46 protein-coding genes and 1 tRNA gene (1 of these 47 running past the window's edge) are annotated in these 57,671 nt (G+C 43.5%); 15 read left to right on the plus strand and 32 right to left on the minus strand.

The features are described from left to right. Positions 1-668, minus strand: a 668-nt coding sequence (locus PLL47_RS02500) for a glycosyl hydrolase family 28-related protein (RefSeq protein WP_324444429.1), incomplete at its 3' end; no start/stop codon positions are given. A gap of 1,593 nt (positions 669-2,261) precedes the next feature. On the opposite strand from PLL47_RS02500, the gene PLL47_RS02505 reads away from it, so the two are divergent. Next, a complete protein-coding gene (locus PLL47_RS02505; RefSeq protein WP_324444431.1) occupies positions 2,262-3,167 on the plus strand; it encodes a polysaccharide deacetylase family protein in 906 nt (301 codons plus the stop codon). Between the two features lie 634 nt (positions 3,168-3,801). Continuing rightward, a complete protein-coding gene (locus PLL47_RS02510; protein ID WP_324444433.1) occupies positions 3,802-5,616 on the plus strand; it encodes a hypothetical protein in 1,815 nt (604 codons plus the stop codon). A 229-nt stretch (positions 5,617-5,845) separates the two neighbouring features. Here the strand turns inward: PLL47_RS02510 and PLL47_RS02515 are convergent, their stop codons facing one another. Further along, on the minus strand, positions 5,846-6,385 hold the full coding sequence (locus PLL47_RS02515) for a metal-dependent hydrolase (protein WP_324444435.1): 540 nt from the start codon (positions 6,383-6,385) through the stop codon (positions 5,846-5,848). 109 nt (positions 6,386-6,494) lie between these two features. Continuing rightward, entirely contained in the window at positions 6,495-7,199 is a 705-nt protein-coding gene (locus PLL47_RS02520) for a (5-formylfuran-3-yl)methyl phosphate synthase (protein WP_324444437.1), read from the minus strand. 114 nt (positions 7,200-7,313) lie between these two features. On the opposite strand from PLL47_RS02520, the gene PLL47_RS02525 reads away from it, so the two are divergent. Together PLL47_RS02525 and PLL47_RS02530 are read left to right on the plus strand one after the other, a co-directional pair. Then, complete coding sequence (locus PLL47_RS02525; RefSeq protein WP_324444439.1) at positions 7,314-8,054, plus strand: HisA/HisF-related TIM barrel protein; 741 nt, start codon at positions 7,314-7,316, stop codon at positions 8,052-8,054. 149 nt (positions 8,055-8,203) lie between these two features. Continuing rightward, positions 8,204-8,476 carry a hypothetical protein gene (locus PLL47_RS02530; RefSeq protein WP_324444441.1) on the plus strand — a complete coding sequence of 91 codons (273 nt, stop codon included), beginning with the start codon at positions 8,204-8,206 and terminating at the stop codon, positions 8,474-8,476. Between the two features lie 86 nt (positions 8,477-8,562). On the opposite strand, the gene tmk is transcribed toward PLL47_RS02530, so the two are convergent. Next, positions 8,563-9,180, minus strand: coding sequence for a dTMP kinase (tmk, locus tag PLL47_RS02535; RefSeq protein ID WP_324444443.1), 618 nt, complete (start codon positions 9,178-9,180; stop codon positions 8,563-8,565). Between the two features lie 150 nt (positions 9,181-9,330). Here tmk and PLL47_RS02540 point away from each other — a divergent pair, with 150 nt between their 5' ends. Then, positions 9,331-9,993, plus strand: coding sequence for a DUF166 domain-containing protein (locus PLL47_RS02540; protein WP_324444445.1), 663 nt, complete (start codon positions 9,331-9,333; stop codon positions 9,991-9,993). Between the two features lie 64 nt (positions 9,994-10,057). Beyond that, positions 10,058-10,558 (plus strand): DUF2111 domain-containing protein, encoded by a 501-nt coding sequence (locus PLL47_RS02545; protein WP_502883670.1) that lies wholly within the window; start codon positions 10,058-10,060, stop codon positions 10,556-10,558. A 136-nt stretch (positions 10,559-10,694) separates the two neighbouring features. Here PLL47_RS02545 and PLL47_RS02550 read toward each other — a convergent pair whose 3' ends face one another. Further along, complete coding sequence (locus tag PLL47_RS02550) at positions 10,695-11,525, minus strand: F420-dependent methylenetetrahydromethanopterin dehydrogenase (protein ID WP_324444447.1); 831 nt, start codon at positions 11,523-11,525, stop codon at positions 10,695-10,697. A 402-nt stretch (positions 11,526-11,927) separates the two neighbouring features. On the opposite strand from PLL47_RS02550, the gene serB reads away from it, so the two are divergent. Together serB and PLL47_RS02560 are read left to right on the plus strand one after the other, a co-directional pair. Beyond that, entirely contained in the window at positions 11,928-12,635 is a 708-nt protein-coding gene (gene serB / locus PLL47_RS02555) for a phosphoserine phosphatase SerB (RefSeq protein WP_324444449.1), read from the plus strand. A gap of 40 nt (positions 12,636-12,675) precedes the next feature. After that, positions 12,676-13,533, plus strand: coding sequence for a coiled-coil protein (locus PLL47_RS02560; RefSeq protein ID WP_324444451.1), 858 nt, complete (start codon positions 12,676-12,678; stop codon positions 13,531-13,533). 299 nt (positions 13,534-13,832) lie between these two features. Here the strand turns inward: PLL47_RS02560 and PLL47_RS02565 are convergent, their stop codons facing one another. The 4 genes from PLL47_RS02565 to tgtA all read right to left on the minus strand — a co-directional run bounded on the left by PLL47_RS02565 (position 13,833) and on the right by tgtA (position 18,929). After that, complete coding sequence (locus tag PLL47_RS02565; protein ID WP_324444452.1) at positions 13,833-14,972, minus strand: radical SAM/SPASM domain-containing protein; 1,140 nt, start codon at positions 14,970-14,972, stop codon at positions 13,833-13,835. A 69-nt stretch (positions 14,973-15,041) separates the two neighbouring features. Further along, complete coding sequence (locus PLL47_RS02570; RefSeq protein WP_324444593.1) at positions 15,042-16,199, minus strand: NAD(P)/FAD-dependent oxidoreductase; 1,158 nt, start codon at positions 16,197-16,199, stop codon at positions 15,042-15,044. Between the two features lie 32 nt (positions 16,200-16,231). Next, the gene (locus PLL47_RS02575) at positions 16,232-17,173 is read right to left on the minus strand and encodes a UbiA family prenyltransferase (protein WP_324444595.1); all 942 of its coding nucleotides are present in this window, start codon (positions 17,171-17,173) and stop codon (positions 16,232-16,234) included. A 283-nt stretch (positions 17,174-17,456) separates the two neighbouring features. After that, positions 17,457-18,929 (minus strand): tRNA guanosine(15) transglycosylase TgtA, encoded by a 1,473-nt coding sequence (gene tgtA, locus PLL47_RS02580; protein ID WP_324444453.1) that lies wholly within the window; start codon positions 18,927-18,929, stop codon positions 17,457-17,459. Between the two features lie 214 nt (positions 18,930-19,143). Between tgtA and mntA the strand changes: the two genes are divergently transcribed. Then, positions 19,144-19,587: a type VII toxin-antitoxin system MntA family adenylyltransferase antitoxin gene (gene mntA / locus PLL47_RS02585; protein WP_324444454.1), complete on the plus strand. Its 444-nt coding sequence runs from the start codon at positions 19,144-19,146 to the stop codon at positions 19,585-19,587. After that, on the plus strand, positions 19,584-20,006 hold the full coding sequence (gene hepT, locus PLL47_RS02590; RefSeq protein WP_324444456.1) for a type VII toxin-antitoxin system HepT family RNase toxin: 423 nt from the start codon (positions 19,584-19,586) through the stop codon (positions 20,004-20,006). The genes mntA and hepT overlap by 4 nt, the downstream gene beginning before the upstream one ends. Positions 20,007-20,052: 46 nt before the next feature. Here the strand turns inward: hepT and PLL47_RS02595 are convergent, their stop codons facing one another. Next, positions 20,053-20,640 (minus strand): pyruvate kinase alpha/beta domain-containing protein, encoded by a 588-nt coding sequence (locus tag PLL47_RS02595; RefSeq protein ID WP_324444458.1) that lies wholly within the window; start codon positions 20,638-20,640, stop codon positions 20,053-20,055. Positions 20,641-21,156: 516 nt separating this feature from the next. Between PLL47_RS02595 and PLL47_RS02600 the strand changes: the two genes are divergently transcribed. Both PLL47_RS02600 and PLL47_RS02605 read left to right on the plus strand, forming a co-directional pair. Beyond that, positions 21,157-21,906 (plus strand): proteasome assembly chaperone family protein, encoded by a 750-nt coding sequence (locus PLL47_RS02600; protein ID WP_324444460.1) that lies wholly within the window; start codon positions 21,157-21,159, stop codon positions 21,904-21,906. Continuing rightward, the gene (locus PLL47_RS02605) at positions 21,899-22,300 is read left to right on the plus strand and encodes a DUF473 domain-containing protein (RefSeq protein WP_502883669.1); all 402 of its coding nucleotides are present in this window, start codon (positions 21,899-21,901) and stop codon (positions 22,298-22,300) included. Before PLL47_RS02600 ends, PLL47_RS02605 begins: the two co-directional genes overlap by 8 nt. Positions 22,301-22,462: 162 nt before the next feature. Here the strand turns inward: PLL47_RS02605 and thsB are convergent, their stop codons facing one another. From thsB to PLL47_RS02660, 11 genes are all read right to left on the minus strand, one after another. After that, positions 22,463-24,091 carry a thermosome subunit beta gene (gene thsB, locus PLL47_RS02610; RefSeq protein ID WP_324444462.1) on the minus strand — a complete coding sequence of 543 codons (1,629 nt, stop codon included), beginning with the start codon at positions 24,089-24,091 and terminating at the stop codon, positions 22,463-22,465. Between the two features lie 526 nt (positions 24,092-24,617). Beyond that, positions 24,618-27,668 (minus strand): FAD-binding and (Fe-S)-binding domain-containing protein, encoded by a 3,051-nt coding sequence (locus PLL47_RS02615; RefSeq protein ID WP_324444464.1) that lies wholly within the window; start codon positions 27,666-27,668, stop codon positions 24,618-24,620. Between the two features lie 264 nt (positions 27,669-27,932). Further along, the gene (locus PLL47_RS02620; RefSeq protein WP_324444466.1) at positions 27,933-28,550 is read right to left on the minus strand and encodes a 4Fe-4S binding protein; all 618 of its coding nucleotides are present in this window, start codon (positions 28,548-28,550) and stop codon (positions 27,933-27,935) included. Positions 28,551-28,555: 5 nt separating this feature from the next. Continuing rightward, positions 28,556-28,915, minus strand: a complete 360-nt coding sequence (locus tag PLL47_RS02625) for a MarR family transcriptional regulator (protein ID WP_324444599.1) — start codon at positions 28,913-28,915, stop codon at positions 28,556-28,558. 734 nt (positions 28,916-29,649) lie between these two features. Further along, the gene (locus tag PLL47_RS02630) at positions 29,650-30,873 is read right to left on the minus strand and encodes a SufB/SufD family protein (protein WP_324444469.1); all 1,224 of its coding nucleotides are present in this window, start codon (positions 30,871-30,873) and stop codon (positions 29,650-29,652) included. Then, on the minus strand, positions 30,855-31,598 hold the full coding sequence (locus tag PLL47_RS02635; RefSeq protein ID WP_324444471.1) for an ABC transporter ATP-binding protein: 744 nt from the start codon (positions 31,596-31,598) through the stop codon (positions 30,855-30,857). Before PLL47_RS02635 ends, PLL47_RS02630 begins: the two co-directional genes overlap by 19 nt. Before the next feature lie 421 nt (positions 31,599-32,019). Then, the gene (locus PLL47_RS02640; RefSeq protein WP_324444473.1) at positions 32,020-32,688 is read right to left on the minus strand and encodes an MBL fold metallo-hydrolase; all 669 of its coding nucleotides are present in this window, start codon (positions 32,686-32,688) and stop codon (positions 32,020-32,022) included. Between the two features lie 54 nt (positions 32,689-32,742). Further along, positions 32,743-33,714 (minus strand): global nitrogen regulator NrpRI, encoded by a 972-nt coding sequence (nrpRI, locus tag PLL47_RS02645; protein WP_324444475.1) that lies wholly within the window; start codon positions 33,712-33,714, stop codon positions 32,743-32,745. 647 nt (positions 33,715-34,361) lie between these two features. Then, positions 34,362-34,895: a DUF5817 domain-containing protein gene (locus PLL47_RS02650; protein WP_324444477.1), complete on the minus strand. Its 534-nt coding sequence runs from the start codon at positions 34,893-34,895 to the stop codon at positions 34,362-34,364. Then, on the minus strand, positions 34,892-35,566 hold the full coding sequence (locus PLL47_RS02655) for an undecaprenyl diphosphate synthase family protein (RefSeq protein ID WP_324444479.1): 675 nt from the start codon (positions 35,564-35,566) through the stop codon (positions 34,892-34,894). The genes PLL47_RS02650 and PLL47_RS02655 overlap by 4 nt, the downstream gene beginning before the upstream one ends. A 134-nt stretch (positions 35,567-35,700) precedes the next feature. Next, positions 35,701-36,885, minus strand: coding sequence for a redox-regulated ATPase YchF (locus PLL47_RS02660; RefSeq protein ID WP_324444481.1), 1,185 nt, complete (start codon positions 36,883-36,885; stop codon positions 35,701-35,703). A 174-nt stretch (positions 36,886-37,059) separates the two neighbouring features. On the opposite strand from PLL47_RS02660, the gene PLL47_RS02665 reads away from it, so the two are divergent. Beyond that, positions 37,060-37,131, plus strand: a tRNA-Arg gene (locus PLL47_RS02665). A 275-nt stretch (positions 37,132-37,406) separates the two neighbouring features. Then, positions 37,407-37,832 (plus strand): cupredoxin domain-containing protein, encoded by a 426-nt coding sequence (locus PLL47_RS02670; protein WP_324444483.1) that lies wholly within the window; start codon positions 37,407-37,409, stop codon positions 37,830-37,832. 230 nt (positions 37,833-38,062) lie between these two features. Here the strand turns inward: PLL47_RS02670 and PLL47_RS02675 are convergent, their stop codons facing one another. The 11 genes from PLL47_RS02675 to mtaA form a co-directional block, all read right to left on the minus strand. Continuing rightward, positions 38,063-38,851, minus strand: coding sequence for a helix-turn-helix transcriptional regulator (locus tag PLL47_RS02675; RefSeq protein ID WP_324444485.1), 789 nt, complete (start codon positions 38,849-38,851; stop codon positions 38,063-38,065). 355 nt (positions 38,852-39,206) lie between these two features. Next, the gene (locus PLL47_RS02680) at positions 39,207-39,983 is read right to left on the minus strand and encodes a helix-turn-helix transcriptional regulator (protein WP_324444487.1); all 777 of its coding nucleotides are present in this window, start codon (positions 39,981-39,983) and stop codon (positions 39,207-39,209) included. 144 nt (positions 39,984-40,127) lie between these two features. Next, positions 40,128-42,056 (minus strand): hydantoinase/oxoprolinase N-terminal domain-containing protein, encoded by a 1,929-nt coding sequence (locus tag PLL47_RS02685; RefSeq protein ID WP_324444489.1) that lies wholly within the window; start codon positions 42,054-42,056, stop codon positions 40,128-40,130. A 154-nt stretch (positions 42,057-42,210) separates the two neighbouring features. Beyond that, complete coding sequence (locus tag PLL47_RS02690; protein WP_324444491.1) at positions 42,211-44,223, minus strand: hydantoinase/oxoprolinase N-terminal domain-containing protein; 2,013 nt, start codon at positions 44,221-44,223, stop codon at positions 42,211-42,213. Between the two features lie 465 nt (positions 44,224-44,688). Next, positions 44,689-45,654: a cation diffusion facilitator family transporter gene (locus PLL47_RS02695; RefSeq protein WP_324444493.1), complete on the minus strand. Its 966-nt coding sequence runs from the start codon at positions 45,652-45,654 to the stop codon at positions 44,689-44,691. Between the two features lie 391 nt (positions 45,655-46,045). Beyond that, entirely contained in the window at positions 46,046-46,630 is a 585-nt protein-coding gene (locus tag PLL47_RS02700) for an acetate uptake transporter (protein WP_324444495.1), read from the minus strand. A 56-nt stretch (positions 46,631-46,686) separates the two neighbouring features. Then, positions 46,687-48,075, minus strand: a complete 1,389-nt coding sequence (mtaB, locus tag PLL47_RS02705) for a methanol--corrinoid protein co-methyltransferase MtaB (RefSeq protein WP_324444497.1) — start codon at positions 48,073-48,075, stop codon at positions 46,687-46,689. Positions 48,076-48,087: 12 nt separating this feature from the next. Then, a complete protein-coding gene (mtaC, locus tag PLL47_RS02710; RefSeq protein WP_324444499.1) occupies positions 48,088-48,864 on the minus strand; it encodes a methanol--corrinoid protein MtaC in 777 nt (258 codons plus the stop codon). A 1,815-nt stretch (positions 48,865-50,679) separates the two neighbouring features. Beyond that, positions 50,680-51,828 (minus strand): GTP-binding protein, encoded by a 1,149-nt coding sequence (locus PLL47_RS02715; protein WP_324444501.1) that lies wholly within the window; start codon positions 51,826-51,828, stop codon positions 50,680-50,682. Between the two features lie 400 nt (positions 51,829-52,228). Next, positions 52,229-53,848, minus strand: coding sequence for a methylamine methyltransferase corrinoid protein reductive activase (locus PLL47_RS02720; protein ID WP_324444503.1), 1,620 nt, complete (start codon positions 53,846-53,848; stop codon positions 52,229-52,231). 298 nt (positions 53,849-54,146) lie between these two features. Further along, entirely contained in the window at positions 54,147-55,166 is a 1,020-nt protein-coding gene (gene mtaA / locus PLL47_RS02725; protein ID WP_324444601.1) for a methylcobamide:CoM methyltransferase MtaA, read from the minus strand. 525 nt (positions 55,167-55,691) lie between these two features. Between mtaA and PLL47_RS02730 the strand changes: the two genes are divergently transcribed. Further along, positions 55,692-57,671 carry the 5' portion of a cation-translocating P-type ATPase gene (locus PLL47_RS02730; RefSeq protein WP_324444505.1) on the plus strand. It continues 888 nt past the right edge of the window, so the window shows 1,980 of its 2,868 coding nt (coding positions 1-1,980); it begins with the start codon at positions 55,692-55,694; its stop codon lies off the right edge, out of view.

The raw sequence follows: 57,671 nt of genomic DNA on the forward strand, positions 1-57,671 counted from the left end.
TCAATATTTGCACAGTTGTCTACTCTGACACCTGTGTTGGTCTGAACCTCAACATAACAGTTGTACATTCTGGAATCACTGGTGCCGGACAAAAATGACACGCCGTCATGTCCTGAGGACTTTATTCTACAGTTGTATACGTCTATTCCAGAACTGTCAGTGATTCTGACACCATCACCATACAGATAGCGGGTGAATAAAATGTCATGTACTTTACTATTGCTCGAAGACCTTAATTTTATGCAGTTTCGATAGTCTCCGTGACCTCCGTCACTGGGGCTGGTTGCTGTACTCTGGAACTGAAGATGAGATATTTCAACGTTGGAAACACCTGATCCGTATATATAGGCAGGTGACCCTTCGGAGTTGCAGACTGAAGAACCAGAACCATAGATTATTGTACTGTCGCCTGCTCCTTTCAGTACTACGTTGGATTTCAAAACTATAGGTGCACTTATCTTATAAGTGCCAGCACTGAGGACAACATATCCAGGGTTACTTGATGTTGCTCCTGAGGCTACAGAATTTATCGCATTATTTATTGCAGTCTGATCATTTGATCCAGACGGACTTACGGTTACTGTATTCTGTGCGCCTAACGCAGCGGGTACGGCTGTTAAAATAAGGCATGTTATAAGGAATAGGGTTCCTATCTGTCTTTTTAGCATCGTATCACCTTTGGGTTGGATTTGGAATTTGAGGGGGGGCTCAAAAACTTTCCAGGGTTATAGTATATCTTTTCCCAAAGCACATACAGCCGTTAAACTAAGACATGTTGTCAGGAATAGGGTTTCCTGCTCCATATTCAGCATCGCATCACCTTGGGTTGGATTTGGAATTTGAGGGACTCAAAAAACTATAGAATAGTTTTTATATTCTCCAACAGTTGATACGGTTGTTAAAAAAATATATTGTCGGGAACAGGGTTCCTGGACTCTTTTTAGCATCGTATCGCCTCTGGATTGGATTTAGAACTTGAGTAAACTCAAAAATTCCAGGATAATCGTATACTTTTTCCCGGATATTTCTCAAAATTCCATATTACGTACTCGTAATGTTTTTTACGTACTCGTAATGTTTTTCCGAACTATCTAATCAGATCAAGTCTATAGTATAGATCTGAATTATGTCGGGTCTATACGGTAATTCAAAAATCTAATTACGTCTGCGTAATATTTTTGAATCTGTCCAATTCGGTTCTCTGCGATTTATGTGGGGCGGACACGTTGCACACAGAGTTTCACTCTCCAATCACATAATAGGGATCAGTTATTGGAGGTGACAGGACCTTCGAAGATCTGGCTCTGGATTTTTTCAAAAACCTGTATTTCAGGATGGTTTTTAAAACCAGTATTTCCTGTCTTGTTAGCCATTACTTCAGGTCAATCAACTCATTTACGAAAATTTTGTTTACTTATATACTCCTGAGTTGACTTTGAAGTTTATGTGGTTCTAGTATAAAATATTTTTGTTATTTTTTAAAATTATTTTATATAGTACTGGGAGACATTTTGGGTATTGTACACACTTTTGTATGTAAAAAAGTGGGTTTTTAAAGAGAAAGTTGTGCCAACTCTGGAGGTAAGTCTGTGAAATCAAAATTTAAGATCGTTTCTTGATTCTGTTTTCATTTTTTCTGAATTTATGGATGTATAATACTCTTTCTTTCCAGCCTGCAAGGGCACTCGATTAATAAGTTTATTCTGTTTCTATCCATTTATTTTCAACAGCCAGGATTTGGCATGAAAGTACTTCCAAATACTTTCATTCTTTGGGCATGTTATTCGATGAATATCATGTGCGTTTTTATCTTTACGGCTAATCGACTTTTTCAAGTAATTTTTTCATAAACCACATCTTACTACAAATTTCTTGAAAACTCTGACTTAAAAGATTTATTTCGGGTTTTTATACAGTGAGAACCATTGTTTATGAATATAATCACTTCACCTGGAAGCGAGGTCTTTTAAATAAGGGCGAATAGGGCAATATATACTAATCATGTGGTATTTATACTTTTTCTCTTGGTAAAATTTATTCTTTCTTTTTTCGCTGTTAGAGTATTTTTTCTTTAATCCCTTCTTTCTTAGCCCTTTTCTTTCTTATGAAATTTCAAAAAATCTTTTATACTCTTAAGATGTTCCTTTAAATGGGGAGGCTTTCTAAGCCAGTGGGGAAACGCATAGTTGCTAAATTCCCATTTATTGAAACTTCCAGTCTAGTTTCACGATAACGTAATATATTTCGTATTGGGGGATTTCATGAACGGTAGTCTTTCGGTTACGGTTGATCTTGAAGATTGGTATCATATTCCTTCAGTCTGCAGTTCTCCTTTTTCGGTTTACAGGAGTGTGGACGAATTTTTTAAGAACTGGCACGGCAAGTATGATTACTTGAGTGAACCTACAAAAAGGGTGCTGGATATTCTTGATGAGTTTAATGTAAATGCTACTTTTTTTGTAGTTGCAGATACTGTTGAACACTACCCGGGATTGGTAGAGTCAATTGTAGATAGGGGGCATGAGCTCGCCTGCCACGGACTGAGCCATGCCTGTAAGATCGACCCTGAGACAAAAAAACAATTAATGAGTGTAGAAGAGTTTGAGCAAAGGACTCTGGCCGCAAAGAAAATGCTCGAAAAAATCAGCGGAGAAAAGTTGATTGGTTACAGGGCACCAAATGCCCTTGTAAGCGGGTGGATGATCGATTCACTCGAAAGAATGGGATTTAAATACGATTCATCTGTTTCGGTAAATTCCTTTTATAACAAAACTGATTCAGCTCTCAGCACAGTTTCGTCTTACCCATATTATCCTGCGCAAAATGAACTTGAAGTAGGTAACGACAGAGACTTTATCGAGTTTCCCTGGGCTTATTGTCAACATGGGCTGAGGTTTCCTGCATCAGGTGGTCCTATGCTTCGATTTCTGGGTTCTTCATTCATACTTGACGGGCTTATGCAGAGTCTTAAAAGAGGGCACACCATATTCTATTTCCATCCACTTGATATTTCCTGTGCCAGATTCCCATCTCTTGGAAATAAAAGGCCTTTTTACTGGTGCATAAAAGGGAAACTCATTGAACAAAGAATTCGGAATATCCTGAGTAAACTGAGTGACGTTGAGAAGATACCTTTGAGGGATTATCCGGGAGTAACATGTATTTAAACACTGATACTTTAAACAGAAATCAGATCTCTAAGGTTCCTGAGCATCGGGAATGTTTGAATTTTTAATGATCAGTTATGCAAAAATATATAGAATGATGTTAAAGGCGCCAGAGTTCGTAAGGAAATCGAACTTCTGCCCCTTGATACAATTTTAGAGCGATTTCTTTCTGGGTTTAAACCATGTATTCTTTTGTTTCATTTTCCAGCTTTTAAAGTCAGAATTTTTCTTGTGGATAAACCCTTATCCCTACATCTATATATTCTAAAAGTACTGGAAATATTCTAAACTTTTACAATCATTTCTCTAATAGTCCGAAAGCCTTTAATTCTTGAGGATTTTTATTTATGAGAACATTAATGCGAACATTAATTAGCTTTCATATATGTATCAACCTGCATACCGGGCACAACAATTAATTATTTATTAAGCGATTGCATACACGGAAAATAAAAGGAGAAGAATAATTAAAGATTCTTAGATTGAAGGAAATTTTGAGAACGTAAGTTCCCTTGCTGCAGAATGCCTATTAAAGCAAATTCTACGAGAACGATGCAGGCTCTGTCTCAGGTGTCGTCCTCTAATTTAATGCGGGAACTGGACTCTGTAACTTTCCGGAAGGATGGGGGACACATTGTCTAAACTCAACAACAAAATCTTAAATCTGATTACCTCAATTTCTCTGCTACTGCTTGTTTATAGTCTCTTTATTCTAAGGGAAATCAAGCCTGAAGGGTACGCAGCTAATATCTATGAGCAGCTTCCTTTCCATTTTTACCTGCTCCTGCTCTTCTGTTACCTTTCCTCCTGCTTTGTGCTCCTCGCATATAGAAAAAGTAGCGCAGCTTTCGCACTTATTCTTGTTCATGTTATCGTATTAATCATCCCTTACATGCTAGGTTACGCTTCAATAGGTAGGGGGGATGATTTCTTATATCCAGGTCTGGCAATAAATACAGGAATTTCAGGAACCTCATGTCTGTCTACTTTTTCAGATCTCTCTCCTACCGGACCTCTATTAGGCTCAACTCTATCTCTTGTTTCAGGCATGGGGGCGCAGGCACTAGCTCACTTTTTACCGATTCTCTTCTCTATTATATTCATTACAGGCATGTATCTTTTCTATCGCGGCTTTATGAGCCGGGAAAAGCTGGTTTCAGTAACCTTCCTCTCTTCGGTTATTCCATATTTTGGACATTTCCAGGCATCAACAGTCTCTTATTACCTTACTTTTTGCCTTATTCCTCTCTATCTCCTTTTGTTGTGGAATGCAATATCCGGTAAAAACAGAATGGCGATGACTGCCTGTCTTCTCTTTATGGTACCCCTGCTCCCGCTGGCTCATCCCTTTATCTTTATATACCTGCTTTGTTTCGCTCTGCTACTTGCTTTTGCAGGGAAAGTTATGCAGTCAGGTCTCCTTAAAAAAGTCCTCAGTTTTAAAAACCTTCATCGAGAGCCCTTCTCCAACTCTTCTGGAAAAATAGTTCCTGTATTTATTTTCTTATCATTCACTTCAGGTGGCTTCTTGCTCTGCGCAAAGTACGCTTCAGGATTTTTTGATGTTTTTCTCCCGTTTCTTGTCTGGCGTATTGAGACACTGACAGCCGCAGGTTTAGCTACAATTCCGAGCACGGAATCCGGAATTCTTGAATTTATACACCTTTTCAATCTTTACTATGGCAAATATTATATTCCGTTAATCTTTGTTGTAATCAACACAATAATTGTATGGCAGAACCGCAAACGTTTTTGTCATCACTTTGTCCGCAGGTACCCTCGCTTTTTACTTCTGTATATAGCCTCATTCTTCCTGGAACTTGGCTTTCTCTTAAATCCCTTCATACCCTACCCACCGGATAGGTTTGTAAATCTGAGCTTCATTATTTTTGCCCAGATCCCACTGCTGGGATACTCTCTATATATTGTGCTCCTCAGAAAGGGATATCCAACCGGTCTTGGAGCTACAATTCTTGTACTGGGATTTCTATGGACGTTAGGGTTTTTTAGCTGTTTCAGTTCTCCATATACTGGCGGGATTTCAGAAGCTATCCCACAAAACGAGGTTGAAGGAATGCAGTGGCTGGTAGACTCAAAAGCAGAATATCCATATGTTATATCTTCTGGAGAAAAAGAAGGTTACGTGTTTTCAGGAAAGTCTTCCAGCAACCAGAAACCTTTTGACACCTTTTCAGAAGCTTCTGCTAATCCCGGGTCAACCCTTTCAAACCGTCCTGAGGATGCGGCTTCTTTAAAGAATTCCACTACAAATGGAGGACCTTTCTACCTTATAGTGACAACTTTTTCAGAGGCTATGGGTATGGAAAAATTAGCAGACTCCGAAATGGAATATTCTTCGTCCAGGAATAGTTCTGAAACTCCGGAAGGTAAACCTCTATACAAGATTTATGATTCTCTTAATATCAAAATTTACAAGCATACTCCTTGAGTTTCCAGAGTTCCGCCACCCGAGTTCCGCCTCGGGAGGGCGGTGTCCTTTTCGGTCGCTTTGCTCCCTCAAGAGGACTAATTTTTGGTTTAGAATATTCTCTTCAATCGCTCTAGCAGACTATTTTATGAAGTGTAAAAGTGAGTGGAGCTTAAGAATAAGCTAAGAGTTTAGCTAAGCTGAGATGACCAATTTTAAGTTAAACAGTGAATCCCTAAAAAGAGAGTGTTCAGGGGTTTATTCTGTGATCTTCTTTCATTTTTGACCTGATATGGCTGCCTGCATACAGGAGAATTATCCCTATACCTATTATTTCCGGGATAAACACTCCTGAATAAGCCGGGTCATATGAACGATTCAGGATTCTTATTAAATATTCAATGAAACCTCCGGAAAATGTATCTCTTGGGAATTCCCATCCGAGAAGCGGCCAGAGAAAGGTTACAGGTGAGTTCCATATCTGGTCCTCAAGTACGTGGCAGAAAGAGGCGCCTGAAATAATAAGAGGGGTTGTCCAGCTTTTTGTTTGGAATACATAATATGCAGCCAGTCCCAGAAAGATTGCAAAGATAAGGGTATGAGCAAATATCCTTCCGCTTCCTATGGTTTCAGCCAGGATTATCCTGCCAAGGGGTTTGTCAATAAAGTCCGGAAGAAGTGCTCCAAAAGCGATCCATTTAAGATCTACCGGAATATTTTTCCCCGGAAATAAGCGACTCAGCAAATAAAAGATTCCCAGAGTTATGCCTATATGTCCAAAAATAAACATCAGATTAGAAAAGTAAATGGCTTTATAATTATTTTTTGGCCGGCCTTCCTGAAGGGCAGGCCAGCACAGATTTCCTGTGTTTTTTGTTATTTTTGATTCTCAGAGTTTTTCAGGCCTGGCACTCAGCTACAAGCTTTTCTACAAGTTCTTGCCTGATTGCAGTTCTTCTGTCTCCACCGCAGACCATGCCCCGGACACCAATTATATCTGGTCCTATCTTTTCCAGTACAGGGAGGTCCTCGAATTTCAGGGAGCCGGCAATTGCATTTTCAAGCCCGTACTTGTGGGCAAGGTCGGTAAATTCTTTCAGCTCTTTTTCATCCATGAATTCAAAGGTAGATTTCCCATCCTTGATACCTGTATCTACCATGACAACATCTACCCCTGCTTCTGCGGCAACTGCGGGGAGCAAAAAAGGAGAAATCGAATTGATACGTTTATAGTCAGAATACCCTGAAGCAACAACCTTTTTTGACGGGTCATAGTCTTTTACAGCTCGTGTAATCTTTGTGAGCAGCTCAAGGGCCTGTGATTCGGTCTGGATATCGAAAAGACCTACTTTTATATAATCTGCTCCTGCGACTGCTGCCCCAAGAGCTGCAAGGGCAGCAGTTCCGGGCTTGTAATTAAAATCTCCAATTGTTGCGCTTATCGGCTGCCTGCCATTCACAACCGCTTTAACTTCTCTGATTACCCAGGGGAAATTGGCTCCAAGGGAACCTTCCTTAGGGTTTTTGACATCCACAATGTCCGCGCCGCCTATAGAAGCGATGATCGCCTCCTCTCTGTTGATTGGACTCACAAGCAGTTTCATAGAAAGCCTCTAGTAAAGCATGAAGTTAAATCTTTTATAATATATACTCTTCCCTTTTATACAATTAAGTTTATTTTATATTTTTTTATAGGATGATGCAATTATCGAATAAGTATGTTCCGAGTAGTCTTCGTAATGGATATATTTAATCATGCCGTAGTTCTCGCAAAAGGCGGAATAAGAGAAAATTACCGCCCGGTTTCGGATTCAAGTGCAGTATGCAAGACCTCAATTCCTCTGGAAATACTTGAATTTTTACACCCTCGAGAAGTTTATATTGCTGACCTTAATTCGCTTCAGGGAAAAGGTCCTCTAGACATTAATGCAGAGCTTATCCGGGAGGTAAGTTCTAAGGCAGATACGATGCTCGATTTTGGAGTATCTTCTCTAAAAGATGTGGACAAAGCCCTTTCTATTGCAGGAACCGCAGTTATAGGCACGGAGACCGGCACGCTTGCAGTAATCAGGGATGCAGTTTCCAGAAATCCTGGCCGTATAAGTGTCAGTATTGATGTGAAATTTGGAAAGATTCTTAAACAGGACCCGGAGATCCCTGAAGATCCATTTGAAATCGTAAAAATCCTTAATGGGCTTCCTTTGAAAGACCTGATTTTTCTCGACCTTGACAGAGTAGGCACAGCTTCCGGCTTTGACCCTGAGTTTCTGCGCAAACTGGCTGAGAGCTCAGTACACGACGTTCTGCTTGCAGGAGGGGTCAGGGGTATGGAAGACCTCTTTGCTCTTGACAGCCTTGGTATAAAAGGTGCTCTGGTGGCAACTGCAATACACTCAGGTTCGGTTCCTCCGGAAGTGATGACCCTTGGATTAAAAAAGGTTAAGAGTTCAGATTCATGAGTACATGGGAGGACTTTATTCCCTGCTTTATGCCTCGGGTATAATAATGTATTGAGCATCTTATATTAACCTGACAAACATTACCCAATTAGCAGATTATATCGAATTATGGATTTCACTATAAATACAAAGAATTTTGAGGTTACAGCATGGCAACAAGAAAAGTAACTGAGGAAAGTATTGAAGAGCCTGTAGAAGAAAGCGAAGGAGTAAGCAGCGGAGACGGTTATGTGGAGATCAAGATGGGGGGCGGCTGGTATATGACCATTTCTCTTGCACACAGTGACCGATTTGAAAAGGAATATGTAGAGCTAGCAAAAGAGCGTGGGGGCATGAAAAAAGCCCGCTTCAATCTCAACCCTTCGCATGTTCGGATGCTGGGGGAAGCTCTGATCAAATTTGCGGACGATAACGGGCTCTAACCATCATTTTTATCTTCTTTTTTATTTTTCTTTCCTCTTATATCTAATTCTTTCAGGTTTGATTCTTATTCCCCGTAATATCCCTTTCAATCCCTTTGAATAAACTCAATAACTTTTTGGACTACTTCTTTTTCTATTTCTTCCTGGGAGCTGGAGGCATCGATTATCACGAAGCGCTCCGGCTCTTCTGCGGCGAGACTGAGGAAATTTTCTCTGACCTTTTGTAAAAACTCTATTTTTTCGTACTTTGTCTGTTCCCCGCGCTTTCCGCAGCGTTCAACTGCTATTTCAGGTTTAATATCAAAAAGAAAAGTAAGGTTCGGAATAACAGTCCATCCTGCATGCAGGCGCTTCACCCACTCAAGCGGGTTTTCAAACCTGCTTTTAAGAGTTACTCCCTGGTATGCATAGCGGCTGTCTGAATAGCGGTCAGAAATAACGGTTTTGCCCTTTTCAAGTGCAGGCTTTACAAGTTTTGCCAGATGCTCTGCATGGTCAGCTGTAAACAGGAAGAGCTCTGCAAGCTGGTCGGTTTCAGACTGGATGGCATTTTCAACGGCATTTCCGGTAAGGGTGCCTCTGGTCGGCTCCCTGGTAAAGATCGGATCAAAAACACGAATATCAGGGTTTTCCTGAAGTTTTTTTGCAGCCGTACTTTTTCCTGAACCGTCAATACCCTCAAGTGTAATCAGTTTGCCTCTCATAAGAACCGCCTTTTTATTTCTCAACAGGTTCTATTGAAACGCACTATCTGTATTTATAGCCTGAGGGGTTATGGCAAATGGCAGGTCAGGGCAGCAGTTCCGGATAAAATGAGTATCTATTTATGTGAACATTAAAAATAGCTTAAAGCAATGACTGTAATAGGAGTTATCACACGGGGCAAGTATGGGCACCGCCTGGTTGAATCTATAAAGGAACACAGTGACTTTTCGGTTGTAACTGCCGACCTGCCTGAGTTCGTGCCCGTATTTATTGAGGAGCCTGATGAATTCCTGGAGAATCTAAACTTCGACAGGCATGTCTTTTCTGCCGATATTATGGTTAGTTATGCCCTGCATCCTGACCTTACTTCGGCAATTGCAAAGCTTGCCGCAGAAGCCGGAGTGAGATCTTTGATTATTCCGGGAGGTCCTTCCAGGGCGTCAGTTCCCGAACTTAAAAAGATCTCCGAAACTTCCGGAATGGACATAGAGGTAGATGAAATTTGCTGTACTCTCGAACCCAACTCCTGCAACCGGCCCTTTACTGAGATTTTTGGGTCTCCTATCTTGAAAGTCAAAACCGAGAACGGAAAAATAGCTAAAGTTGAGGTTATAAAAGGTGCTCCCTGTGGAAGCACATGGTATATGGCAAAGGAGATTGTTGGAGTGCCGGTAAAGGATGCCCCTCCGAAAGCCGGGTTGTTAGTCCAGCATTATCCCTGCAGAGCATCAAGAGGTGACCTTGGAGGTATTCACGAGTCTGGAGAATTGCACAAACAGGCGCTCATAAAAGCACTTGAGAATGAAGAGTGATTATATATTCTTTGGAAAAAATATACTCTAAATATGGCAGAAAAATAGGGCTCGTTTTTTATTTATCATATGCCTGTTTTTTGCCTGTACCGGTTGCAAAATACCTTTTGGGGGTGAAACCATTACTTCCCTATCTATCTCGGAAGACTCGGGGCCTGAAGACCTTGAGTCGTTAGCGGTTGCGATACATTCGTTAACAGGTCTCCCTACCACTATTAGAAGCTTGAAAAGGAAAGGGCTCAGGCTGGAAAAGGGAAAAGTCCTTGACAGAGACTACACAGGCCCTGTACTTGAAGAGGTATTAAAGACCAATAGAGTCATCCATGAAGTTCCCACAGAAGGCGTGTATCACGGAAAACATGTCGTGGTTGCTCCTCTCCGTTCCAGTGATGGGGCGGTTGTTGCGGCCATTGGAATTGTGGACCTTCTGGCTACAATTGATCTTTCATGTGTATTTTTGGAATATACCTCCGTACTGGAAGAAGTTGAAGGCGCAAAAAGTGAGACAGAAGATGTTAGAGTAGCAGGTTACAAAAAGAATATTATACCGAATGATAAAAGCTAATTGTACTTTTGCTGGATGTACTTTTGCTGGAGGATTTTGTCCCTCTCTCTTTTTCAGGAATTGAGAGGGACGTTTTTCCAGTTTTTGATAAGATCCAGGACAAGGTTAAAGAGCTGAAAATATTTTTTTTCAGCATTTACTCTGGCTTTTCGTATAACCTGACCTTTTTCAACAGGGCTCCGCCCTTTGCGTGGGGTTGCCTGAAGACTGTGTCATTGGATTTCTCTATTTCTCTTGCCTGAGCTGCGAGCAGGGCTGCAGCTCCCATGATCTCATGTCCGGCTGCTGCTGTAAGGCATATCTGATCAATTTCCTTTAACATGAAGCAGGCAGGGAAGTTAACCTGTGCAACTTTCTCAGCCATATGGAGGGCAGCAAGAGCTTTTGCTTTTGCATAAGGGTTTGCAAAGCCTGCATGTTCAACACATTTCTCAGGTTTTGCGAAGATGTGCGGGAGTTCCAGACTCTTTCCTGACTTCCCGGATGCGACCTGTTCTGTTACTTTGTCGAGCTCTTCCTGGATAAGTCTTACAACACCACAGATGGAGAGCACTTTCATAGCGTCGGAGTTAAAGGACGCCATCTCTACAGGGTCAAGGAATTCTCTCTTTGCTCCGATAAGAGGATCTACCGGGAGGATAATGTATCCGAAACCTTCCTGCTCTAAAGCTTCACGGGCTTCCTTTTTTGTAGGTCCGTCTGAAACTACGATACAGGGGACGTCTTTCCAGATCTCACGGGCTGCGGTAGGACCTGGAGCTGCTGCATTCGGACTGATTATTACTACGAAGTCAGCATTCCACTGCTTGAAGCTTTCAGTGTCTGCGGCATCGGCAGGGCCCATTTTGGCACCTGTGCCGAACACTCTTACAGTGATTCCTTCTCGCGCTGCAATTTCATCCTGGATCAGATTGATAACCTGGCTCATTCCCAGGTTGCCCATTTTTATAAAGCCTATGTTGACCATTTTTTCAAAATCCTGTGTTGACCTTTTTCTTCAATAGTGGAATTCCCAAAGGGTTTATAATCCTTTTGGCAACTTCCCTCCCTTATCACCTTTATTTTATATATATCTGTCCTATTTATAATCATTATTCGATATATTTCATATCCCCTCCGAAAAGCTTAAAAGGGATGTGATTTATTTCAGTCAAAAACGTTGACATCAATGCTGTTGTTTTGTGGTTTTGTTTTAGCGAAACCCGCATTATAATTTGAACAATTTATCCGTTGGTGGGCTTTTAATGTCAGGGCACATATATTATATCAGGCTGCGGGGGTACCTCTGAAAACGGTACTTCGGGCAGTATGCCCTATTCGGGAATTATCCCGCTATATCTATAGATATTCAGGTCCAGGTTTTGATTGAGTGAACTGTCCTATACATAATTCTACTGAAAACAAACTCATTGTTTTTGACATGGATAGCACCCTAATAGACGCTGAGACCATCGATGAGCTCGCCAGGGCTGCAGGTGTTGTAAGCAAAGTAGAGGAGATTACGAAGAGAGCGATGTATGGAGACCTCGATTTCGAGCAAGCGCTTGCAGAAAGGGTCAGACTTCTTGAAGGACTTCCTGTGGAAACTGCCCTTGATGCTGTAAATCAGATTGATCTTATGCCGGGAGCCGCCGAACTTGTCCTGTACGTCAAAAACCGGGGTTATAAAACCGCGATGATTTCTGGTGGATTTACCATAGCTGCCGAGAGGATAGGTGAAGTGCTTGGTATTGATTTCGTTGTTTCTAACAAACTGCTTGTGGAAGACGGTTGCCTCACAGGCGAAGTTGTCGGTCCTGTCACACAGAGCGATTCCAAAGCGAAGGTATTCGAGGAACTGACAAGGATTTACAATGTCAGGCCTGAGCAGTGTGTGGTTGTCGGGGACGGCGCAAATGACGCCTGTATTTTTGAGTTAGCAGGTTTTGCCATAGCTTTCAATCCAAAGCCCATCCTTAGGGAGTATGCGGACGTGGTCATTACAGTAAAAGATCTTAGAGCCGTAATCCCTGTTCTTGAATCTCTTTCCTATCAATGTTGTAATCAGGCACAGCATGTCGACATCGAACACTACTAAAATGCCAGCTCTTTTGCTGGACCGGGAGGCACAATAAGAGATGCTAAAAGAATTGCAGAAAAAAAGATCAGATTTGAAGGAAATATCTGAAGAAGCCAAAGAGAAAAGGAATACTTTAAACGCTGAAGCCAGCGCTCTCGCCGCAAAGCGCAATGAACTCAACAAAAAGACAAAAGACCTTATCAACGAAGCTCAGGAATTAAAAGTTCTCAGGGACGAAATCAACGAAAAGGTCAGCGAATACAAGAATAAGCGCGATGAAACCAACGCCAGAGCAAATGAACTTTTTGCAAAGGCAGATTCCATCCGAAAGCAGAACAACCTTGGCGGACCCTCAATCAAAGCCTTAAGAAAAGATATTGACCGCCTTGAATTCGCCCAGCAGACCGAAGTCCTGAGCACCAGCAAGGAAAGAGAACTCGTTGGTAAGATTCAGCAGCTTCAGAAACAGTACCAGGTTAAAAAAGTACAGCTTGAAAGCAACCTCGAACTGAAAAATATCCTGGACGAAGCCCAGAAAATCAGGGATGAAGCTTCAGTATTCCATGATGAACTTGCCGAGTATGCCAGGCAGGCACAGGAATACCACGAAAAGATGATTGCAGCCTTCAAGGAAGCTGACAGAACCAGAGCAGAGTCAGATATCGCACACAGAGAATTTGTAAAAGCTCAGGAAGCAGCTGACGAACAGCACAAGATTTTCATCAATGCCCAGAAGGAAATAAGGGATCTTGACAAGGAAATCTTCAAGCTTAAGAAGAAAGACAAAGACGGAAAGTCCCGTGTTGTCAAGTCCGAACTCCAGAAAGATGCCAAGTCTATCTTCGAGAAGTTCAAGGGCGGAGCAAAGCTCACCACCGAAGACCTGATGACTCTTCAGAGATCTGGTTTAGTCTAATCAGTCTCATAGAATAGATTCGCTGGAATCTTTTATTTCAATTGCATGTGAAAGTAATTTCACTTTCATATGCACTCATTTTTCTATTATCTTAGCAGTACTTAAATTGCCGTTTATCCTGTCATTTAATTTTGGCATAGCCAGCACTTTCGGTTTCTCTGCTGCGCAGGAATCTCAGGTCAGGTACAACATATGGAAAAAAAAGAATTACTATTTGTTATTCTGCTTTTGAACCTGCCTGCTTCAAAAACCTGAAATTTGTCGAATACCAGAAATCAATATTTTTTAACTACAGACGCTTACTCCAGAAGTTTCAGATACTTTTCCCTGAAATCCGGATTTCTCATAAGGCAACATTTTGCGTTATAAGCAGGGTCGTTCCTGATTTTTTTCCAGATCTCTTTTACCCTATCTTTGTGGACATTTCCGTATGGAATTGGAATGCAGGCGCAGGGCAGGATGTTCCCTTCTGGAGTGATATGCAGCCACTTCCTTCCTGCCATACAGCCTGTGGTTCTCATAACCTGCGGAATCGGAAAGATTCTTGGGCCTTCTCTTTCGCGTGCCTGAGCAACAAAATTGTCGAATTTTCTCAGATCTTTAGGGGTCATGATCTCAGAGGCGTGGTCCATCCACCTGCCTGTAGGAACTATTTCATAGAAAGAGAGTTCATGGGCTCCCAGGTCTGCTGCAAGTGTATAAAGCTCATCAAGTTCATTGACGTTGTCCCTCGAGAGCACCACATACATATTTACAAGCAGCCCTGCTGCAAGTCCGTTTTTAACTGCCTCAACCGCGCTCTTAAAAACTCCTTTCCTGCCCCTTACATAATCGTGTTTTTCTTCATATGCGCTGTCAAAACTGACTGTGAGGGAGTACAATCCTGCAGCTTTAAGGCTTCGTGCGCGTTCTTCGGTCAGCCCCACCCCTGAGGTGAACATTCCAGTAATGGCTTTTTCTGGATTAACATAGTTTATCAGGGCTTCCAAACCCGGATAGGTAAGGGGTTCCCCTCCATCAAAGATAATAAAGGTCGTGCCCATTTCGAGAACCTGATCGATAACGTTTTTAACTGTTTCGGGTGCAAGTTTTTCCCTGTTCTTCGTATCAGGAAGTGCACAGTGAATACAGTTGTTAGGGCAGTCTTCTGTAATTGAGATCGTTACCTGGTCAGGCATGTTTTTCCCGAGCATTGATGAAAGCTGGCTTTTTACGAGGCGGTCAAAACCAGTACTGGGAATCGGTGGCATCCAGGTCGAATAGATCAGACGGTCAGCTTCTACATTTGCAGGCTTTTCGCCGTCAAAAATTGAGATGTTTGCCTTAAGGACTTTTTTCATCAGTGGAGACGCTGCCCCGCCTGTTTTCATTGCCAGGCAACCGTCTTCAATTTCTGCATAGACCCTGAAAAGGGGGTTTTTGTAAAACTCGTACTGCATATTTTCCCTGCATCTGGATTTCTGGTGGCTTTTCCTTTCTATATTGTTCCGTTCTATTTTTTCGGTTTTTTATTTGTTCCTCAGGAATGCCCTGTACTTCAGCATAGCTGAGGGTTTCTTCTTTAACATAAACGCAAAAACCTGTATAGCCTGTTCAAAAGCGCTGCCGTGGATAAAGGAAAGGTCTTCATTCTCAAATACCCTTACCATCTCATTGATTTCCTTATCCGTCATCTTCCTGAGAGTCTCAAGCCCTATTCTGCCAATGTAATGCTCTACTTTAAACTCTTTTTCCCAGATTTTCCTGTATTCCAAAAGAGCACTTTTTGATACATCCCCTTTCTTTACAGAATCTGCTGCCACATCTCCGCATATCTGGCCTGCCCTCATTGCATACCCTATTCCGGACTGCCCGGCAGCTCCTCCTACTACCATTATCCCATCGGTTATGTACTCTCCGGGTATGGTTACGATAGGATCTCCCCCGGAAAGTTTTCTTACAACCTCTATTTCTTCTAGCCCTTTAAGCTTTTTGAAACGCTCTACCCAGGCGTTCAGATAAGGGGTTGCGTCCTTTCCGCACCTGCGCACATAAGCCCCGATAGCTGCATTGTCTCCTCCTCTCGGCGCATATGTGGTCTTCCAGCCCGGAGCGTGGTTTCCTACATAATACTCAAACATTTCAGGTTTACCCAGCCCTGGAGCCCTGATATCCAGCTCGGTCCCCCAGGCGATATCCTCAGGGTACTTCATTGTTTTCAAACCCATAAGAGATGCCATTTTAGAATTGATGCCGTCGGAGATTATTACGAGTTTAGACCTGAATCTCCCTGCCGAAGTGCTGACAGCAAACTGCTCTCCTTCTTTCCAGATATCCTTTGCTTCTATTCCAGTCCTGAGGTCAACGCCGGTTTTCATCACTTTCTCCGCATAAAACCGGTCGAATTTTGTTTTGTCAATGGAATAGCCGGGGGTTTCTACTATTACTTCGTGCCCTTCCGGAGAGATGATCTTCATTCCTTTGAGGTAATGCACAACATAAGACGGGTCTGCCCTCTCCCCGCACCTGTCAAGCATCCCCTTGAAAAAAGAGTTTGCGGGGTGTGGAGGATTTCCTATCTCTTCTTTTCTTTCGAGCAAAAGAACATCCGCACCCTTCTCACAGGCGTTTCTGGCAGCCATGAGCCCTGCAGGTGATGCCCCGATTACAATAATGTCCGCATCCATTTTTTCCTTTCCTTTTTTCACCAGAGATTTTTTCACCAGAGTATGGAGGTATAAGACCCCAGATAAATACAGAGAACAACATCCAGGATCATTGATCCGAACATTATAGCCCTGTAGTTTGAACCGTTAAGGAAAAGTGCGCCGCCTCTCTCAGGAGTGGGGTGTCTGATAAAGTCAAAGCACTGGGTAAGCATCCAGAGCCCCGAAGCAAGAGCGCCTGCAAAAAACACAGGGCCAAGCCGGGCTGACCAGCCTATGATGACCGAAGCAATGACACCGACAATCCACCAGAAGGTAACAAATCTGGCGGTAAAGGGAATTCCGAAAGTTACAGGCATTGTAGGAGCACCTTTTAGCCTGTCCCCTTCCACGTCCCTGGCAACACCTCCAAGTGTAAAAGCCCAGTCCGTAACGCACATCATAAGCCCGAAGCAGATTGCCGGGAGAGGAAGGATCACCCCGTCACTTCCTTTCAGAATTCCTGCAGGGTCGAATGCAAGCCATATCCCAATAGGCACAAGCCCGTAGGATATGCCTACAGGAAGAAAGCTCAGGAAAGTGCTGCGCTTTGCAAAGATTGAATAAACAGTGATAGTTGCAGCCGCGATAACGAGGACCAGAAGAGATTCCGGGTTCAGGTACATAGCTGCGGCACCTGCAATAAGCAAAAGCAAGAAGGCGTACATCATCGCCGAATTCTTTGAAACTCTTGAAGAGGGCAGTGGACGGTCCGGAATATTGATAGTGTCGATATCTACATCGCAGCAGTCATTGAAAACATATGAACTGGTTATGGCCGCAAAGCCTCCTATCACGGCAATCAGGAAGGGGACAAATAAGGGAAGCCCTCCGGTTGCCAGGTAGGAAGCAAGTATAGCGCTTGCGGCGGGGAGGGTCAGGTCCATGTAGTAGAGTTCAGGTCTCAGCAGCCGGAGGTAGGGGCTGAGCTCCCCGATTCTTGCTGTAAGGGACAATCGTTTCACCTGTGAATTTTCGATTTATGAGGAGTTTTCTGTTTCCGGAATTTCGTGTTTCGGGATTTTTGGGTTTAAGAGCTTGTTTGCAAATAGTCCTATAAACTTTCGCATTTCAAAAAAGTTTCCTTTTTCTTTTTTACCGAAAGATTCTGCCAATGCAGAGAGGTAGAAAATTTGAAGGATATTAAGGAATTTTAGAGACGAACTGCGGAGATACATCCTTCAAATTGTCAAAGCCCGAAAAATCTGCTTCAATTCAGAGTACAGGATTTCAACCTGTTTATGCTTTTTTCCAGTCTTCCATGTATACAATCTTTGCTTTTTTCCCTATTTCTTCAATTAAAGGATGTTTGAATTCTTTTTCACAGATAAAGGTAAATTCTGCTCCAGGGTTCAGATCCATTAATTTAATTGTGTTTGAAAGGGCTGTGCTGAGAGATTCGTAATCTGGAAACTTCGGAACCTCGGCATTGAAGGGATAAACCTCTTCCATTTCTACAGGAAATGCTCCGAAAGGTGCTTTAAATGCCAGAATCCGGTCATATTCCTTTTCTCCTTTAACCGGAGCTGTGCGTATAATCGCCGAACCTTCGAGGCTGAACCTTTCCAGACGCTTTCCAAAACGCAGAACCTCTGGTCTGGAGGCTGATTCGGGTCCGCAGTAGAAGTAAGTACCTTTTGTTGCAGGGTCAAATTGTTCCAGCCACTCAGAATGAGTATAGAGCCTTTTCAGCCCGTCAAGGAGTTTCGGGTGGGCACGGCAGCGCTGCTCAACAAGCTCGAGCAGTTTTCCGTCCTTGATGGACTGTTTGATCAGCCGGATTTCTGCAAAGGTTGCATAGAGGTTGTGCCGCCCCAGCAGCTCTTCCTTGTTTTTAGCTTTTTTCAATTCTTCGGCAGTATATCTGGAACAGACAGGGCAGGAGCATGGAAGGTAGTTCAGTTTTTCTAAATGGTACGTCCCGTTTGCAGTAATATAACGCCCGTCTTTGGCATAGAGGGCATAAGCTGCCGAGTCAAAAAGGTCGCAGCCGAGAGCTACTGCAAGGGCAAACATCATGGGGTGCCCTGCTCCGAAAAGGTGGACAGGTGAGGTTGGAGAGAGCCCTTTTTTGGATGCTGCAATTACATCCACAAGCTCTGCGTAGCGGTAGGATTCCATCAGAGGCACAACAGCCCCCAGAGGATAGACTTCAAAGTTCAGATCTTTCAGGTGTGATGCAGCTTTTTCCCTGAGTTCGGGATAGGTTGAACCCTGAACCGGGCCTGCAAGGAGCTGTTTGCTCCGGATGAATTTGCGGGCAGCTTCAAGGCGTTCGGCTGTGATCGCAAGTTCTTCTTCTGCCCTCTTAAAGTGGACGTCCGGAGGAGTAGGGATATCAAGGGGGACTATGATGTCGCTTCCTATTTTTTCCTGGAACCCGAGGATCTCCTCGTTCGTAACCTCTACAGACCCGTATACTGAAAGCTGGAAAGAGCCCGAATCCGTCATAATTGGGCCGTCAAAGCCGAGGAGCCCATGTAACCCTTTTTCAAGGGCTACACTTCGCAGTTCTTCTTTACGGTAGATAATGTAGGAATTGGTGATCAGAATCTCTGCCCCGAAACTTCTCATTTCTTTCGGGGAAATAAGCTGGATGTTCGGATTGATTACAGGCATGACTGTAGGGGTCTCAACCACTCCGTGTGGGGTTTTGAGTTTCCCTATCCTGCCGCCTGCGTCCTTATCGAGAATTTCAAATATTGCTGACATGCCGCGGTTATAGATGCCGCTCAGATATATTTATCTTTGGGGCTGAAGACTTTTTGTTGGAAATCAATTTCATCCCCTCAAGTTTATTTTAAGAGCAGATCTAAAACAAGGGCTTCAGCCCAGGCTTTTCGCAGCCTTAATGGGAAAGGCCCTGAAAATTTGAAGCTTGCACAAATTATAAACAGATGTAAGCACAAAGTCGTAAACAATTGATATGCAGCCTATTATGCCACAACCCGATCTTGAACAGCTTGAACAGAAGCTAAGAGAATTTTTCTCAGAATTTGATAATGTTACATTAGCCTATCTTTTCGGCTCAACTGTTAGGGGAGAATCTAACTGCCTGAGCGACATAGATATTGCTGTGCTTCTTGATGATACTCTTTTACAAAAGGAAAGTTTTGACCTCCAGCTTGAATTAATAAGCAAACTTACAGAGGTTCTTAAAACGGATGACATAGATCTTGTAGTACTAAATGATTCTCCCCTACTTTTGACGTACAACATTATACGGGACGGGATCATCTTAAAGTCAGATGAACCTTTAAGGGTAAAGTTTGAGACTAAAATCATGTCCAGATATCTGGACGAGCGGTATCACATTGAAAGGCATGCAAAAGAGAGCCTTAAAAGGATAGCAAAGAGCGGGTTTCGATGATAAAAGAGATTAACTTCAAGATGGAGCAGCTTGGAGAGTATGTCAGCACCCTCAAAGAATATCAACAGTATCCTATTGAAGAGATAAGGAACAATCGTACTTTGAGGGGAGCGGTTGAAAGGTATATAGAAATCTCACTTGCCTGCATGATTGATATCTGCGAGATGGTCATTTCCAGTGAGAAACTGAAGCGTCTGGATACTTATAGAGAAGTTATTCTCGTACTTGGTGAGCATGGTATCCTTCCAATGGAATTTGCCAGGAAGTTAGCACATGCAGCCGGTTTTCGAAGTGTGCTCGTCCATATGTATGCAGATATTGACCTGGAAAAACTTTATTCACATCTCCAAAATGATATCGATGATCTGGAACTTTTTGCTGAATACATTGCAAAATACCTGGTTTCTAAGTACGAATAATTTTGGTAGCGCCAGTAGAGTTGCGCCACCCGAGTTATTCTTCAGATCAGTCTTCTTTTGCCCGCGGCATGGCGATGATTTCTCTAACCTGAAGAGAGAAAAAGTCATTGCTGTGAGCCGGTCTCAGCACAAGAGCTACATCTGCACCCCATCTTGTGCCCCCTATAGCTATGATTTCAGTATCATTAGAGACCGGTATGTGGCCTGAATCTGCTGCCATTATGGCAACTTCTATAGCGACCTTGAATCCCTTTCCGAATAGAGAACGCAGGGCATCTGCAATTACTTCGGTCCTTGAATATCCTCCAAACTTCTTTGTGATCGAGCGCTCTATTCCGGAAAACATATGCGATTGGGTAGTAATTATTCCTCCAAGCTCTTCGATCCTCTTTTTGTACTCTTCCTCTACTTCCCATTCTCCTTTCTCTTTCTGTCCGTACTGGTGGCTCACTCCAATTACTTTGATGCCGGTGCCCTTTACTGCCTCTGCCATTTTTAAGGCGGTTTTCCCGCTTGTGCTGGCAACTACGATGTGTGAGATTCCAAGTTCTGCTGCTCTTTTTGATGCAGCTTCAACAACTGAGTCTGTGTTTTCTTCCCCTACGCTGTCCAGATAAAGAATTGGTTTTTCCATGAATACTTCCTCCTGTTTTTGATTTTAGTTACTCTTTACGAGATTCTTTTATTGATTGTTATAATCTTTTTACTGTAGTTTTGATGTTTATGCCTGATTCTATTGTTCAAGTTTAATTCAGCTATTTTTGCTTCTACTGCTTTTACATCTACTCTTTTATGAGTTTCCTTTATTTTCTGCCTTTTCTGTGAAACTTTTTTCCCTCTCTTTTTGATTTTTCACAGGTGCAGTTTATAGTCCACATATCCCTGGAAAATGTTGGGTGGAGAAGGTATTGCGATCAGAATAAGTGCGTCTGATCTGAATTATTTTTCCTCTGTCGTAAGAAGAGATATATATTAAAAGGATTCTCTTTTAATAAAAAAGAGGGTTATGGAATTCTAAATCCCGGAATCATCGATATTTTTTTATCGATGCCTGTGCTGGAGGCAGTACAGAGCCGGGCTGGTGAGAAACTTGTTTATTTAGGATTAGATAAGATATACTCATAGGGGTTGTATTTTATGAGGTGGTTTTTTGTCGACTACTACAGACTATGATGACAATGACGTGAAGATTATTACGAAACCTGTGCAGTCAAAAAATCCTGTTTTGATTGAAGGCTTTCCCGGAATCGGGCTTGTGGGGAATATTGCAAGTCAGCACATGATTGAAGAGTTGAACATGGAGTACATAGGCTCCATTGATTCCAGATATTTTCCTTCAATTGCAGTGCTTTATGAGGGACTTATAAACATGCCTGTGCGGATCTACGAAAACGTGGAGCACAACATCATTATAGTCATTTCCGATATTCCGATCAGCCACTCGGTTTCCTATGATGTGAGCAATGCTCTTGTAGACTGGGCTGAGTCTATTAATGTCAGAGAGATCGCTTCTATTGCAGGGATTGCGATCATGGACGGAGGCCATAAAGTCTTCGGAGCAGCTACCACACCGGAAATGCTGGATAAAATCAGGGATAAGGTAGAGATTTTCCAGATGGGAACCATTTCCGGGATTTCGGGCAGTGTAATGGCTGAATGCCTGCTGCGTGGGATTCCTGCAATCAGTCTTCTCGGGGCTACGAAAACCCAGAATCCCGACCCAAGAGCCGCATCTGCTGTGATTAAAGTCCTTAATGAGCTTTATGGGCTTTCAATCAGCACTGATAGGCTTATAGAGCAGGCTGAACGCATAGAAATTGAGCTCCAGAAGCTTGCTGAAGATGTTCAGGCTACCGAGCGGAAAGGAGAAGTCAAAAAGGAGTTCCCAATGTATGGGTGATATCATGGAGTACATTGCATTAACAGGAATTGCCGACTCCGTGATTGAGATCCTGAAAAAGCACGATCTCAGGACTCTTGAGATCCGAAACCCGCAGAACTTCTTCGGAGTGCTGGGGCTCAATGCAGGAGACAGTGTTCTCCTGACTTCCACAAGCCTTCAGGATCTCACGGATGGGACTCAGGGACTGATAGCAAGGGTTGTTCAAAAGCAGATCTCAGTTCACTCTTTTGTCAGCTCAAATGAACTCTACATCGAAGAGCGGGAATCTCTGTCAGCCCGTATTCAGCTTGAATGCAGGTGTATGGCAAGGGTGAGGAACGTCATTTCAAACGAAATCGGAAAGCCCGTAATAGTAGATGCAAGGGAAATATCCTGCTACGAAGCCCGGTAAATATCTCTATAAGTTAAATCTGGTGCTATTTTTCCAGAAAAACGTTTTTTTCCTTTCCTTTTCTCGGAATTAATTTCTCAAAAAAGAGTTCTAAAAAGAGGTCAGGAAAATTTGAGTTTCCATGAAACCTCCATTTTAGATCTGGTTTTGTTTTAAGTATCTTTACATCATGTCTTCCATGTCGCCGCCAGCACCCGGGCCTGGGGCTGCCTTTCCAGCACCGGATGAGGCGATCACGTCATCGATCCTGAGGATCATGATTGCAGCTTCTGTTGCTGCATTGATTGCCTGGGTCTTGATTCTGAGGGGTTCGACTACATCATTTTCGAACATATCCTCAATCTTGCCTGTGTAGACGTTGAGTCCTGCCCTCTTGTTGCCTTTCTCATGCTGGGAGCGCATTTCCACAAGCATGTCGATCGGGTCAAGTCCTGCGTTTTCTGCAAGGGTCTGCGGGATAACTTCCAGGGATTCGGCAAACTTTGTTACTGCAAGCTGTTCCCTTCCTTTGAGGGTTGCTGCATATTCTTTGAGCCTGAGGGAAAGTTCTACTTCAGGTGAGCCGCCGCCTACAACAATCTTCTGGTCTTCGAGTGCAACGCCTACAACTCTGAGAGCATCTTCAAGGGCTCTCTCAAGTCCGTCCACAACATGCTCGGTTCCGCCGCGGAGAAGGATTGATGTGGTCTTGCTTTCCTTGCAGCCTGTAACAAAAGTCATTCTGGAGCCAGTGATGTCCTTTTCTTCAACAAGTCCTGCATAGCCGAGGTCGGATTCGTCGATTTCATCCAGGTTGGTAATGATTCTTGCGCCTGTGGCTCTGGAGAGTTTGTCCATGTCGCTCTTCTTTACCCTGCGCATTGCGAAAATGCCTGCTTTTGTCAGGTAGTACTGGGCAAGGTCATCAATTCCTTTCTGGCAGAATACTACGTTTGCGCCGGTATTGATCACTTTGTCTACGATTTCCTTAAGCATGGCTTCTTCCTGGTCAAGGAAAAGCTGCATCTGGTCAGGGGTTGTGATCTTTATTTCGGCTTTGGTCTCTGTCTTCTTGAGTTCGATTGGTACGCTTAAAAGGAGAACCTTTGCATCCTTTACAACTTCAGGCATACCGGTGTGGACACGTTCCTTGTCAACAATTACTCCTTCAACAATCTCGGAGTCCTTTATGCTGCCGCCTGGTCTCTTTTCGGTTTTAACGTCTTCGATGTCGACAGTGATCTTTCCGTTTTCATCTTTCTCAACAACGGACTTGATTGCACGGACTGCGAGGTTTGAGAGGTGAGCCTTGTGTGATTCTGCCCCCTTTCCGGTAATGGCTGTTCCTGCGATCTTCTCAAGAGTCTCTGTGTCTTCAGGGGATGCGCTGATAGTGATGGTGTCAAGGATCTTTACAGCCTGGGCTGCTGCGAGCCTGTAGCCGCTTGCGATAACGGTGGGGTGAACGCCGCTTTCCAGCAGGTCTTCTGCCTTTGTCAGGAATTCTCCTGCGAGGACGGCTGCTGTTGTTGTTCCGTCTCCAACTTCGGCGTCCTGGGTCTTGGCGACTTCCACGATCATCTTTGCACCTGGGTGCTCGATGTCCATTTCTTTGAGGATGGTTGCTCCGTCATTGGTAATGACGACGTCTCCCATCGAGTCTACAAGCATCTTGTCCATACCCTTTGGCCCAAGAGTGGTCCTTACGGCCTCAGCTACTGCCTTTGCGGCCATGATGTTGTTGTGCTGAGCGTCGGAACCGTGGGTTCTCTTGCTGCCTTCCCTTAATATAAAGATCGGTTGTGCTGCCAAACTTAAATCTCCTTTTAAATGATGTGAAATAGTATGAATTTCTGTTAATTGTATTCCAGAGCACTTTCCTTTGTGCGTAATTTTCCTATTCTTAATGCAAGCACTTCTATATAAGAATTACTCTGAAGGGAAGGTTCCTAATCCTGAAAAAAGGGTCTGCTGGTTCTTTTAATGCCCGAGTTTCGTCTCCCGAGTTTCGCTTCGGGAGCACGAGGTCCTTTTCGCTCGCGTGGCTCGCTCAAGAGGACTACTTTAGAAGTTATACAGTGAGTTAAGCTTGGGAGGACTATCAGGAGGAATAATAAAATGCAGTACTGAAGCTCGATAGAAAAGCAGCCTATCAAATATAATGAAGAAAAATGAGCATTAATGAAGCAGTTAAAGTACATGCAGAAATGCAAAAAACTGAATCAGATTTTATCTTCGAAAAAAGGTTAATCGAAGAAATTTCAGATTTTTTTTCCTTCGATTTCTGGATTTTATCTTTAGTTTTTTCTTTTTTGCCTGCCTGTTTTTCAGTGAGTTTTCAGTGAGTTTTGATATACTCTATCATGCGCGGAGTAAGCAGTGGAATTATCTCGGGCAGCATATTGGGCATGAGATTTTCCATTGCTTTTGGCATCAGGTCAGGGAGCTGTTCTTTCATGTAGTCTGGCATGGGGACTCTTCTTTCTACGGCTTTAAGCATGTCAGGCATGACTTTTGGCATGACCGAGGGCATGAGCATAGGCATCATAACCGGCATCATGGGCTTCATCATGGCATCCATGCCGGGCACGTACTTGACCATTTTCATCATTGCCTGAAGCGGGGCTGGCATAGCTGCCATCATCTGTGGCATGAGTTCAACCATCATGTCGGTCATGTTTTCAGGCTTCATGAGGTCGATCATCTTTTCGAAAGGAACCCAGGACTGCAGAGTGTAGTTTGTCGAGTCCGCAATATTGTATCCAAGGCTTCTTGCTACCAGGGCGCCGAGATCCTGCACCTCGATGTTGAGGTTACTTTCTTTTGCTGCCACCCTGAACTGGAAGACACAGCAAGGACAGAGAGCTGCAACAACATCTGCGTTCACGTCAACGGCTTCCTGAAGTCTCATGTTTCCAAGCCTGTATGCAACTGGAGGCTCGGCAATCAGGCTGACCACGGAACCACAGCAGTGTGCTCTTTCCCTGTTATATTCAAGTTCCCTGAACTTGATGCCGGGAATGGCTTTCAGGAGCTCTCTCGGAGGCTCGTATACTTCACCTCCGGCTCTTCCAATATGGCAGGAATCGTGCCAGGCAACTACTTTGTCAAGAGGCTGCTTGAACTTTGGCTTAAGGACATCAAGGCGTTCCACAAGGATTTCGGAATAGTGTTTTGTCTCAAACCCGTATTCGATTCCTAGCTTTTCTGCCCACTGAGGATAGACTGTGTGCCACATGAGCCAGCACGCAGGGCAGGAGGTAATGACTGTTTTTACGCCTTTCTTTTTCATATTCGAGACGTTCATCCTCATGATCTTTTCAAAAACATCCCACCTGCCGGCAACGAGCATGGGAATTCCACAGCAGGCTTCTTTGTCAAAGAGCCCTGTGAATTCGACTCCTGCGTCATCGAGCATGCGGACAGCCCCTATTGCAACATCATTTTCAACAAAGGATGCTGTGCAGCCAGCAAAATAAGCGTATTCTGCTTCATCCTTCATTTTTGCCCGTATGTCCTCAGGAATCCATTTGTCCCTGTCTTTCCTGTAATTTGCCCAGATATTCCGCTCTTTCAGGAGGCTTGCAGCCATAATCTCAAAGGGCGGAAAAGTCATCTTTTTCTTTTCTCCAACCAGCTTATTCCGCATGGTCATCCAGGCGTGTTCTATTGGCATATCCAGTTCACAGCGGGAATCGCACATCTGGCAGGTGGTGCAGCCAAGGAAAGTGTTTGTCTGCCTCTGGTCAAGTTTTTCCCTGCCTGCGAGATACTCTTTTATGAAGAACCATTTCCCTCTGGGAGACTGAGATTCCCATCCTCTTCCGTAGTACTGGTCGCATTCGCTCACACAGTATCCGCACTGGGAGCAGGAATAGGCAAGTTCGGCAATCTCGGCAGGGATATCTTTCTCGTCCTTGAAGGTGACTTCTTTTATCCCTGACATATTCCCGGCAATTCTGCCCATGGGTTCAAAAGAAGATCCCAGAGACACTGCAGTATTCAGGAGCCCTTTCCCTTCCAGAGTCTCAGGGTTCATAATCCCATTGGGGTCGTTTTCTTTTCTCAAAGACTCAATTTCTTCAAGCCTGTCTCCGAAGACGCTCTTTCTCTTTGAAGCGAAAAACAGACCTGAAGAATATGCTCTGCCTCCATTTTCCTCCGCAATTTTAAGGATGCTCAGGGACAGGGCAAAAGCTGTATTGAAAAGTACGGAACGCTCGGAATGGCGCATGAAGCAGAGAAGCACAACGTTCCCGTCATTGATAACCATCCCTTCTGTGAGCACCGGCAGTTTGATCCTCTTTTTTATCTCTTCAAAAACGGTGTCCATATTCTCAAGCGGCACGAGTATCTCAGCAGGGATGAAGGAGGGACCCAGCCTTTTTACCTTCATGGACTTGAACCATTCTTCAGTTTCGTGCTCTGCAATCTCTTCAGGGAGAATAGTACCGCCTGCGTTTTCTATAGCCTCTTTCAGTCCGGAAACATCTCGGGAGGCAGGGTACATGAAAGTACAGACGTAAGCAGCAGGCAGCACTGGTCTGTCTTTGTCCACAATTTCTCCGTAGTGTAGTTTATGGGGCGCTTTGTTTTTCATGTCCGCCCATTCCGGGTTCAGAAAAGAGATTGACCAGAGAGGAATATTCTTTTCCCTGATTGTTTCGACTGCTTTTTTCATGGCTGAAGCATCGGGAAAACTTGCAGAAACAGCTTTTCTCTCTTCGAGCTTCTGGACTTTCAGGGTGATTTCGGTTATAATCCCTGTTGTTCCCATTGTCCCTATAAGTTTCCTGAGTTCGGGGCCTGAAAACTCCTTTATTTTTCCGTCGGGGAGGACAACCCTGACTTTTTCCATACTCTCGTAGCCCCAGCCAAACTCATAACTCCCGTATCCTGCTCCGCTCTGGGCAAACCAGCCTCCCACAGTTGAGGAAGGGGCGCTTGATGGGATCGCCCTGACAGAAAGGCCGTGTTCTTTGAGTTTTCTTTCCAGTTTTTCCCAGATAATCCCGCTCTGCACGACTGCTTTTTGTCCTTCGGGGTCGATGCTGATTACCCTGTTCAATAAAGTTACATCAGCAACAATCCCTCCTTTTGTCGGCATAACCCCTCCGTATCCAGAGGATGCCCCTGCACGCGGAACTACCGGAATTTTGTGCCTGTTTGCAAATTCCAGAAGTTTTACTGCGTCTTCTTCCGTCCGGATTTTTACGACGGCTGCAGGGTCTGTTTTTCCTATCACTTTCTTAAGAAGAGGCGGCAGGGCTCCTATATCGTGGTTATAATAGTGACGCTCGCGTTTGTCAAGATTGACGTACTCCCCAAAGAGTTCGGTGAGTTCAGTTTTCTGGATGGTGGAAAGTTCCGGTACGCTTTTTGCTGTCATATTCTTTTCCTCCCTGGTTGGAGCCGATTTATGGACACTTTACAGTGCTCGCAGATGGTTATGCCAGTCAGGTTCTGGAATTTTTTTAGCTCCCCTATACATTAAATTATATATTTTCCAATTTAAAATATTCTGTCTTCTTATGCAGGTCCTAATTCTTTTTCAGGAAATATTCTTCTTTTCGGCTCTTTTTTTCTGTTATCGAACTTTTTTAAAGCTCTTTTTTGACACTCTTCCAGATGAACAAAATCTAAAATGAAAAAATTAAAAGTGAAGGGCATCTTTGGGGCAGACAGTAACACATTTTCCGCATTTGATACAGTCGGGTTTTGTCTCAGTCTGGCAGACCTTGAGCTGCATGGGGCAGACTTTTTCACACTTCTTGCAGCTGATACATTTGTCTTTTTCAAGTTTGAGCTGATACCTTTTTCCTCCAAGCAGGCGCTGGGCTGTTCCCATAGGACAGAAAGAACACCAGGCTCTCGGGCTAAGGAAAGTTCCGAGAAGGACTGCAATTGAGGTTGTCACAAGGCACATCATTACAAAGATCATGCCTATCTTTTCGAAAGTGTTAAGAGTTCCTATAGTGCTTGCTACTCTGTAGCCCATAAAGCCCATCAGCAGGAAAAATATTGGCAGACGGACCCGGAGGCTCCGGAATGTATCGGGTATCTTTCTTTTCTTTGAGATTTTAATGACCCAGAAGTCAACAAGGCTTCCTCTGGGGCAGAGGTTTCCGCAGAACCATCTGCCTCTGAAAGGACTGCTCAGAAAGATTGCAGCAAAGACGAGCAGCATAAAGTAGCCGAGTGCAGGGTACCAGAGCCCTCCGATAGAAACGATCAGTACAAGGATTCCCAGGTAGGGAGTGATTTTGAGCATTTTGATTAACCTCCGTTTTCCCATTGTTCAAGTTCCTGTCCCAGCCTGTCAGCCCAGGACTGAACGATTTTTAGAATTACACTTTTAATCTGGTTTCTTGAATGGATTTTGTAAATGAAGACATAGCCTCCTCCGTCAAGGTTCTGCTGTGACCTCTGGAGAATTCCTTTTTCGTACAGCTTTTTCACGGAGCGCTGGACTGTAGAAATATCTAGGTTTAGAGATTTTGAAAGGGTATCAGTATCAACCCATTTGTCGGGTTCGTTTAAGAAGTACTTCATAGTATTCAGGTCAGCTTTTGTAAGATTGAGAGCGCACTTGATTACGTCTTCTATTTTGAATTCCTTGCAGGCAAAGTCCATTATCCAATCCCTCTTATATTCTACAGTACTGTAACATTGTATCAGGAATATATATATACTGGTGAGTACTGCACACTACAGCTAAAAATTGGAAGTACTATATTTTTCAACACTGTTCTCCTGGGTTGACATTTATAAGATCTATTAAATATAGAGAGAAAAATGTACAGAGAAGAATTAAATCGCAGAGAAGAATGCAATTATACATATTCCTGAAAAATATCTGCTTATTAGTTGTGGGTCAATAAAAAGAGGTTAAGTTAAACAAAATATCAAAGAACAGGGTCCTCTTCAAAGCTCTTTTCAATTAATGGCTCCTATTCAATAATATCTTTTTAAGAAAAGGACAGTTCTGTTCTGGAATTTTTACATCTTATTTTTATATAATCAATCGTACAGAAACATTTTTATAGTACTTCTCCAATTTGCAAATTAAGGTTTAATGAGCTTGCATGCTTTAAGGTTCCTTTTCTACAAAGAGATTCAATCTTAAATCATGCTATCCTCATTAATATCAATATATACTTCACAAAAGGGCCGGCAGGTTTCTCCTTTTCTCCTGCCGGATCTACACACCCATTTTCCGATTAAAATGTTTTATCAGGCAATGCTTTCTTCTTCCGGATACTTCTCCAGCTGCTGCCCTGCTTCTCCTCAGCAGGCAGATCTCTTTCTTTAAGTTTTCCGCTTTCTTTAAGTTTTCCGGGGAAACTTCAAAGTTCCCCCGTCTGCCTGGCTTACATCCCGAAAGCAGTCTGTGTAATCGTATTTTCTATTTCTTCCTTAAGCTCTTCCGGAATTCCCCTTATCCCAACGTCCAGGAAACCTCTTATGATCATTCCAACGGCTTCATCTTCGGTAAGCCCTCTTGCCATAAGGTACTCTACCTGGTCCTTGGCGATTTTTCCCACGGCTGCCTCATGGGTGAGCTCGATATCATCTACATTTGCCTCAAGGATAGGGATTGCGAGCTGGCTGCCTTTGTCAGTAAGGACTAGCCCTTTACATTCAAGGTGACCTTTTGCTCCCTTTGCATTTCCTATCATCTCTCCGCGTGCGACCAGTCTCCCTCCTATGGTAATCGTTCTCGAAATCAGTTCTGCCCTCGTACCCGGCGCATTAAAAATAGCCCTGCTGCCAAGGTCAAGTTCGGAACCTGCATGTGCAATCGCTATGGTATTGAGCCTTGTTACCGCATCTTTTCCTTCTAGCCTGACAGTCGGGTACATCTGTACAGAGCGCACGGGTTTTAAGCAGATATAATTACTCACATAAGTCCCGCCTTCTTCTACTTTCACAACCGTCCTCGGACGGACTCCTATCTGTTCAGCCCAGTTGTGGATCATTGTGAAGTTCAGGGTGGCGCCTTTCTTTACGTACATCTCGGAAATCCCGAGGTGCAGCCCTTCCTCTACTCCTTTTCTGGAGGTGCAGCCTGTGATAATATCAAGAGTTGCCCCTTCCTCAACAATTATAATGTTATGAACCGTCTGGGCTGACTTTTTGCTTCCCAGCATAAGGCAGGTCTGGACAGGCATGGCGGATTTCTTCCCCGGCGGCACCCGAATAAAATAGCCGTCAGCGTCTTCCAGATAGGTTTTTGCTGTATATTTGTCGGCATCCACCTGAACGAGTTTCCAGGAGTAGTCTTTAAGCCATTCGTATTTTTCCATGGCTTTGTGGGTGGACATAAGCTCAACATTTTTATCTTTCAGGGAAGAGTGCGAAACTGCATTGTCCAGAACAAGCAGGCTGCCTGACCTGCCTTCTTCACTTGGTATTATCCCTACCTGAAGCAGAGTCTTTTTGCTTTCCTCATCAAGAGTCCGGAGGTCTTCAATAGGTTTACTGATTTTGGAACCTTCTTCATATTTATTTAGTTCAAAGTCCTCTCCGAAAGCGGCTTTCTTCTCAATTGCACTCTCGGCTCTTTTTTTAAGGCTCACCTTGTCAGTCTGCATGTAATACACTCCTGATACCCTTTGTTTTTTATCTCTTCCAGCATTTTCAGGGGATTTCCCGAACACATAACCGTACCGTTGCAGAGGATATATCCCCGGTCTGCCTGCACATAATCCAGAACCTGTCCTGTATGTGTAATGATAAGGGCTGACTTCCCTTTCGTGCCCCTCTCCCCAGGGCATTCCATGCCTTCTGCAAGCAGTTCTTTTATTGTCATTCCGACCTGCTCTATGCTTACAAGGTCAACTCCGGACTCGGGCTCGTCCAGAAGATAGAGGCTAGGGTTCTGGGCTGCAAGCTGGAGAAGTTCAGAGCGTTTAATCTCCCCGCCTGAAAAACCAACGTTTACATCCCTGTCCAGAAAACGCTTCATATCAAGTTTTTCAGCAAGGGCTTCAGGGTCTTTTTTTCCCTTTGATGTTACTTTTACAAGGTCTCTAAGTTTAATTCCTGCCATATCCGGCGGGCGCTGCATCATAATACCCAGCCCGCGGCGGGCTCTTTCATCTACTGGAAGGTGGGTAATATCTTCCCCGTTGAACAGTATCCTGCCTTTAACAACCCTGTACTCGCTAAAGCCCATAATTGTCCTCATGAGGGCTGACTTTCCGGCTCCGTTTGGTCCGAAAAGTACGTTTGTGTACCCCTTCTCAACCTCGAGGTTCACATCATGGAGTAAGATTTTTCCGTTGACCTCTACAGTCAGGTCTTCTATTTTCAGCATGGTGTTTTCTCCCTTTATCTCATTCTGGATACGGTTTCCCCTATTTTTTCTTCGTATCCTGAGAAATAGCCGTTTAGAGTGAGTTCACTTAATTCTATATGGCAGAAATAAGGACAAAGATCAAACCGATCTGGGAGCTCTGTCTTATCTCCTGCTCTCTACACAAAATCCTTTATTCCTTTTAGAGGACATCATATTTCTAACCATATGTTCCTCAAGGGCTCCCGTTTACTCTTTTCAAATTAAAATATCAAGTTTGTATTGAACCCTGAATTGAAATTAGCACTAATCCGGCATCTTTAAACAGGCAGGTTTTGAGATTCTTAGTGTAATAATCTTCAACTGTGAAGGGAAAATATGAATGTCAAATACAGGCTATCCAATAGTTTCCCCCATTTTAATAGAAATAGTATTTCTCAAATTAATACCTGGTTAACTCAAGGCTCAGGCCAGCTCGGGTTTCCATATATTCCGCGGGAAAAAGCTCCTTTAGTTTGCTTTTATGGGCTGTACAGTGCCCGGCTGCTATCAGTTCCATTTCTTCAAGCCTTTCAAACCGGTCGCTATCATGCAGCCCCCCAATAATGCCTTTAATCTTCCCGTGGAAGAGAGCAGCATCCATAATTGCATCAATACCCGGGTGGGCGCATCCGGTCAGCACATAGGAAGCTTTTCCGGTATTAAGGACCAGGGACTGTTCTTTTATTTTATCTCCCAGTTCTCCTGTACTCCAGATTCCCTCAGATATCTCAACAGCTTCCTTCACCTCGATCAGTGCAGTTCTCTTCTTAATTTCTCTTTTTAGATTCTCTGAAAAAGATACAGGAGCATAAACGGTAATCCCGGGATTTGCGCAAAGGATCTCAGGCAAGCCCCCTATATGGTCCCAGTGCTGGTGGGAAAGGATCAGTTTACTTACACAGGCAGGATCAATACCTGTTTTCTCCATATGCTTTAAAAGGAGAGTGCCATCCCACCCTGTGTCAAAAAGAAGGGTTTCTGTTCCTGTCTCGATTAGAGCCGAAAACCCCCAGCTTCCTGTAAAACCAGGGCAGGCTTCATTATCATACAGCACTGTCAGCCTGAACATCTGCCTGCCTCGTGTTTACGTCAGTTTTTTGTTTCTCTTTTCTAAAAATTAAAATCATATTTCTTTCATTGTCTGGTAATCCAGCATGGTAGAAATCGGGTTTGTTTCTATTTCAATCCCTGTTTCCTCAATGGCGCAGATGCCGTTAATTCCTCCAACCACTGCAGCCCCGAACTTCCCGGTTTCAACCGGAGCTCCAAGTAAATACTCATCAATTTCCCCTAAAGTGATACATCCTGCCAGACCCACCTTTTCTGCCTTTTTCAAGATATTTCCTGTCATTTCATAAGCAGAGGCATTTATCTGCCGCATATTAGCAAGGATTTTTCCTTCCCCTTTCTCAAGTACTTCAAGGACTGAAGTAGGAGTCCTGTTCATGAAAATCTTTATCGGGTCAATAGAAGTTCCGCTGTAAGAAATAAGGTCAAGGAAGCGGGAAGGCTTTTTGTTTTCTATCTGGAGGATCCCTCCGTAGGCTGGTTCTACGGGAATTCCTGCTTTCAGGAGAATCCCGTCAAAAGTGACGCTGCAGACGGTGGCTATTCCTATCTTCCCTGGAGGAAGAGGCACTTCAAATGAATCCTCTTCGAAGATCCTCACCCTCGGGCTTATCATATAGCCTGCATGGGCAGTATACGAAATTAACTCAATAACAGTTTCAAAATCGTCCTTGTCAAAATAAGAAATATTTACCACAACGTCCCCCTTGTCAGTTTCGGGGTTATAGGTGGTTCTGAATGCCATTTCTTCTATCCTGGATATTACGAAGCCGAAACGATCCCCTATAAGGGCGTCATTCATTTCGTTTTCTCCAAGATCAGTAAGTGTACGCCCGGCGTATCCGTGTTTGCGTGTAAACCCTCTCTCATCCAGGATCCTGAGGTGGTAACGGACAGCCCGCTCTCCTATATCATAGCCCCGGTTGTTCAGTTCGTCAGCTATAGCCCGGGCACCTATGGGCTTGTCACTTTCGTGAATTACCCTCATGATTTCAATGAGTTTTCTTTCTATTTGCGGATCCATCATATCTATAACACCGTTATACCCTGTATCAATCCCGTAATGTTTACGGATAATAATGATAAAACTACAAAACCACGTACTGAACCTTTTATAGACGAATCTGATGAATGAATTCCAGGCGGCTTCAGTGAGGTTTCTGTAAATAGTTTTTCGGACAGCTTAATGGGGGTTTATTTCAGTAAGCTCCGGATTAATATAATAATCTTTGAATCTCATTTCCCGTTGTTTAATTACTCAAACCGGATTCTTTTTTGCTTTTAAATACTTAATTATAGTAAATCTTTTCGTACTTAATATATGTTTTCTTATTCGACTTCGTAATAAATGCCTGCTGAGATTCCTGAAAACGAGAGTTTCCTGACAACAAACAATTCTTTAGAGTCATTTTTATTGACTTCTCTTTGACTTGTCTTTTGTTCCATTCTCAGCCTTTTTAAGTGGCAGCCAATTAAATAGAGACCTTAAAAAAGAATTCATGAACAATAAATTTTCAGCGGGGAATTCTCGGTAACAAGTTGATAGTAGTAACAAGTTGATAGTAATTACTCAATAGTTGATGGCAGCTCTTCAATATTTGATGGTAATTCAATATTTGATAATAATTTCTTCAGTAATAGAAATCATCAATGCATACCGATGGAAACTCGCAATTATATAAGTTTTACAATTCCTGGTTCTGGAGAATAAATTTCTCCAGTTTCCATAAGTTTTTTCAGGGTTGTCTCAAACTTTTCTTCAACGATCCCTTTTTCAAGAGCTTTTTCACGAAACTCTTCGATCTTCATTTTTCCACCTGAAGCTTCAAGGATCCCAGTCATGATAGACTTCCGGTCTTTACTGGCTGACACGCTTCCTGAGGAAACTTCGGATACCGAAAGTTCAGGTGTTTTTTGTATGGGTTTATCTTCAGAACCTGAGCTGCCGGTTTCTTTTTGAAAGGTGTTCAGGGAAAAAGTTTCTGTTCCTTTTCCGGAAATTTCAGCTTGCAGGCGGGTTCTGAAGTCCACAGCCTCGGATAATTCTTCAAAAGAACCGAGTACTCTGAGCTTCCGGGCCTGAAGGAGAGATCCGCAGTGCTGGCATCTGAGAGTCTTTTTTCCAGGCTCTGTTATCTGGGCATGCTGCCTGCATCTGGGGCACACTATCACAGAATAACGGCTTCCGGTTCTTTCCCCGATTTTCACTTTCCGTACCTTCTCTGCCTCTTCTGGAAGTCTCTTATCACTCTCAGAAGGTCTATTTTTCTCACATCTTTCCAGTTAACGTCCGTAAAATAGAGTTCCGAATAAACGGACTGCCATACAAGAAAATCCGAAAGTTTCTGCCCGCCAGAACGGATCATTATATCAGGCTCATGCTTGACAAGGAGGTGTGATTCAAGCATTTTTTCGTCGACGTCTTCAGGCCTGATGCGTCCAGCCTTAACATCGTTGAGGATAGAAATTACAGACTTTGTGATTTCCCCTCTTCCTCCAAAACCAAGCGATAAATATACAAAAAAATCCCTTCCCTGCCGGCTGCTTTTTACTTCTCCTTCAAGTCCATATATTTCATAACCTGTTCCGGAAGGAAGAGCCATGAAGCTTTCTTCCAGTCTCTCTCCAAGAGTTGAAGCAAGCTCGGTTTTCACCGGCTGGTCAGCCTCAAGAATATCCACATAGATGCTCACAAGCTCTACCTTAAACTTTCTGAATGTAAGGAGAGCGGAAAGGAGTTTTTCAATTCCTCTGTATTCAAGGAGATCTGTTTCCTTGAGAATAAGAGCTACATGGGCTGGAATTTTTGTAGCTGACCTTGTTATTTGCCAGGCAAGGTATTTCTCATAAAGTGGCTGACCAAAGGAAAGCAGGTCCATTGATACTCCTTCTAATAAAGCCTTAATTGGGGCGGTATTTCTTTTTAATTATTTCTCTAATGAATTATTTATCTTATGAATTGTATCTCACGCCTCTGTTTTCCTGTCTGAATTTTTCGCTTTCCCTATGCTGGTTACTTTGCAGTAGATACAATCTTTATTACGTCCCCGTTTTTCAGTTCGTGTTTTTCCCCAAGCCTGAGCCTTGTCCTTGCATCCACCGCATACAGGAAACGGTCTCCTATTTCGGTATGGATCTGGTATGCAAGGTCGTGGCAGGTAGATCCCCTTTTCATTAGGTAGGCGTCTGGCAGCATATTACCCAGTTTGTCGGACCATTTTCCTTCGTCCTCTACAGGATATACTACAATAAGATCAAGAAGTTCAAAGACAGTCCTGTTTATGCACTCCTGAATGCCGGTAGTGCCGAACCTTTCGAGTACTTTATGGATAGCGTCAAGCCCTTTTTTCTGGGGTTTTGTGACATCTTCCGTTAGCAGCTCAAAGTCTCTATCTCCTGGAGTATACTTTATTATCCCGCCCTTTGCCGCTGACCTTAAAGCCAGTTCGGCTGCTGCACTCGTGGATACCACTATTCTGTCAAGTTCCCTTAGCTTATCCAGGTTTTCTCTTGGGGCAATATCAGCCTTATTTGCAGCAATAAGCATTGGTTTGCTGATTTCTCTCATGGAGTCGCAGAGCCGGATCATATCTTCTTCAGTCCACTTAACATGATCCACCCTTGCAAGCCCTGTCTCTATCAAGGCTGCGTTTACGTGGGATTCCTTTATCCCTGCGCCGGCAAGCTGTTCTGAAATCACTATTTCAAGCTTGAGCCCTTCTGCCTGGATTTTTCTGGAAAGCTTAACCCAGTTCCTCTCAAGAATTCCGTACAGCCACATTGTAATTTCCCTGTTCAGGAAAGCCACATCATCGAGGGGGTTGTGGTCTCCTATATCTACAGGGTTTCCTTCAGCGTCTGTCCCGCCTGAGGCATCTACAACATGAATTATCGCCTGAGCCTGCCTGAGTTCATCAAGGAATGTGTTTCCGAGCCCTCTCCCTTTACATGCATCCGGCACGAGCCCTGCAACGTCTATGATGTCAATAGGAACAAGCCTGACCCCGTCCACGCACTTCCCGCATGTTTTTCCTTTCTCTTTGCAAGGGCATTCAGCCCGGACATATGTAACGCCGTGGTTGGCATTTATAGTTGTGAAAGGATAATTCGCAATCTCAACATCTGCAAGGGTAGCCGCTTTAAAGAAGGTGGATTTGCCCGCATTGGGCTTTCCTGCAAGGCCTATGGTCATCGACATAAATTATAAAAAAGAACTTGTTGCATTTAATCTTTATTGATAGTGAAGTCATGGAAAAATGGTTTTTTTCCCTTCGTTTTTCAGGAACGCCGTACAGATTCTTCATATGCTCGGCTGGCTTTTGAATAATAAGGTTTATATTCTAGTATGTGCTTATGAGTGGTGCTCGCTTGCGTCCCGATAGGGTAGTGGATATCCTTGAGGCCTGCGGAGCCTTAGACCTGAGTTCAAGTCTCAGTCGGGACGTAAATTCTTATTTTTAATTGTTCTTTAGTTATTCACTTCATGTTCGTTATATTTACCTTTTATTACGCCTCTTATGATTTTTGAATGTTTTTTCCTCTTTGCTGACTTTTTACCCAATTTTTGATCTAAAAACCCTTTAATTCTCCTTATTTTTTTCTTTTAGATCCTGTTTTTCCCATATCTTTTCTGTTCATTTTCACTTACATCTGAAATCTATCAAAAAGATAATGAATACAAATTAACTTATAAATAAAGACCAAAAGATGGTGAGATTCATGAAAGGGAATATTCTGGTTTTACTTCTGGTGTTTGTGTTTCTGTTTGCCTCCGGCTGTACAGGGGAAGACACAGAGCCTGCCGCTGAAGAATCCAATGCTTCAGATGCCTCAGCGCAGGACAACGTATCGCAGGAAAACGCTACTTCAGGGTCTGGAGAAAAATATATTGTTTACCTTGAGTACTATAATGCAACAACGCAATCAGTAACGCGTTCAGAACTGGATATCTCGGTGGGGGATACAGTCTCCTGGTGGAGCAAGAAAAGGCAGGGAACTTATACCCTGGTAAGCGAAGAAGCTCTCTTCCCTGATCAGAATCTTACTTACAGGGTCCCTTACAGCTACACCTTTACTAAATCGGGAACTTACCTTTTCACTATAAAAGATGCTCCGGAAATGAATGTCACAGTCAGGGTGAGCTGAGATCCTCAGTTCTCCCTTTTTAAAATTACTTTTTTCTACAGATACTACTGGTTTTTGAGATCTTGAATTTTTTTAGAAAGTAAGAAAAAAAGCATACACATGATAGTGTAATAACTCTCTTGTGGAGAAGCATCCCCTTATTGCTTTCAGGAACATTACCCTTCAAGAGCCGTTCTGTCTGAAGCTATTTTCATTGGAATCCTGGCAGAAAGAGAAAGGAGAATTTTCTTTCAGACCCTGGTAATCGGCCTCGCCATACTCTTATAGTGGTCGAAAAGTTCTTTTCCCCATTTAAGTGCACTTTCATCAAAACTTACCAGGTTGTGGTTGTAATAGATCCCGCTGTTACAGAAGAGGGACAGAGCCATAAACTTCTCCGTAACTATGCTTGACGCGATTTTCATATTATTATTATTGCAGACATAAAGTTTGGTATACTTCAGGTTCAGGAAGTGTTCAAGCTCTTTTTTGTAGTCATTGAGCATCCTGTCATAGACATACTCCGTGAATACAAGAGTAATATCCGTACCTTTTGCGGCAAGCTCTATACAGAGAGAAGGATAGATGGGAAGGAAAAATGACGAGGAGATCATTACCTTCTCGGATTCGGAAAGGTGTTTAACAACCTCTTTCGGGTACTCGAAAACATGGTTTCGGTCGGGGTTTACTTCCATGTAGTCTCCCAGTTTTCCTATGTTGTCCAGAAACTCGGGAGGAATTGACGTCATATCCTGGTTTATCCAGTAATCATGGTTTTTATCGAAGACATTAAAAGTTTCGAGAATAGCTTTCATCTTGGGAACAAGAATCTCTCCGATACTGGAAAGCTTATATAGCCTGTTATTTTCAACAATTAAGTCCTGCTTCATCAGGATCTTTATCTGGGTCATTATCGGGCTTGAACGTACATCGAGTGTATCTTTAATCTCCTCGATAGTTTTGGGTCCGTCCATAAGAAGCAGAAGTAGGTTTTTCCTTTTTTCTGAAAGAAAGAGAACATCAAGTAATGATGATTCCATCTAATTCCCTCTCTTGTTTTTCATCCTGTTATATCCAACATTGTATATATCTCTATACCGGAAGTTTAAACACTTCTCTTACTTCTCCAACTTTACAGTTATGGAAAAGCACTCTCACAGGTTAAGAACTGCAGGGAAATCCTGAAAATTGCCATTTTTGCGTAACAAATTACTACAATAAGATATATAATCATTTTTCATTATTTCGTCTCTGGAGTCCCTCATTCAGGAATTTATCCGGCAAACCCCTGATTGGTGATCTCTTCATATTCAAGAAAAACTGGACAGGATAGACATCTAGAAATAGCTGTGGGTTTCATTCTGTTTTTCCTCTTTTTCTCTCTTTAAGTTTATATTATTTTACCTGTTTGGAGAGTCTCTTGAGATAATCAAATAATTCCTGTCCCCACTTCCGGGCACCGGGCTCAAAGCTCAAAATAAACTGCTGATCAAACTTTCCATTTTTATCAAAGAGCCCCAGGAGCATTATTTCATCAGTTACCGTAATTTCAGAGATCTTTACTTCTCTGGAAATATAAATGCTTACATTATCCATTCCCATTAACTCTTTTATCATATCAGAGTGTTCGTTTGAGAGATAGTCCCATACAGATTGTGTAAAATTCAGGGATAGTTCGGCATCCTTTCTCCCAAGTTCTACATACAGAGGCAAATAGGCAGGATTAAAATAAGAAGCAAAGGTTGCAGTCATTTTTGCATTTACCATACTATCAATAATCTTCTGGGAAGGCTCATAAATGTGGTTCAGGTCCGGCTCTATCAGGGTGCAGTCTCCAAGCTCTGCGATCCTTTCAAGAAGATGGCGGGGAATTGAATTCAAATCATGGCCTGTCCAGTAACTGTTGTTTTTTTCCACAACATCAAGGGCACTGATAAGTGGCTTTACCTTTTTAATTATAAACTCTCCCAGTACCGTGAGCTTATACATCCTGTCTTCCTGGACAATAAGATCGCTGTCTATCAGTTTCTTTATCTGGGGCAGGATCGACGTGGCAGTAACGTCCAGTTCATCCCTTATTTCATCAATACTTTTTGAGCCGCTATCCAGCAGTATAAGAAGATTCTTTCTTTTATCGGAGCGGAAAACAAGATCAATAAGTGAAGACTCCATCTCTCCCTACTTCCTGCAGTATCATTTCATGCAAACCATTGCAGATTCTTTCTTTCGGCAGGCTGGTTCTCTGGCCGTTCTCTTTCAAATTCAGGATTATTTCTCCGGTATTTTTTAAATTCCCTATGGGATGAATGCAAATATTCAGTCTATTAAAGCACCAGGGGTACAAACCCCCACAAATGTCATCTTTGTTTCCATTGGGGTCTGTTTCCATCCAGGGGGAACAAGATATTCTATGCTGGTATCTATCTTTATTGAACTTTCCGGAAGCCCGAAATCTTTCATCGAATCCAGAATGAGCTCTTCGCCGGCTTTTTGAGAATATTCCATTGCAGTCCTGTAATGTTCGAATTTCTTTCTTCCAGCCGGAGTAAATACAAGGAAATTCTGATCCGGGTTTTCCATTGAACTTGGTCTGATAATTATCTCAATTCTTTTAATTCCTTTTCCTACAAGGGCTCCTACAGCATTACCTACTCTTGCCTGCTCCGGGACAATAATTTCTGCATCAATGAGAGACTTCAGCTCTCCATAGTAAGCTTTTACAGGTCCTCCCAGCAAAACTATGGGAATATTCACTTTATACTGGATAGGAACTTCTTTTTCCAGCATCAGCTTTATTCCGTCTTTCCCCCTGCCTTCCAGCATGAAGGATATCAGGCTGTAAGCCATATTTTTCGCAACCTGCTGCTTTACTTTTTTACAGAAAGCGATCGCTCCCAGCTGAGTAAAGCGGGAAAGTTTTTTGGCTCCTATCTGGGCAGCCCCTACATCCCATTCTGTGTATTCTCCAAGGACATGCAGGGCATCTGTAGGTGTAAAGCCTATTGCCTGAATTACTCTCTGGTTGAGCAGAGAATCGAGGACTTCAGGAGAGGGGAAACGCTTCATTTTATTTAAAATATCGTGGATAGAGAGAGGTTCGTCTCCTATTGCTTCAAGCAGTTTTACTTCACTCTCTGTAGGATTGATAAGCGCAGCTCCGGTCCTGACAAAAAATTTTGTGGGCTGAATATGCTCATTGAGCATGGTTCTCAAAGGTATGGGATTTTTCTCAAGTTTTTCTTTGAAATTTGGATAATTTACTGCAGCAACACAGAGGGGCATGACTCTTCTGGGTCCTATTCTTATGCATTTTTTGAACCATATATGGCTGTCTCCTCCGTTTGCGGAACTCTCCATTTTTATAGCTTTCACGCGGGTCTGCCAGCCTCCAACAATTGCTCCTTTTTCACAGAGTTCCGGCTCCCCGTTCTTAATCATGGAGACATCCGTACTTGTCCCGCCAACATCAATGACAGCACATGTATCAAGCCCTGAAAGGTATGAAGCTCCCATAATACTTGCAGCGGGGCCCGAAAAAATGGTTTCAATCGGGCGCAGTTTTGCCCCTTTTATATCTATGACTGAGCCGTCACATTTCAGCATAAGGACCTTTGCATCAAGGTTTCTTTCATTTATTTCAGTCATGATAGAATGGATGAACTGATAGGTTATGGGGATTAACTGGGCATTTAAAACTGCTGTAGCCGCTCTTTCGTAAGCTCCGAGCTCCTGGGACAGTTCATGCCCGCAAACCACGGGGTGCCCCGTAAGTTTAAGGATTACTTCCTTTATCTTATCCTCATGTTCAGGGTTTCTGGTACTGAAATATGAAGAAACAGCAAATGCAGACACTTTATTTTTAAGACTGATCGCAAATTGCTCTACAGATGCGATGTCGAGAGGATGAAGTTCGTCTCCGTTGCTATCGTGTCCTCCTTTAACCGTAATCGTGTAATCGGCTGGAAGCTCCCTGGTAGCGGTATCAACTCCTACAAGGATCAGGCCGACAGGATATCCTGTCCTTTCCAGAATTGTATTTGTAGAGAGAGTTGTAGAAACCGATACAAGTTTTACTTGCTTGAGATATTCCGGGTTCAACTTATTAATTGCGTTTCGAATTCCGGTCATCAGGTTTGGATAGGTGGTAACTGCTTTACTGGTGTCAAGGATCTTGCTGTCCGAATCTCTCAAGATAACAGCATCCGTGTATGTTCCACCTGCATCAATACCCAGACTATATTGCATATCAAAAAGCCCCATTTTTTATTCTATTTTAGGCAATCCGTATCCCTTTTTCAGCTGTATTTAATCCCTACTAGCCGGATTTATAGGGTTATGCCTCAAGATATATATTTTTACTTATAATGTTCAACAACTTCCGTCTCCTGCCATACTATTGTCAGGCATTTACGCTATTCCTGGGAATTCCTACACCTACGTAAACGAGTTTTGTCTCCAGAGGAACATCTGTCCATCCGCTGGGTGACAGATGCTTCCTGCTTACATCTATTCTTATATCTTCTTTTCCAAGCCCAGCGCTGATCATGTAATCCATAACAAGCTGCCTCCCCAGCTTTTCGGCATACTCAAGGGCTTCAGCATATGCTTCAAACTTTTTCCTTTCAGATGGGGAAAAGACAATAAACTCGTTTTTCTTTTCCTCCTTGAGCATTTCTCTTATAACTTCACTCTCCGGAGCTTCACAGTGCTCCTCACCTGCGGGAACTTCTTCTCTGGTCCTGGGAACGAGCCTTGTTTTTATGAGGATCTCCACTCTTTTAATCCCTTTTCCGACAAGAGCCCCTACCGCATTACCGACATCAGCGTGTTCGGGAACTATAAATTCTGCATTGATCAGTCTTCTCAGTTCTTCAACATATGCCCCTACAGGGCCTCCAAGAAGCACGACCGGGATTTCTACACTGAAGCGCGTAAAATTTTTTCCTTTAAGCACTCTGTCAATCTCATCCCTCGGCATTCCCTCTATCATATATGCGATAAGGTCTTCGGCAATATTGCGTGCAACCCTGCGCTTTACTTCTGCACTGAAATCCTCCGGGTCCTGCTTAAGTGGCCTTCCAAGTAAGTAAGCTCCTATTCTTGCAGTTTCCACGTCCCATTCTGTATATTCGCCAAGTACATGGAGGGCATCTGTAGGTGTAAATCCAATAGCCTGGATCAGCCTCTTCTGTATAAGTGAATCGAGTATTGAAGGGGAAGGGCGCTTTTTCAGGGCTATAAGCAGGTCTCCGAAGGAAACAGGCTCTGTCCCTATCTGCCTGTAGATTTCACGTTCTCCTGCTTTCAGCTCTATAGGTCTGAACCCAGTCCTGACAAAAAATTTCGTTACCTGAATGTTTTCACAGAGGTAACCTTTTGCTACCCTGTTTTGCTTGAGTTTATCCCTGAATCCTGGATATAAAACCGCAGCCCTGCATAGGGGAATTACTCTGCGGGGACCAACGTTGATTCTGTCGCCCTTAAGCCATACATGGCTGTCACCTCCGGTTGCTGAAGTTTCCATGCGGATAGCCTTTACACGGGTCTGCCAGCCTCCTACCACCGCACCCGAGCTGCTGAGTTCAGGTATTCCTTTCTGCATCATGGCAACATCCGTGCTTGTCCCTCCAACATCAATTACAGCGCATGTGTCAAGCCTGCTGAGGTGAGATGCGCCTACAAGGCTTGCGGCAGGACCTGAGAAAATGGTTTCAATGGGTTTTTCCAGGGCTTCTTCGATCCCGACCACCGCCCCGTCGCATTTTAACATCAGCATATTTGCATTGATTCCGCGGATTTCGAATTCTCTGATTATTGCCTGGATGAATTTATGGGTAATAGGAATCAGCTGAGCGTTAAGGAAAGCAGTTATAGCCCTCTCGTAGGCTCCAAGGTCCTGGGACAGCTCATGCCCGCAAACAACCGGATGTCCTGTGAGTTCCTTTACAGCTTTTTTAACTGCAAGCTCATGCTCGGGGTTTCGGTTGCTGAAGTAAGAAGAAACTGCAAAAGCGGAAACTTTACTCTGTACTTTGAGTGCGAATTCTTTTACCGCGTCAAGGTTCAGGGCTTTTAATTCTTCTCCGTCACTGTTATGCCCGCCCGAGACTGCTATCCAGTAATCTGTAGGAAGTTTCTCAGGGATCACGTAGTCTCCTACCATGATCAGCCCTACGGGAAATCCCGTGCTTTCCAGAATTGTATTTGTAGATAGTGTGGTTGATACGGATACGAGCTTTATGTCTCCGAGATATTCGGGGTCCAGCCTGTCGATTGCATTTTTCATTCCGGGCAGGGGGTCGGGGTAAGTTGTCAGAGCTTTGCTTGACTCAACTACCGCTCCATCGGAATCTCTTACGATAACGGCATCTGTATACGTGCCCCCTGCGTCTATTCCAAGACTGAAGTGCATTTCCTCATTTACCTCTTTTATGAATTGGATAGTAACTTCTTCAGGCTTTCCGGAAAGTTTTCAGTTTCTGGGTTATTATTGTTGACAACCGGTCAGTTTTGAGCCTATTTAATTCCGGATGCGCTGAATTCCGGTGATGGTTAAAGCCTGCGTTATACTTTAAGTCTGAATAGTTGTTAAAGATGTAAGTAGCTAAATGGATATCTGATAATATCCAGATAATTCGAAAGGCGGATTTAAAAATTCTAATTCCAGAAGCGTTTTTTCAGGTTTTAATTGATTATTATAAGAGTGTTATTTTTTCAGAGCACTATTTTTTCACTTACCACTTCTGGTTTCCCTTTTTTATTATATTATTTTTAATATCCTATTTTTTCGAATCCATAATTATTTGTCTGGATTTATATTTATTTTTCTGACTTATAATTATTTGTTTGATGTCTCATACCTTTCTATCCTGCTTATTTATACCGTTATTTTTTTTCCTTCTTCAGGGATTCCAATCTTTTTCTGGATTGAACAATTTCTTTCAGGATCAGGTTCTGCTTTTATAAGAGTATAGATATCCTGACCATATGCTGTTTTCAATCTTTTTTCCACCTGGTCCGCAATTTCCGCAACTTCCTGGATATTTAAAGAGTTATCCACAGTAATACAGGCATTGATCGCTATTCCGCTTCCTATTCTCCTTGTTTTAAGCTCGCTGGAACCCGTAACTCCTTCGGTTTTGTTTATTATTTCGCTGATCTTTCGGTTATCTTCTTCATCAAGGGAAGCCTCTATGAGTTCATTGACAGTACCATACAGGAGCCTGCCCGAGGTTCCGAGAAGGTAAAGGCTTACAAGAGCTGCAATAATAGAATCAGTTACATCCCAGTTTTTGCCGGGGAGAAAGGTACATCCTATGCCCAGAGTAACTAAACAGGCGAAAAATAAACTTCTGATTTGAGCCTTTCCGGTATAAGAGCCAATTTCTGATGAAATGCCGTCAACATATCTTCCTTTTTTCCTGCTGAAAAAAGGAACAATTTCTTTTGATACAAGGGCAAGAGCAGCTGCTGATAACGCAAAGATTTCAGGGGCTTCTGTCTCTCTTCCCTGTATAAATGTTAGCAGTTCTTGTGAGGCCATATTTATTGATTGTACCCCAGCAAAAAGGAGTATGCATGCTCCCGCTCCCATAAAGAGAGTTGCAACTTTTCCATGCCCATAATTATGGCTCCAGTCTTCGGGTTTGCTTGCTATAGAAACTTCAAGAAACTTTCTAAGTTCGCTGATCAGCTCTGAAAAGGAGCGGACCGAATCTGCAATAAGCGCTGTGCTGTTTCCTAAAAGTCCAGCAAATAATTTAAAAATAGTCAACGCAAGGCTAAAAAAAAGTGCTGTATATGATATTTCCTGTTTTTCATTCAAATCTTTGTCCGCTTTCATCAGAAATTCACCGCTAATGAATTTTTTCTATCCTCCTTTGGTAAAGCGGACCCTGAAGGGTCTAAAAGAGATTTTAGCATACAATATAATAATCTAAAATTCAAATAAAGCCTCTAATGCCTGCATCCGTCCTTATGTTGTACAGGATGCAGCATCTTCAGCCAGTAAAATCAATAGATATGGAGAGGGTAAGTAATTGAAAACACAGATAATGAATCTGTGTTTTCAAGGGTTGGATTTTTTTGGGCTTTCTATCCTGTTTTTGCCCTTCCGTTTTGTGGGTTTTGTAGGTCTTCGAGGTTGGTGTAGGTTTCCTCAGAATCCGTTTTTCATTCCGTTTTTCGTTTCGTTTTTCTTTTTCTGAGGGCGTAATGCTGTCATTACTTTATCTTTAGAGTGGAGCAACTGTCTTTCCATGGACTTCATTCATTATCATAGCAAGAGCCGTATACATGGACGCAAGGCCCATAATAAGTCCAACATATCCAGCCACTACAAGCAGCCCGGCACTCCCGGTTGCGTTTACGACGGCTAGAAGCATAAACAATATAAATAGTGTTACAAATACAAACTGAAGGGCTCTAACTCCAATCTTCATTGTAATGATTAACATAACAAAGGTGTACACACCCCAGATGAAGAGATATGCGGCCATTGCGATTCCAGAGGAGGCCTCAATCCAGCCCATTGCAGGCATAACGATAAGTCCTGCCAGTGAGAACCAGAAAAGCCCGAATGCTGAAAATGCTGTTCCTGCAAAAATATCTCCTTTCTTCCAGGACATGATTCCTGCAAACACCTGGGCAAATCCTCCCAGGAATATTGCCATGGAGACGACCATTGACCCCGCAGGGTATACACCGATATAGCTCAGACTTAACAGAACTGCAGCGAGGCCCAGGCCAGTAAAACCAAGAGGGGCAGCGTTTGCGGTTTTGTCAATAATTACTGTAGAAGTTCCTGCGTTTTCGCTCATGATTATTCTCCTGAAGCCATTTTTTGAAAAAAAAATAAAAAAAGGAAGTTTAGGGCTTAGAGCCCATAGTTTTCTGGTCTGAAAACTGCAACTTCCTGCTTGAATTTGGTCAGGTTGTCGCTCATGAACTTGTCAGCATCGTCGGTGAGAGCTACGAGGTCGGCTTTAACCTTTGCAAGAGCATTGGTTTCGAACCTTGTGAGTCTCAGCTTGCCGGAGTTGACTCCGGATTCGATAATGTTGCAGCACTCGATTGCAGCGGCCTTTGCACGGAGGTAGTTGTCGTTTCCGTTCTTTGCAATTGCCTGTCCAACCTTGTAGGCGTTGTCGTAGGCGAGGACATATCCCTGTGGGTCTCTGTATTTGTCGGAGAGAACGAGGATGTCCCTGAGGTCCTTTGCCTTTCCGGTCTTGAGGGCGACGTTCATCATGGAACAGTCGTATGCAAGGGTTTCGGACCAGCACTGAACGGTTGTACCACCGAATTCACCGTGGTATTCAACAGATTCGTTGGACCAGAGGTCACAGCACTGCATGACCAGGTTACCCATGAGGTCAGAGTGAGCGCAGGTTGAGGTCTTACCTTCCTGTGTGATTGGTACACCTGCAATTGCCTTTATGATGGAGTTCTCGTAACCACAGTCTTTTCCAGGGCCCTGTGCGCCTGCTTCATATGCACAGAGTGACCTTGCTGCAGAGATTGCTCTTGCAACGATTGCAGTTGTGTGTGCAAGGTTCTTGTCAAGCAGACCGCCTGCAATGAACATTGCAGTGTTTGCCTGGGCACAGTCTGTGTCACCAGCTGCAACAGTGCCGGTTCTCTTTGCAATTGCTGCAATGTCGGACCAGACCATTTCCATGTCCATGCTGCCGAGTACACCTATACCGAAGAGGATACCTGCAGTGTCGTTTCTCAGAATGGAGTAGTCGAATACTTCCTTACCACCCATTGATTCAACGGACAGGAGGTCAGCACCGGACTTGGCACACTGCTCGAAAGCTTCGAGGAAGGTGTTGTATTTGTCTCCTCCTCTGAGGTCGAGGAAGTCACGGTCTTCACGGATGTCACCAATTGTGTGGCGGAGTGCGCACTTTATGCCGTATTCATCGTGGTATTCTTCCATGATGGTCTTCTGGGCGTGTGCAACAGCTGCTCCCCAGGAGGGGTGGTTGGACATCTGCTGGACGTGTTCGGTTTCGAGTACTACGGAAGGAGCTCCGATCTGGACCATCCTTGCCATGATGTCAGTGGTGATCCTTTCGTATTCCTTTACGAGTTTTTCCTTGGATTTACCAGCTTCAGGTCTTGGGGCATAGTTAACTTCAGGGGATGTGTAACCTGCACCGATCTCGAGTCCGAGGCCTGCCTTTACTGGGAATTTTGATTTACCGAAAATGAGTTCATCTGCGTTAGCGTAAGCCATTGAAGTGTATTTCTTTACCATTTTGCTCCCTCCTTAGTGCTTGTGGAATTCCTCTCTTAAGGCAGCTATGTCTTTTATGCCTGAAACGATTGCGTCAGCAATCTTGGGGGCATCTGCAGCCTCTTCACCATAGACTCCGAGCTCATACTGGGATACGAAGTCCTGGTTCACAGCACCGCCACCGCATGCGAATGGGATTTTTATTCCCTTCTCAAGGAGCTTGTCGTTAACTTCCTTGAATGCATACATGGTGGTTGTCATGAGGGCAGTACCTGTGACCATGATTGGCTTGTTTTCAACAACAGCGTTGATGACCTCGTCTACAGGAACGTCTCTTCCAAGGTCAACTACATCATAGCCGTTTGCTCTCAGGAGGGCAACAACGATGTTCTTTCCGATGTCATGCACGTCACCTTCTGCAACATGGCAGACAACCTTGCCCTTTGCTTCGGGGACTTCTGTTGTCTGGCTCTTACAGAATTCGATACCTGCAAGCATTGCATCGGCAGACATCATAACGTTGGGGAGGAAAATGATACCATCATCATAGAGTCTTGTTACAACTCCCATACCGATCATAAGGGCATCGTCAATGAGGTCGATTGGCTTTTTGCCTGCTTTAATTGCGGCTTCAAGGCCCTCAATTACGTCGTCCTCTTCACCCTCATAGATTGCTTTTGCAATTGGGTAAACGAGTTTGTCCTTCGGGTAAAGCTCTTCTGCTGCTTCGTCAGGTGTCATTTCCTTTTCGAGGGCGACGTTGTAGCGTACTAATATGCCATCGACATCTTCCAGTTTCAAATCCAACATATTTTAACCTCCATTTTGATAATGAAGAGATCTCAGATTGCTCAGATCTTCGATCCTGCAAGTTGAATCTCCCAGAGTTTCAGGTATTTCTTTTGAAATACTGTCTGAAACAATGAAAACGAATTCGAAAACCTCCAGATCGAACTCTTTCCATTGTGGGGGTATGAATAACCTCCTGGTGGTTATCTGGTTTCACAATAATACTGAATTAAAGGCCTTTATCCTGTTTTTAAGACTTTTTAGGAACGAATTTTTTCCTGGGGTTCAGGATTTCTCTATTCCTATCAGCCTTTTAGCCTTTTCTTCCCAGTTACCTGATGAAAGGTGTACTCCCTTTTACTATTCGGGAATTCACTTGCAGATGACAGTTGGCTTTTCTGGAATATACCTTCATCTGTGCTAATTTTTGCGCAGCTATAATTTTATAATTCTGGCTCCAATTTTCCGCACAAATGATTTTATAAAAAAGAATTGTTTTTTTCTTCTCTTTGTTTTGATCAATGGCTTCAAAATTTATTGAGCAATTATCGCCTTTTCGAAGATATCTCTATTTGAGAATCTTGAATAAATGCAGGCATTTCTTTGAGCTTAGGAGGTTATCAAGTGGATTTGTTTTATATGGTGGAATATTGGTAAGGCAAAATGTAATGTATCAGGGCTTTCTCTTTAGAGCATTAAAGTGAATTTAACATGCTCACTTATTCTTCTGCATCTTCCTCGAAACTTTATTTTCTTATTTATATATAAGAAGATCTTTCGAAGTTCCCTTTTTTTTAATTGTCCCTGTACTAAATAAACTTTATTTTTTTGCCTTTTTCCTGCCGTTTTTCAAAAAGTGGCAAACTTTTCCCCTGGTAAGTTTTTTCCCCTCTGTTTTCAATTTATTACTATGTAAACTTTGTAATTTTTTATATATATTTCTTTTCGTCCCAAAGCCATGTTACTTTATGAAGATGAAAGAGTACTTTCTCTCTCCATATGGAGGGGGTTATCTTCGGGCAAAGAGCGAGGACAATTTCATCCTATATAAAGTCTTTGCATGTCAGGTCACAGCTTTCCTGAACCGGAAACTTCCTTCCTTCAAAAGTTCCTCTGCTTAAAGGGTTTATTGGTAGTCTGGCTTTAACCGTAATTGCTTTTTTATTTTTGTAACTGATGGCTGTGTGTATTCCAGCTTTTAACTTGCCGTTGTGTCCACAGTTTTGATAATCCTCTCCGAGGGGTTCATCCCTTTAGCTCTATTATTAATAGTATTTGGACTGTCAGATGCCATAAGATTTCTCAGTACTCAACAATGGTTCTGCGAGTAAAGCAAAAGAACCCTCCAGTTGTTTTTCCGGCTTCTGCCCCCCCCTGAAATCATCCACTCAATGACCAGTCTATCTGCCGTATTGACTATGATTTCTGTCCTCTGCCATCTTCTGCAGGCTTTGTTTTATGGATTGAAATCCAGCAAGTCGTGCAGAAATATGAGGCAGGGTGAGTTTTATCCTGGAAGAAAAAGTATAATGCAGGCTTCTGAGAGTCCGGTTACAGGAATACCATTGACTTGCCCTATCTGGAATGGCGAAATGAACCTGCACAGTATTATATAGACTGGTCAGAGATATAGACTGGTCAGAGATATAGACTGGTCAGAGATATAGACTGGTCAGAGGAAACAACTTAACATTTATTACCAGTTGTAACCCGGAATTATTTCTGGCAACTCCTCCCGGCATTAATTAATTCATGAAAAAAATGGTTGAAGAATGGCAGAAAAAGGAAAATTTCAATCTTATCCGCCTTTTACTTTCTCCTTTTCTCTTCCTGTTTTTACTCTTTCATACCTTTAATATTCACGATTCTCTGTACGTTTTCCTGCTGTTTATGTTCGTGATGCCCGTGATTATGTTCATGTCCGGCTTTATGTACATATATTCCCCTTTTCTCAAAGGTCTCCTTCACAGAACTGTTTACGGCATCTTTCAGGGCTTCTTTGTCAACGTTTGAAACTGCAGAGAGGATCTTGAATGTCGGGAGAGCTCCTTCTTTTGACTTAATTATGTCTTCCTGGGGATCTTCATAATAAATAGTAACGCTCTGCTTTACGGTTTCCATGCCGTTGTCAAGGAAGAGTTTTATGTGCCCTACGAATTCAGGGTTTAATTTCAGAACCTGTACTTTTATCGTATTCATCAATTCGGTTGTGAGTTCTCTGGCTGCTTCCGTGCTCAGGTTTTCTCCGCCCTTAATTGAAAATTCCGCAGAATAACTGCCAACCCCGGAGGCTTTGATGGAATCTTCGGTCTCTTGAGACTCGATAGGTCCTGAATTTTTTTCTGCAGCAGCGGCCGTCTGGATTTTTTCCGAAACACCTTTAACATCAGGGAGGATTTCCTGCATGAAATTTTCAAACTTCTCGCCTGTGTCTCTTGCTGAAAGCAAAACCACCTTTGCTTTTGGATTTAACTGCTGAACCGAAGCTTCAAGGATTGGTATCCTGATAGGTTCAATCAGATCTACCTTGTTTATTCCCAGAATCTCAGCATCTATAATCTGCCTCATGGCAAATTCTTTAACTTCTTTCATCAGCTGTTTAAAGCGGCTGCCGTCAATAAGGGTTACAAGAGGAGCGATTTTCACTTCTTCGCCGAAGTTCATAAGTTCTACTTCGTTCCTGATGACGTGCGGGAAAGCGATTCCTGTGGGTTCGATCATTATGATGTCAGGCTTATATACATTTACAAGAGTGTTCATCGTTGTCCTGAGCCCGACTTTCAGGGAACAGCAGATGCACCCGCTTGTGATTTCTTTGGTATCGAATCCGAACCGCTTTATCACATCTCCGTCAATCCCTATCTCTCCTATCTCGTTTACGATAATCGCAACTTTTTTCCCTTTCTCTGCGAGGTATTTGCCCATATTGATAATGGTGGTAGTCTTCCCGCTTCCCAGAAAACCTCCAACAACAATGACGTCCACTTTTTTTCCTCCGTTTTCTGCCGCTTTCTGCTTTTTGTCCCTTTAATTCTATTTTATATAAAAAGTAGTGTAAAACCCTGCTTTAATTCAGGGATATAAGTGTCAACTTTTCTATTCTCAAAGTATATTTCTCTATCTCTGAATTGGAGTTTGTCAAAATTTTTGTTGATATCTATTAACCCTATCTGGCAGCCCATAGAAATTGAAAGTATGAAAAAAGAAGAGGCTGGAAAAATCAGTAAAAACAATAAAAATAGCGTGGTAAAAGGACATCTTCAGGTATATTGTAATCTGATTATTAATTTGCGAATAAAACAGGGAGTCAGAGTCTTCCCCCTGAAGCATCCTGCTTTATTCCAGTTTCGATTAATTGTTCTTACCTTTTTCCGTTCCCTTATTATTAGATTCCTGCAACGGTCAGGTTTTCCCATTTGAACCTGTCATCAGGGCAGGCATGCAGGCAGCGCTGGCAGTTTGCCCCGTCGCAGAGGTCGGTCCTTATTTTGACAAGGCCTGTGTCATCCATTCTGAGGGCTCCGTTCGGGCATACCTTTACACATTTCTTGCAGCCCTGGCAGTCTTCGATAACCATGGTAAGGTAGGTCCCTACTTTTTCGAGCACTTCAAGCCCTTCTTCTCCGAGTACAGGAATATCCCTTTCTACCTGGCGGTCGATTTTAAGGATGGTTGAGGGCTCGTTGAGCATGGGGAGTTTTTTCTTTTTCAGGAACTTCTGGAGCATCTTGAATGCCATGCCCTCGTTCCAGTAAGCAAGTTCAAGAAGGTAAGCTTCCTTAAAGGCTTCAGAGGTTGCAAACATCACATGCGTACCCAGAATTTCCTTTGCAATTGCCTGCAGTTCCCAGAGCCTGTCTTCAGAAAGCAGAATTTCCCTGGCAACTGTTAGGGAGGTGTTTCCTATCTGGGAGACATAACTTGCGTTGTAAGGTATCATCCCTACCTGATGGGCTTTTGCGGCGTCCATATAGGTCCCGGCAGCTCCTGACATGTGGGCTATCTTGAGGTCTTCCATCTCAATGCCTGCAGCTGCACAGAGGGTGATGTGGCCTGCCCGGAGCGCGCCTATCGCTCTTCCGGCTGCAATAAGGTCTTTCTCCGTGAACTTGATGCCGTCCTGCAGGTAGATAATGCTTTCAGGGGTCTGGATTTTTGGCAGGACTATTAATTTGTTCCTCATTCCTGCTTCGATAAGGGCAATAACTCCCGTACCTGTGATGCCTTTTGCAGTAACCTCTCCCTTTTCCACAACGTCTCCTGTTTTCGGGTTAACGAGATCTCCTTTTGCCGTCTTCATGTCTTTGTCAAGAACATAACAGCGCAGATTCTCTCCTTCAAATTCTACATCACAGATAGTATGCGGGGAAGCAATGGATCCGTATTCGATTTCCTGGCCTTCGAGAGCAGGACCTGCAGCAGCCGACCCTGTATAAATAATTCCGTTTGATTTCAGAGCCATCTCGGCATTTGTCCCATAGTCCGTGGCAATTGCGATTTCATTGCTCTCGATCATGCCTGCTTTTACAATAAGGGCAAGTGCATCGGCTCCAACCTCGTGCTTTATTGATGGAGGAACAAGCAGTTTGCAGTTCTTGAACTCCTCAAATCCTGCGATTTCGGTCAGAGGTATAATCCGGGCATCTCTGTTCTGCTCTTCAATATGATACTTCTGTTTCTTACGTTCGCCTGCGTATGCCAGGTCTTCAATGGAAATTCCCTGAAAGATAGAAAGCTGGATAGGATTTCCGCAGATTGCGAACTTTTCTGTTTCTTCGGGATTTACTCCGAGCTCATTAAGGATATTTTTCACTGCTGTTGCCGAGAGCCCGTGGGCTTTGTCAAGCCCGTAATGGATTGCAAAATCAAGGTGGTCCATTACGTTTGCTCCTGGCAGAGGATTCCGGAGAGTAATCACGGTTTTCTTAATCTTGCCGCTCTCCAGGTCAATTTTCTGGGCCCTGAATCCACTGGTTCCCAGGTCAATTGCAACTCCTGTTCTCATATCTTAACCTCCTCCAAAAAAGTTTAAGATTTCTCAACTAATCCTTTCAACAGCTCTTGTTTTTAATAATTTTAAATAAGTTTTGTGATTGATAAGCCGTCCCTGTAAGTTTGCTGGATTATTTGCCTGGATTGAGTCTCCTGAACTGACCGCCTGTCAGGGCCCTGTTCTGGATGTACCCCATCCCTGAGGTCCCTTTCCGGCAAATTTAAAAAAACATGAATCGGGCGTGAAGTCCGGTGCCTGGAATTCCCTGCTAAGAACTTGCCCGCAAAAAAAAATAAAAATTTGTGCCTTCTCAGGCGTAGAACTCGTCTCTTGCTGCGACCATGGCTTTAATGTTCTCGAGAGGGGTCATGGGCGCAATTCCACAGCCCGGTGCGAGTACATCTACTCCGTCTGCAAGAGCCTGCTTGGCTTCTGCTTTGATCTTGTCAATAGGTCCGGGCAGCAGGGTGAAGGGGCTGGAAACGTTTCCTACAAATCTTGCTCTGCCACCGATGACTTCCTTTGCTTTCTTTGCGCTGCCGATCTTTTCTTCTACGCTGAGGCCTTCGAAGCCGCAGTCTGCCATGTAGCTGAGGATCGGGTTGACATTTCCGCAAACGTGGAGGACAGTTACGGAGTTGACGCTTGCGGAGAACTTCTGAAGCCTTGACTGGAGGAAGTTCTTGAATGAATCAGGGCTCATAAGGTCTGGAGATGCGACAGGGTCTGCAATGGCAATAATGTCTGCACCGGCTTCTACCATTGCGTTTGCATACATAATTGCAGCTTCATTTGCGAGATCCAGAGCCTGTTCAAAGAGGTCGGTTTTTTTGATGGACCATTTCATGAAGGATTTTACACTTACAAGGTCGGATGCGACTGTGATTGGGCCTTCCATACCGCCAACGATTGGCACGTCAGGACCGACTTTTTCCCTGATGATCTTGATTGCTTCAAGTACTGTTGGAATTCTTCCTCTCTGGAGGAGGTCTGCAGGGACTGCTGCGCCTTCGAGGTCCTTGGGGTAGGGGTGACCGGTCACAGAGGGCTGCCTGTTCTTGGTACCCATGTTGATCTCACAGCCCATGGCTTCGACCAGAACGGTAAGGCAGTAGGGAACTCTTACAGCTTCAAGTCCGCTGAGCTCGTGGTTGGCGATTGCCAGCTTTGCCATGAGTTCAGGGTTGGTGTGGGCTTCGGGCCACGGGGCTCCGACGGTATCCATGAGTTCTACAATTCCGGTCTGGGTCACGGAACAAACAGGCACTTTGTCAACAGGTTCGCCTTTCAGGGCGGCTAAAAGTCTTGTTTTAAGTGTGAATTCGCTCATATCGGTCATACCTTTTTTTACTTTTATCTTTGTACATTTATTTTTATTACAATTTTATTGTCTACTTGACAATATTATATAGACCTTTTCAATCCAAAATGTTTCACACTCCAGACTAGAGTATCCAGAGTTTCAAACACGTTAAAAAATTGGATTTTTTTGATAAATGGGAACAGATAGTTCTGAATCACCGTTTTTTCTCGCCTGAGCAGGTGTGAGAATAATCAAAGTAAAAACAATTCTCGAACCCCTCAATTGAGCCAGAATGCGGACATTTTTTTAGTTAACAAATTATAAAAGCTAATTGTCGGGAATTTTTTTCTGCCTTTTCTTTGATAAATCACGCAATAAATTTTTACCGCGTCGTCTGTTTTACTATTTTTCTACTGTGTTCTCCCCTCAAAATTTTTATCCCCTGATTAATTATAATTTTTACCTCCTCCTTTGTTGCCGGTTTTCAGGATTTAAAAGACTCGTTATGTTAAGTTTCTTATTCTTGAGTTACATTGAACTAAAGGGGGTTCGATGGAAAAAGAGTATACTGAAAACAGAAACAGTGTATGCTCTCCGCTGGGGGATGAGCATCTTATTTCCCTCTCTGAACTCCTGCAGAGGTTGGGTGTAAATGAAAGCGGGCTCAGCGAACAGGAAGCCGCCCGCAGACTCCAGAAATGCGGCCCAAATGTTCTCGAAGATGCCGGAAAGGAGAGCATATTCAAGAGATATATCCGGCAATTTCGTAACTTCTTCTCTATCCTGCTAATAGTGGGTGCTATTCTGTCTTTTTTTGGCGAATACCTTGACCCGGGGAAGGGGAATCTCTATATCGGAATTGCCCTGGTCGGAGTCGTTTTTCTGAACGGGAGTTTCGCTTTTGTTCAGGAATATCAGGCTGTAAAAACAATGGAAAGCTTCCGGAAGCTTCTGCCTCCCCATGCAAAAGTCCTGAGGGACGGAAAGTTAAGGGATGTTCTGGCTTCCGAGCTTGTGATAGGGGATGTTATCCTTCTTGAAGAGGGAGACAAGGTTCCTGCTGATGGCCGTTTGATTGAAATCAATTCTCTAAAAGTGGACAATTCAGCCCTGACCGGGGAATCCGAGCCGCAGCTGCGCTCTCTTGAATGCTTTCATTCGAACCTGCTTGAATGCCGGAACATGGTCTTTTCCGGAACTCTCGTACAGAGCGGGAATGGTAAAGCTGTTATTTTTGGAACAGGGCGTGATACCCAGATAGGAAGCCTGGCAAAGCTTACTGAGCAAACATCCTCCGTAGACACCCCTCTCCGAAAAGAACTCAACCGTTTCATAAAGATTATCTCAACAATTGCTATTTCCCTTGGAATTACTTTTTTCCTGCTCGCATTTTTTATTCAGGATACATTTCTTGCAAGCCTTATATTTGCCATAGGAATCATTGTTGCCAATGTTCCTGAAGGGCTCTTGCCCACAGTTACACTTGCCCTCAGCCTTGCTTCCAGAAGAATGGCTTATCGGGATGCCCTTATAAAGCAGCTCGAGTCAGTGGAAACCCTGGGATCAACTACTGTGATCTGTACGGATAAAACCGGCACCCTCACGCAGAACAAAATGGCAGTAAATTCCCTTATCGTAGGGCTTGAATGTCTGGGGGCTGAAAACTCTTCCATTTCTCAAGAAGACGCAAAAAAACAGGATACAGACGAAAATGCAGAAAAAGGTCCAGCTCAGAGTGTTGATGGTTCTGAGGAAGTTACTTACTCCTGTGAAAAAGCAGTTTCTGCTGCCGGAAGCCGCAGCTGGAATACAGAAAAAATCCCTCCCGTTTTTATAAGGGTTGCAGGGCTCTGCAACAATGCGAAACTCTACGATGCACCTCCCGGATACACCGGTGATCCTACAGAAGGGGCGCTTCTTGTTTTTGCGAACAGTTTAGTAGATGTAAAAGAGCTCCAGCGTGAGTATCCCAGGCTTGAGGAGTTTCCTTTTGATTCCATTACCCGTCGTATGGAAGTTGTCTGCCGCACTCCCGAAGGCAAACTTGAGGTATATCTTAAAGGCGCTCCAGAAGTTGTTGTGAAGTTGTGTGATTCTATTCTTGATTCCGGAAAAGTCAGAAAACTGGATGAAACCGAGCAAAAGAAACTTCTGGACATGCACCTGAGGCTGGCAGAAAAAGGAGAACGGATAATTGCCCTTGCCTTCAGGCAGGCAGAAGAACTGAAAGAATATACTGCCACTTTTATTTTTCTGGGTTTCATAGGGATTATAGACCCTCCACGCCCTGAAGCCAGAGAAGCTATAGCAAGGTGCCATGCTGCCGGGATCAAGGTTGTCATGATCACAGGTGACCACCCGGTTACTGCAGAGTCAATTGCAAGGGACGTGGGACTTGCAGGTCCCGGAAAGCCTGAGATTATTACCGGAGACGAATTGAAGTCCCTTTCCCATGCAGAGCTTGCCTCACGGCTTAAAAACCCCAGCATTGTTTTTGCCCGGACCTCTCCTGTCCAGAAGTTGAAAATCGTA

The organism is Methanosarcina sp. (genome assembly GCF_035390745.1).
Lineage (GTDB): Archaea > Halobacteriota > Methanosarcinia > Methanosarcinales > Methanosarcinaceae > Methanosarcina.

Coding starts and splice junctions, on each gene's coding strand:
- PLL47_RS02720 (WP_324444503.1), bottom strand. CDS start 53,848: ATGAGAACAGGAGTTGCAATTGACCTGGGAACCAGTGGATTCAGGGCC.
- PLL47_RS02675 (WP_324444485.1), bottom strand. CDS start 38,851: ATGGAATCATCATTACTTGATGTTCTCTTTCTTTCAGAAAAAAGGAAA.
- PLL47_RS02570 (WP_324444593.1), bottom strand. CDS start 16,199: ATGGATGCGGACATTATTGTAATCGGGGCATCACCTGCAGGGCTCATG.
- PLL47_RS02695 (WP_324444493.1), bottom strand. CDS start 45,654: ATGAAAGCGGACAAAGATTTGAATGAAAAACAGGAAATATCATATACA.
- nrpRI (WP_324444475.1), bottom strand. CDS start 33,714: ATGATGGATCCGCAAATAGAAAGAAAACTCATTGAAATCATGAGGGTA.
- PLL47_RS02680 (WP_324444487.1), bottom strand. CDS start 39,983: ATGGAGTCTTCACTTATTGATCTTGTTTTCCGCTCCGATAAAAGAAAG.
- PLL47_RS02620 (WP_324444466.1), bottom strand. CDS start 28,550: ATGCTCAAAATCACTCCCTACCTGGGAATCCTTGTACTGATCGTTTCT.
- PLL47_RS02540 (WP_324444445.1), top strand. CDS start 9,331: ATGACTGTAATAGGAGTTATCACACGGGGCAAGTATGGGCACCGCCTG.
- PLL47_RS02700 (WP_324444495.1), bottom strand. CDS start 46,630: ATGAGCGAAAACGCAGGAACTTCTACAGTAATTATTGACAAAACCGCA.
- PLL47_RS02640 (WP_324444473.1), bottom strand. CDS start 32,688: ATGTTCAGGCTGACAGTGCTGTATGATAATGAAGCCTGCCCTGGTTTT.
- PLL47_RS02615 (WP_324444464.1), bottom strand. CDS start 27,668: ATGACAGCAAAAAGCGTACCGGAACTTTCCACCATCCAGAAAACTGAA.
- PLL47_RS02670 (WP_324444483.1), top strand. CDS start 37,407: ATGAAAGGGAATATTCTGGTTTTACTTCTGGTGTTTGTGTTTCTGTTT.
- tgtA (WP_324444453.1), bottom strand. CDS start 18,929: ATGTCAGCAATATTTGAAATTCTCGATAAGGACGCAGGCGGCAGGATA.
- PLL47_RS02655 (WP_324444479.1), bottom strand. CDS start 35,566: ATGGACCTGCTTTCCTTTGGTCAGCCACTTTATGAGAAATACCTTGCC.
- tmk (WP_324444443.1), bottom strand. CDS start 9,180: ATGAGAGGCAAACTGATTACACTTGAGGGTATTGACGGTTCAGGAAAA.
- PLL47_RS02685 (WP_324444489.1), bottom strand. CDS start 42,056: ATGCAATATAGTCTGGGTATTGATGCAGGTGGAACATACACGGATGCT.
- PLL47_RS02525 (WP_324444439.1), top strand. CDS start 7,314: ATGTTCCGAGTAGTCTTCGTAATGGATATATTTAATCATGCCGTAGTT.
- mtaB (WP_324444497.1), bottom strand. CDS start 48,075: ATGGTAAAGAAATACACTTCAATGGCTTACGCTAACGCAGATGAACTC.
- PLL47_RS02530 (WP_324444441.1), top strand. CDS start 8,204: ATGGCAACAAGAAAAGTAACTGAGGAAAGTATTGAAGAGCCTGTAGAA.
- mntA (WP_324444454.1), top strand. CDS start 19,144: ATGCAGCCTATTATGCCACAACCCGATCTTGAACAGCTTGAACAGAAG.
- PLL47_RS02515 (WP_324444435.1), bottom strand. CDS start 6,385: ATGTTTATTTTTGGACATATAGGCATAACTCTGGGAATCTTTTATTTG.
- PLL47_RS02550 (WP_324444447.1), bottom strand. CDS start 11,525: ATGGTCAACATAGGCTTTATAAAAATGGGCAACCTGGGAATGAGCCAG.
- PLL47_RS02520 (WP_324444437.1), bottom strand. CDS start 7,199: ATGAAACTGCTTGTGAGTCCAATCAACAGAGAGGAGGCGATCATCGCT.
- PLL47_RS02630 (WP_324444469.1), bottom strand. CDS start 30,873: ATGCAGACTGACAAGGTGAGCCTTAAAAAAAGAGCCGAGAGTGCAATT.
- PLL47_RS02690 (WP_324444491.1), bottom strand. CDS start 44,223: ATGCACTTCAGTCTTGGAATAGACGCAGGGGGCACGTATACAGATGCC.
- mtaC (WP_324444499.1), bottom strand. CDS start 48,864: ATGTTGGATTTGAAACTGGAAGATGTCGATGGCATATTAGTACGCTAC.
- PLL47_RS02560 (WP_324444451.1), top strand. CDS start 12,676: ATGCTAAAAGAATTGCAGAAAAAAAGATCAGATTTGAAGGAAATATCT.
- mtaA (WP_324444601.1), bottom strand. CDS start 55,166: ATGAGCGAATTCACACTTAAAACAAGACTTTTAGCCGCCCTGAAAGGC.
- PLL47_RS02605 (WP_502883669.1), top strand. CDS start 21,899: ATGGGTGATATCATGGAGTACATTGCATTAACAGGAATTGCCGACTCC.
- PLL47_RS02635 (WP_324444471.1), bottom strand. CDS start 31,598: ATGCTGAAAATAGAAGACCTGACTGTAGAGGTCAACGGAAAAATCTTA.
- PLL47_RS02660 (WP_324444481.1), bottom strand. CDS start 36,885: ATGTCGATGACCATAGGCCTTGCAGGAAAGCCCAATGCGGGCAAATCC.
- PLL47_RS02595 (WP_324444458.1), bottom strand. CDS start 20,640: ATGGAAAAACCAATTCTTTATCTGGACAGCGTAGGGGAAGAAAACACA.
- hepT (WP_324444456.1), top strand. CDS start 19,584: ATGATAAAAGAGATTAACTTCAAGATGGAGCAGCTTGGAGAGTATGTC.
- PLL47_RS02565 (WP_324444452.1), bottom strand. CDS start 14,972: ATGCAGTACGAGTTTTACAAAAACCCCCTTTTCAGGGTCTATGCAGAA.
- PLL47_RS02505 (WP_324444431.1), top strand. CDS start 2,262: ATGAACGGTAGTCTTTCGGTTACGGTTGATCTTGAAGATTGGTATCAT.